Annotated in this window: 62 protein-coding genes (1 of these 62 only partly in view); 25 read left to right on the top strand and 37 right to left on the bottom strand. The window is 58.0% G+C overall.

Features of this window, described 5'->3' with window-relative positions; translation table 11 throughout:
- Together rnhB and AC2FLB_RS12730 are read right to left on the bottom strand one after the other, a co-directional pair.
- On the bottom strand, positions 1-237 hold the 5' end (the start) of the coding sequence (rnhB, locus tag AC2FLB_RS12735) for a ribonuclease HII (protein WP_496692538.1). 381 nt of this gene lie to the left of the window's left edge; 237 of the gene's 618 nt are visible here — the first part of the coding sequence; it begins with the start codon at positions 235-237; the stop codon falls past the left edge of the window.
- A 109-nt stretch (positions 238-346) separates the two neighbouring features.
- Complete coding sequence (locus AC2FLB_RS12730; protein ID WP_496689943.1) at positions 347-835, bottom strand: hypothetical protein; 489 nt, start codon at positions 833-835, stop codon at positions 347-349.
- A 175-nt stretch (positions 836-1,010) separates the two neighbouring features.
- Between AC2FLB_RS12730 and AC2FLB_RS12725 the strand changes: the two genes are divergently transcribed.
- The 3 genes from AC2FLB_RS12725 (at position 1,011) to AC2FLB_RS12715 (ending at position 3,625) form a co-directional block, all read left to right on the top strand.
- Positions 1,011-1,298 (top strand): hypothetical protein, encoded by a 288-nt coding sequence (locus AC2FLB_RS12725; RefSeq protein ID WP_142637145.1) that lies wholly within the window; start codon positions 1,011-1,013, stop codon positions 1,296-1,298.
- Positions 1,270-1,971: a winged helix-turn-helix domain-containing protein gene (locus AC2FLB_RS12720; protein WP_496689945.1), complete on the top strand. Its 702-nt coding sequence runs from the start codon at positions 1,270-1,272 to the stop codon at positions 1,969-1,971. Before AC2FLB_RS12725 ends, AC2FLB_RS12720 begins: the two co-directional genes overlap by 29 nt.
- 82 nt (positions 1,972-2,053) lie before the next feature.
- Positions 2,054-3,625: a DUF427 domain-containing protein gene (locus AC2FLB_RS12715; protein WP_496692540.1), complete on the top strand. Its 1,572-nt coding sequence runs from the start codon at positions 2,054-2,056 to the stop codon at positions 3,623-3,625.
- Between the two features lie 49 nt (positions 3,626-3,674).
- On the opposite strand, the gene AC2FLB_RS12710 is transcribed toward AC2FLB_RS12715, so the two are convergent.
- The 6 genes from AC2FLB_RS12710 to AC2FLB_RS12685 form a co-directional block, all read right to left on the bottom strand.
- A complete protein-coding gene (locus AC2FLB_RS12710) occupies positions 3,675-4,466 on the bottom strand; it encodes a DUF1217 domain-containing protein (RefSeq protein ID WP_496692541.1) in 792 nt (263 codons plus the stop codon).
- Entirely contained in the window at positions 4,463-4,864 is a 402-nt protein-coding gene (flbT, locus tag AC2FLB_RS12705; protein ID WP_271949613.1) for a flagellar biosynthesis repressor FlbT, read from the bottom strand. The genes AC2FLB_RS12710 and flbT overlap by 4 nt, the downstream gene beginning before the upstream one ends.
- Positions 4,864-5,238 carry a flagellar biosynthesis regulator FlaF gene (gene flaF / locus AC2FLB_RS12700; protein WP_496709373.1) on the bottom strand — a complete coding sequence of 125 codons (375 nt, stop codon included), beginning with the start codon at positions 5,236-5,238 and terminating at the stop codon, positions 4,864-4,866. The genes flbT and flaF overlap by 1 nt, the downstream gene beginning before the upstream one ends.
- Positions 5,239-5,315: 77 nt before the next feature.
- The gene (locus tag AC2FLB_RS12695; RefSeq protein ID WP_496692542.1) at positions 5,316-6,563 is read right to left on the bottom strand and encodes a flagellin N-terminal helical domain-containing protein; all 1,248 of its coding nucleotides are present in this window, start codon (positions 6,561-6,563) and stop codon (positions 5,316-5,318) included.
- Positions 6,564-6,773: 210 nt separating this feature from the next.
- Positions 6,774-7,133 (bottom strand): flagellar biosynthesis protein FlgN, encoded by a 360-nt coding sequence (locus tag AC2FLB_RS12690; protein ID WP_496692543.1) that lies wholly within the window; start codon positions 7,131-7,133, stop codon positions 6,774-6,776.
- Positions 7,126-7,398 (bottom strand): rod-binding protein, encoded by a 273-nt coding sequence (locus AC2FLB_RS12685; RefSeq protein WP_142637161.1) that lies wholly within the window; start codon positions 7,396-7,398, stop codon positions 7,126-7,128. Before AC2FLB_RS12685 ends, AC2FLB_RS12690 begins: the two co-directional genes overlap by 8 nt.
- Positions 7,399-7,510: 112 nt before the next feature.
- Here AC2FLB_RS12685 and AC2FLB_RS12680 point away from each other — a divergent pair, with 112 nt between their 5' ends.
- The 3 genes from AC2FLB_RS12680 to AC2FLB_RS12670 are packed head-to-tail and all read left to right on the top strand — an operon-like array spanning position 7,511 to position 10,314.
- Positions 7,511-8,722, top strand: coding sequence for a flagellar hook-length control protein FliK (locus AC2FLB_RS12680; RefSeq protein WP_496709372.1), 1,212 nt, complete (start codon positions 7,511-7,513; stop codon positions 8,720-8,722).
- A gap of 2 nt (positions 8,723-8,724) precedes the next feature.
- Positions 8,725-9,390, top strand: coding sequence for a flagellar hook capping FlgD N-terminal domain-containing protein (locus tag AC2FLB_RS12675; RefSeq protein ID WP_496692545.1), 666 nt, complete (start codon positions 8,725-8,727; stop codon positions 9,388-9,390).
- A 54-nt stretch (positions 9,391-9,444) separates the two neighbouring features.
- Positions 9,445-10,314, top strand: coding sequence for a phosphotransferase family protein (locus AC2FLB_RS12670; protein WP_496709371.1), 870 nt, complete (start codon positions 9,445-9,447; stop codon positions 10,312-10,314).
- Positions 10,315-10,317: 3 nt separating this feature from the next.
- Here AC2FLB_RS12670 and AC2FLB_RS12665 read toward each other — a convergent pair whose 3' ends face one another.
- The 5 genes from AC2FLB_RS12665 to AC2FLB_RS12645 all read right to left on the bottom strand — a co-directional run bounded on the left by AC2FLB_RS12665 (position 10,318) and on the right by AC2FLB_RS12645 (position 15,603).
- A complete protein-coding gene (locus AC2FLB_RS12665) occupies positions 10,318-11,619 on the bottom strand; it encodes an NAD(P)/FAD-dependent oxidoreductase (RefSeq protein WP_496709370.1) in 1,302 nt (433 codons plus the stop codon).
- Complete coding sequence (locus AC2FLB_RS12660; protein ID WP_142637169.1) at positions 11,616-12,434, bottom strand: ABC transporter permease; 819 nt, start codon at positions 12,432-12,434, stop codon at positions 11,616-11,618. The genes AC2FLB_RS12665 and AC2FLB_RS12660 overlap by 4 nt, the downstream gene beginning before the upstream one ends.
- Positions 12,431-13,321: an ABC transporter permease subunit gene (locus tag AC2FLB_RS12655; RefSeq protein ID WP_142637171.1), complete on the bottom strand. Its 891-nt coding sequence runs from the start codon at positions 13,319-13,321 to the stop codon at positions 12,431-12,433. The genes AC2FLB_RS12660 and AC2FLB_RS12655 overlap by 4 nt, the downstream gene beginning before the upstream one ends.
- Entirely contained in the window at positions 13,321-14,448 is a 1,128-nt protein-coding gene (locus tag AC2FLB_RS12650; RefSeq protein ID WP_496709369.1) for an ABC transporter ATP-binding protein, read from the bottom strand. Before AC2FLB_RS12650 ends, AC2FLB_RS12655 begins: the two co-directional genes overlap by 1 nt.
- Positions 14,449-14,517: 69 nt before the next feature.
- Positions 14,518-15,603, bottom strand: coding sequence for a polyamine ABC transporter substrate-binding protein (locus AC2FLB_RS12645; protein WP_142637176.1), 1,086 nt, complete (start codon positions 15,601-15,603; stop codon positions 14,518-14,520).
- Positions 15,604-15,744: 141 nt separating this feature from the next.
- Here AC2FLB_RS12645 and AC2FLB_RS12640 point away from each other — a divergent pair, with 141 nt between their 5' ends.
- Both AC2FLB_RS12640 and AC2FLB_RS12635 read left to right on the top strand, forming a co-directional pair.
- Positions 15,745-16,428, top strand: a complete 684-nt coding sequence (locus tag AC2FLB_RS12640) for a GntR family transcriptional regulator (protein WP_271949594.1) — start codon at positions 15,745-15,747, stop codon at positions 16,426-16,428.
- A gap of 75 nt (positions 16,429-16,503) precedes the next feature.
- Positions 16,504-17,901, top strand: a complete 1,398-nt coding sequence (locus AC2FLB_RS12635) for an aspartate aminotransferase family protein (protein WP_496709368.1) — start codon at positions 16,504-16,506, stop codon at positions 17,899-17,901.
- Positions 17,902-17,974: 73 nt separating this feature from the next.
- Here AC2FLB_RS12635 and AC2FLB_RS12630 read toward each other — a convergent pair whose 3' ends face one another.
- Both AC2FLB_RS12630 and AC2FLB_RS12625 read right to left on the bottom strand, forming a co-directional pair.
- Positions 17,975-19,273, bottom strand: a complete 1,299-nt coding sequence (locus tag AC2FLB_RS12630; RefSeq protein ID WP_496709367.1) for a lytic murein transglycosylase — start codon at positions 19,271-19,273, stop codon at positions 17,975-17,977.
- A 62-nt stretch (positions 19,274-19,335) separates the two neighbouring features.
- Entirely contained in the window at positions 19,336-20,049 is a 714-nt protein-coding gene (locus AC2FLB_RS12625; RefSeq protein WP_496692550.1) for a helix-turn-helix transcriptional regulator, read from the bottom strand.
- Positions 20,050-20,131: 82 nt separating this feature from the next.
- Between AC2FLB_RS12625 and AC2FLB_RS12620 the strand changes: the two genes are divergently transcribed.
- Positions 20,132-20,830: a glutathione S-transferase family protein gene (locus tag AC2FLB_RS12620; RefSeq protein WP_496709366.1), complete on the top strand. Its 699-nt coding sequence runs from the start codon at positions 20,132-20,134 to the stop codon at positions 20,828-20,830.
- Complete coding sequence (locus AC2FLB_RS12615; protein WP_281995448.1) at positions 20,827-21,225, top strand: DUF1801 domain-containing protein; 399 nt, start codon at positions 20,827-20,829, stop codon at positions 21,223-21,225. Before AC2FLB_RS12620 ends, AC2FLB_RS12615 begins: the two co-directional genes overlap by 4 nt.
- Before the next feature lie 31 nt (positions 21,226-21,256).
- On the opposite strand, the gene rnr is transcribed toward AC2FLB_RS12615, so the two are convergent.
- From rnr to dapE, 3 genes are read right to left on the bottom strand one after another with little or no spacing between them, the layout of a single operon-like run.
- Positions 21,257-23,518, bottom strand: coding sequence for a ribonuclease R (rnr, locus tag AC2FLB_RS12610; RefSeq protein WP_496692552.1), 2,262 nt, complete (start codon positions 23,516-23,518; stop codon positions 21,257-21,259).
- A 47-nt stretch (positions 23,519-23,565) separates the two neighbouring features.
- Complete coding sequence (locus tag AC2FLB_RS12605) at positions 23,566-24,141, bottom strand: TIGR04282 family arsenosugar biosynthesis glycosyltransferase (RefSeq protein ID WP_496709365.1); 576 nt, start codon at positions 24,139-24,141, stop codon at positions 23,566-23,568.
- A 3-nt stretch (positions 24,142-24,144) separates the two neighbouring features.
- Positions 24,145-25,284, bottom strand: coding sequence for a succinyl-diaminopimelate desuccinylase (gene dapE, locus AC2FLB_RS12600; protein ID WP_496709364.1), 1,140 nt, complete (start codon positions 25,282-25,284; stop codon positions 24,145-24,147).
- A 208-nt stretch (positions 25,285-25,492) separates the two neighbouring features.
- On the opposite strand from dapE, the gene AC2FLB_RS12595 reads away from it, so the two are divergent.
- Entirely contained in the window at positions 25,493-26,551 is a 1,059-nt protein-coding gene (locus AC2FLB_RS12595) for a transporter substrate-binding domain-containing protein (RefSeq protein ID WP_142637194.1), read from the top strand.
- On the opposite strand, the gene AC2FLB_RS12590 is transcribed toward AC2FLB_RS12595, so the two are convergent.
- Positions 26,548-26,892 (bottom strand): DUF8846 family protein, encoded by a 345-nt coding sequence (locus AC2FLB_RS12590; protein ID WP_039539567.1) that lies wholly within the window; start codon positions 26,890-26,892, stop codon positions 26,548-26,550. The genes AC2FLB_RS12595 and AC2FLB_RS12590 overlap by 4 nt on opposite strands.
- 117 nt (positions 26,893-27,009) lie before the next feature.
- Between AC2FLB_RS12590 and AC2FLB_RS12585 the strand changes: the two genes are divergently transcribed.
- The gene (locus AC2FLB_RS12585) at positions 27,010-27,345 is read left to right on the top strand and encodes a cupin domain-containing protein (RefSeq protein ID WP_142637196.1); all 336 of its coding nucleotides are present in this window, start codon (positions 27,010-27,012) and stop codon (positions 27,343-27,345) included.
- 64 nt (positions 27,346-27,409) lie between these two features.
- On the opposite strand, the gene dapD is transcribed toward AC2FLB_RS12585, so the two are convergent.
- A complete protein-coding gene (gene dapD / locus AC2FLB_RS12580) occupies positions 27,410-28,237 on the bottom strand; it encodes a 2,3,4,5-tetrahydropyridine-2,6-dicarboxylate N-succinyltransferase (protein WP_271949578.1) in 828 nt (275 codons plus the stop codon).
- 108 nt (positions 28,238-28,345) lie between these two features.
- The gene (locus tag AC2FLB_RS12575) at positions 28,346-29,263 is read right to left on the bottom strand and encodes a threonine/serine dehydratase (RefSeq protein ID WP_496709363.1); all 918 of its coding nucleotides are present in this window, start codon (positions 29,261-29,263) and stop codon (positions 28,346-28,348) included.
- Positions 29,264-29,342: 79 nt separating this feature from the next.
- On the opposite strand from AC2FLB_RS12575, the gene AC2FLB_RS12570 reads away from it, so the two are divergent.
- Both AC2FLB_RS12570 and AC2FLB_RS12565 read left to right on the top strand, forming a co-directional pair.
- On the top strand, positions 29,343-30,185 hold the full coding sequence (locus AC2FLB_RS12570) for an LOG family protein (protein WP_142637203.1): 843 nt from the start codon (positions 29,343-29,345) through the stop codon (positions 30,183-30,185).
- A 3-nt stretch (positions 30,186-30,188) separates the two neighbouring features.
- Positions 30,189-31,286, top strand: a complete 1,098-nt coding sequence (locus tag AC2FLB_RS12565; protein WP_496709362.1) for a cystathionine gamma-lyase — start codon at positions 30,189-30,191, stop codon at positions 31,284-31,286.
- Here the strand turns inward: AC2FLB_RS12565 and AC2FLB_RS12560 are convergent, their stop codons facing one another.
- Positions 31,287-31,670, bottom strand: coding sequence for a hypothetical protein (locus AC2FLB_RS12560; RefSeq protein ID WP_142637207.1), 384 nt, complete (start codon positions 31,668-31,670; stop codon positions 31,287-31,289).
- Between the two features lie 160 nt (positions 31,671-31,830).
- Here AC2FLB_RS12560 and AC2FLB_RS12555 point away from each other — a divergent pair, with 160 nt between their 5' ends.
- A complete protein-coding gene (locus AC2FLB_RS12555) occupies positions 31,831-32,751 on the top strand; it encodes a DnaJ C-terminal domain-containing protein (RefSeq protein WP_271949567.1) in 921 nt (306 codons plus the stop codon).
- Entirely contained in the window at positions 32,748-33,086 is a 339-nt protein-coding gene (locus AC2FLB_RS12550; RefSeq protein ID WP_281973035.1) for a hypothetical protein, read from the top strand. Before AC2FLB_RS12555 ends, AC2FLB_RS12550 begins: the two co-directional genes overlap by 4 nt.
- A 7-nt stretch (positions 33,087-33,093) precedes the next feature.
- Here the strand turns inward: AC2FLB_RS12550 and AC2FLB_RS12545 are convergent, their stop codons facing one another.
- From AC2FLB_RS12545 to AC2FLB_RS12525, 5 genes are all read right to left on the bottom strand, one after another.
- Positions 33,094-33,717: a cytochrome P460 family protein gene (locus AC2FLB_RS12545; protein ID WP_496692559.1), complete on the bottom strand. Its 624-nt coding sequence runs from the start codon at positions 33,715-33,717 to the stop codon at positions 33,094-33,096.
- Positions 33,718-33,945: 228 nt separating this feature from the next.
- Positions 33,946-35,136 (bottom strand): dual-specificity RNA methyltransferase RlmN, encoded by a 1,191-nt coding sequence (rlmN, locus tag AC2FLB_RS12540; RefSeq protein WP_142637213.1) that lies wholly within the window; start codon positions 35,134-35,136, stop codon positions 33,946-33,948.
- A gap of 78 nt (positions 35,137-35,214) precedes the next feature.
- Complete coding sequence (locus AC2FLB_RS12535; protein ID WP_246097235.1) at positions 35,215-35,592, bottom strand: lysozyme inhibitor LprI family protein; 378 nt, start codon at positions 35,590-35,592, stop codon at positions 35,215-35,217.
- A 143-nt stretch (positions 35,593-35,735) separates the two neighbouring features.
- On the bottom strand, positions 35,736-35,903 hold the full coding sequence (locus tag AC2FLB_RS12530) for a hypothetical protein (RefSeq protein ID WP_185956689.1): 168 nt from the start codon (positions 35,901-35,903) through the stop codon (positions 35,736-35,738).
- A gap of 175 nt (positions 35,904-36,078) precedes the next feature.
- The gene (locus AC2FLB_RS12525; protein ID WP_142637215.1) at positions 36,079-36,612 is read right to left on the bottom strand and encodes an invasion associated locus B family protein; all 534 of its coding nucleotides are present in this window, start codon (positions 36,610-36,612) and stop codon (positions 36,079-36,081) included.
- Between the two features lie 178 nt (positions 36,613-36,790).
- On the opposite strand from AC2FLB_RS12525, the gene AC2FLB_RS12520 reads away from it, so the two are divergent.
- A complete protein-coding gene (locus AC2FLB_RS12520) occupies positions 36,791-37,789 on the top strand; it encodes an asparaginase (protein ID WP_496677858.1) in 999 nt (332 codons plus the stop codon).
- 5 nt (positions 37,790-37,794) lie between these two features.
- Here the strand turns inward: AC2FLB_RS12520 and AC2FLB_RS12515 are convergent, their stop codons facing one another.
- From AC2FLB_RS12515 to serB, 4 genes are read right to left on the bottom strand one after another with little or no spacing between them, the layout of a single operon-like run.
- On the bottom strand, positions 37,795-38,115 hold the full coding sequence (locus tag AC2FLB_RS12515; RefSeq protein WP_496677859.1) for a YciI family protein: 321 nt from the start codon (positions 38,113-38,115) through the stop codon (positions 37,795-37,797).
- Between the two features lie 22 nt (positions 38,116-38,137).
- Positions 38,138-38,566 carry an SRPBCC family protein gene (locus tag AC2FLB_RS12510; RefSeq protein WP_496703253.1) on the bottom strand — a complete coding sequence of 143 codons (429 nt, stop codon included), beginning with the start codon at positions 38,564-38,566 and terminating at the stop codon, positions 38,138-38,140.
- The gene (locus AC2FLB_RS12505; RefSeq protein WP_282021995.1) at positions 38,554-38,883 is read right to left on the bottom strand and encodes an ArsR/SmtB family transcription factor; all 330 of its coding nucleotides are present in this window, start codon (positions 38,881-38,883) and stop codon (positions 38,554-38,556) included. The genes AC2FLB_RS12510 and AC2FLB_RS12505 overlap by 13 nt, the downstream gene beginning before the upstream one ends.
- A 45-nt stretch (positions 38,884-38,928) precedes the next feature.
- Positions 38,929-39,807, bottom strand: coding sequence for a phosphoserine phosphatase SerB (gene serB, locus AC2FLB_RS12500; RefSeq protein WP_282021996.1), 879 nt, complete (start codon positions 39,805-39,807; stop codon positions 38,929-38,931).
- 187 nt (positions 39,808-39,994) lie between these two features.
- Between serB and AC2FLB_RS12495 the strand changes: the two genes are divergently transcribed.
- Positions 39,995-41,512, top strand: coding sequence for a malonate--CoA ligase (locus tag AC2FLB_RS12495; protein WP_496709361.1), 1,518 nt, complete (start codon positions 39,995-39,997; stop codon positions 41,510-41,512).
- Here AC2FLB_RS12495 and AC2FLB_RS12490 read toward each other — a convergent pair.
- The 5 genes from AC2FLB_RS12490 to AC2FLB_RS12470 all read right to left on the bottom strand — a co-directional run bounded on the left by AC2FLB_RS12490 (position 41,499) and on the right by AC2FLB_RS12470 (position 47,214).
- Positions 41,499-42,236, bottom strand: coding sequence for a metallophosphoesterase family protein (locus AC2FLB_RS12490; RefSeq protein WP_282021998.1), 738 nt, complete (start codon positions 42,234-42,236; stop codon positions 41,499-41,501). The two genes, AC2FLB_RS12495 and AC2FLB_RS12490, sit on opposite strands and share 14 nt — an antisense overlap.
- Before the next feature lie 118 nt (positions 42,237-42,354).
- Positions 42,355-43,950: a phosphoglycerate dehydrogenase gene (serA, locus tag AC2FLB_RS12485; protein ID WP_496709360.1), complete on the bottom strand. Its 1,596-nt coding sequence runs from the start codon at positions 43,948-43,950 to the stop codon at positions 42,355-42,357.
- Between the two features lie 65 nt (positions 43,951-44,015).
- Positions 44,016-45,197 carry a phosphoserine transaminase gene (locus AC2FLB_RS12480; RefSeq protein ID WP_496703248.1) on the bottom strand — a complete coding sequence of 394 codons (1,182 nt, stop codon included), beginning with the start codon at positions 45,195-45,197 and terminating at the stop codon, positions 44,016-44,018.
- 199 nt (positions 45,198-45,396) lie between these two features.
- On the bottom strand, positions 45,397-46,491 hold the full coding sequence (locus tag AC2FLB_RS12475) for a Gfo/Idh/MocA family protein (protein ID WP_496709359.1): 1,095 nt from the start codon (positions 46,489-46,491) through the stop codon (positions 45,397-45,399).
- A 12-nt stretch (positions 46,492-46,503) separates the two neighbouring features.
- Positions 46,504-47,214 (bottom strand): GntR family transcriptional regulator, encoded by a 711-nt coding sequence (locus tag AC2FLB_RS12470; RefSeq protein WP_496697503.1) that lies wholly within the window; start codon positions 47,212-47,214, stop codon positions 46,504-46,506.
- Positions 47,215-47,321: 107 nt separating this feature from the next.
- On the opposite strand from AC2FLB_RS12470, the gene AC2FLB_RS12465 reads away from it, so the two are divergent.
- From AC2FLB_RS12465 to AC2FLB_RS12440, 6 genes are read left to right on the top strand one after another with little or no spacing between them, the layout of a single operon-like run.
- Complete coding sequence (locus tag AC2FLB_RS12465) at positions 47,322-48,476, top strand: LLM class flavin-dependent oxidoreductase (protein WP_496709358.1); 1,155 nt, start codon at positions 47,322-47,324, stop codon at positions 48,474-48,476.
- Positions 48,476-49,366, top strand: coding sequence for an aldo/keto reductase (locus AC2FLB_RS12460; RefSeq protein WP_496692572.1), 891 nt, complete (start codon positions 48,476-48,478; stop codon positions 49,364-49,366). The genes AC2FLB_RS12465 and AC2FLB_RS12460 overlap by 1 nt, the downstream gene beginning before the upstream one ends.
- Positions 49,367-49,386: 20 nt before the next feature.
- Positions 49,387-49,881 carry a flavin reductase family protein gene (locus tag AC2FLB_RS12455; protein WP_496709357.1) on the top strand — a complete coding sequence of 165 codons (495 nt, stop codon included), beginning with the start codon at positions 49,387-49,389 and terminating at the stop codon, positions 49,879-49,881.
- A 53-nt stretch (positions 49,882-49,934) separates the two neighbouring features.
- Complete coding sequence (locus AC2FLB_RS12450) at positions 49,935-50,522, top strand: TRAP transporter small permease (RefSeq protein WP_496689969.1); 588 nt, start codon at positions 49,935-49,937, stop codon at positions 50,520-50,522.
- Entirely contained in the window at positions 50,523-51,812 is a 1,290-nt protein-coding gene (locus AC2FLB_RS12445; protein WP_142637247.1) for a TRAP transporter large permease, read from the top strand.
- 24 nt (positions 51,813-51,836) lie between these two features.
- Positions 51,837-52,898, top strand: coding sequence for a TRAP transporter substrate-binding protein (locus AC2FLB_RS12440; RefSeq protein ID WP_142637250.1), 1,062 nt, complete (start codon positions 51,837-51,839; stop codon positions 52,896-52,898).
- A 31-nt stretch (positions 52,899-52,929) separates the two neighbouring features.
- Here AC2FLB_RS12440 and AC2FLB_RS12435 read toward each other — a convergent pair whose 3' ends face one another.
- Positions 52,930-53,400 (bottom strand): tetratricopeptide repeat protein, encoded by a 471-nt coding sequence (locus AC2FLB_RS12435; RefSeq protein ID WP_496692579.1) that lies wholly within the window; start codon positions 53,398-53,400, stop codon positions 52,930-52,932.
- A gap of 84 nt (positions 53,401-53,484) precedes the next feature.
- Between AC2FLB_RS12435 and AC2FLB_RS12430 the strand changes: the two genes are divergently transcribed.
- Positions 53,485-54,684, top strand: coding sequence for a cytochrome-c peroxidase (locus AC2FLB_RS12430; RefSeq protein WP_496709356.1), 1,200 nt, complete (start codon positions 53,485-53,487; stop codon positions 54,682-54,684).
- Positions 54,685-54,771 lie beyond the last annotated feature (87 nt).

Raw genomic sequence — 54,771 nt, 5'->3', positions numbered from 1 at the left:
CTCGGCCACCGCGAATTCGGCGCAGCCACGCAGGGCAGTATCCAATGCGGCCCGGCGCTTGGCCGAGAGTTTCTTTGAATCGTTCAGACCTTGGGGAATTTCCGCGGGGTTCAGGACCACCGCCGCCGCCACAACAGGACCGGCCAGCGGACCTCGGCCAACCTCATCGACACCGGCAATCCGCAGATATCCCTGCGCAAGAGCGGCTTTTTCAATCTCATAATCTGGTGTGGTCATGTTTTGGGAAAATCCTGTTTTCCCCCATTGCGCAAGAAAAAAGAGAGGACAGCAATCGCTGCCCTCTCCGACGTGATGCTTCTAAGGCACCACTCCTGCTCGAACCGTATTACTTGTAAACGACGCGGTATCCCTGTTGGCGCAGGCAGGCGGGTTCATAGGCCCGCTTGACCTTATTGCCATTCCAGAAACCGACCTTGCACTTTTTGGGCAGGCTATTGGCGTATTTGTAGTGCTTATCCAGGCAGCGCGTCCCCAGAAGCGGGCGCTTTTTGCCATAGCCCTTGAAGGTTTCCATGCACCGTTGCGGCAGACTATAGCGCGCAACGCGCTCGGGCAAGGGACGGATATGGTTCGGCCGATGCCTGGGGGTCCTCTGGATGTGCTGTTTGGGGGCCTGATACACGTGGTTGTAGTTGCGGGTAACCTTTTTGCTGTCGCCTTGCTTGTCAAAATGATGGATGGCAGCGCCAATCAAGGCAATCGCCGCCAGCCCGCCAAGAATATCTTCTGCATCAGCGGCACGGGCCTGGGATGCAGAAACGCCGGTGATTGCGACTGCAGAGGCGATGATCAGAGCGATGAATTTCTTATGCATGGTGCTGTCCTTTCGGGTACTCGGTGGACGTGATGACAGTCCGTAAATTCGATAACCCGACATTGGGGGTGTCCCCTTCAGACAAGCAATAACGCCGTTTTGTTATCCGATATCAGACCGCGAAACCCCTTTGCGTTATTGAATATCAACCAAAGCCATGCGCAGGATGCGGCCTATGAAACAGATCCTCTCTTCTCTGGCCATCGGGGCCCTGATATCGCTTGGTTCCATGGCGTCAGCGGCGGATTGCTATGCCGATTACAAGGCCAAGCAGGACAATCCGTTGCGTCTGCATTATGGCGTCATGCAGGTTTCATCCTGCGGCAAAGGAAAAGCCAAAAAAGAGGTCGCACAACGGCTGCGCGGCTCGGGCTGGACCCTGCTGAACGTCATGTCCGTTTTTGGGCCTGAAGGGTTGGATAAAAGGAAGGCCAATGCCGGAAAATTCTATCTCCGTTACTGAGGCACGGCGCTCGGGCGTCAGGTTGGTTGGCGCGGGCATCACGGTAATCGTTGTCATACTTGTGGCCTCTGCCGCCTTTCTGTTGTGGACATTGCCAGATGCAAACGCGTTCAATGCCCGCGTCGAACGTCTGTTCGTCGAGAGTGATCTGACCTCGCAGACCGAGATTCGCCTACTCGAGATTCTGGCCCAGTCCGGCACTGCCTTTGCCGATACATTGTCCAGTTACCGCATGGTTATCTTTGTTTTGCTGGTTTTCGCCACTGCAATGCTGATTGCTGCGCTGGTGTTTCTGGTCATGCTGGTGCTGTTGAACCGACGCATGGCACAGATTGAGCGCACTGGGATTCAGGTCACTTCACTTTTGATCAGCCGGGAAGAGAATACCGTCTATCTCAATAACATGGATTTCAAACTGACTGCGTCGGCGATGGAAACCCTGTCAGTTCTTGCCGAATCCCGGTTGGATGACGAGGTTCTATCCGGCATTCAGATCGAGGCGATGATTTCCGGCAAAAGCACAGCTGATTGTGACGAGGCTGCTGGCGCGACGCGGATCAAGCGCCTGCGCGATGCTTTGGGCAATCAGATGGTCAGCGAGTTGCTGGTCAAGAACATTGCTAAAAAAGGCTATATGTTGTCGATCGAAAAAGACGTCATTCAGATGATTTGATATTGGGAAAATCCTGCTCTGCCCCTTGGAAAACACGGATCAAACGCCCATCCTATAAAGACCCGTGCCGGGGAGGATGATTATGAACGTTCACGTGACTCCAAATATCAAAGGCTATGGGATCTCGGTCGAACCACTTGTCGGCCGTATCGCAATCTACCGGGATGAGATCCTTCTGGCTGAAAGCTTTGATGCCAAGGTAATGTACGAAACTCGGTTGCCGCCGATGATCTACATCCCCCGTCAGGATGTACATGTCGATCTCAGCGATGAGACCGAACTTCAGACATTCTGCCCGTTCAAAGGCACCGCCACTTACCACGATGTCGTTCTGGCGGATCAACGATTGGCCAACTCCGTCTGGGCTTACGAGAACGCCCTGCCCGAAAGCGCCGCGATCCAGGGCCATATCGGCTTTATGCCCACCGCATATACGCGGATTGAGCTGGGTGAAAACAACCTGCGCAACCCGGAAGACGGCAATATCAGCGGGCCGCTGATTGATTGGCTGATGCGGGGGGCCAGTGACCTCAGCACGCCCGAAGCATTCACCAAAGCGCTGGCCGAGAAGATGCTGGAACATGGAATTGCCATTCAGCGCCTCAGTATCCTTGCCTGGTCCCTACATCCGCTGATCGCGGGCAAACACTATATTTGGGAAAAGGGTGAGGCCGAGATTTCGACCAATGTGCCCACCTATGAAATCCACGACCACCCCGCCTATATCAACAGCCCTTTGCGCCACGTGTCCAACGGTATGGGCGGCGTGCGCCAAAGGCTGAATGACGAGAACCCTCAGCACAGCTTTCCGATCATGGAAGACTTGCGCGCCAAAGGGGCGACCGACTATGTCGCGATGCCCCTGCCATTTTCCGACGGGCGCACCAATGTCTTGACGCTGACTTGCGATCACCCCGACGGGTTCACAACGGCCAATCTTGGGCTGGTGTTCGAATGCTCCTCGGTGATTGCCCGGTTCTACGAAGTCTTCATGCAGCGCGAAAACGCCCAGGTATTGCTGGAAACCTATGTCGGAAAGCGGACCGGCGCGCGTGTCCTGGGCGGAGAAATCCGTCGTGGCGACGGGGATGAGATTGATGCAGCCATCATGTTCTGCGACTTGCGCAATTCTACCCTGTTGGAAGAAAAGCTGGGCCGCGCCGCCTATATCAACCTGCTGAATGACTTCTTTGAAACGGTCTCGGGCATCGTCGACGAAAACGGTGGTGAAGTTCTAAAATTCATCGGGGACGCTGTTCTTGCTGTATTCCCGGCAGGCGAAGATTCTACCTTAGCCCGCGAAAACGCGCAGCGATCAGCAGTTGGAATCGTTGAAAGGCTTGGAGAGCTGCGCAAGTCCGGGTCGGACATGCATTGCGACTGTTCGATTGGTGTCGCTTATGGGCGCGTAACTTACGGCAATATCGGGTCGCGCGAACGGTTAGACTTCACCGTCATCGGACAAGCGGCAAACGTCGCCGCACGGCTTGGGGAATACAGCAAGATCGTGAATCACAGGATCGTTGTTACCAAAGACATCGTGCCGGCCTGTACAGACGCTTTGCCACTTGGAGAGGTCAAGCTGCACAACGTGTCACAACCCGTGTGCTCATACGCGCTCAAAACCTCGGCGGACGCGATTCTGAACGGCTAGTCGCGCGAAGTTGCGTTTGATACTCACGCATCTTGCGATAGGGACAGCACTATCCGCCCAGCAGAAGCAACGCGGTTTGGGCCGGGGAAATTGTGCTTTGAAGCTGCGAGATCTGACTGCGCGCAAGGTATCTGTCGGTCAAATCCCCGATCGCCTCTTCATCCGCGAACTGCGCTAAATCGTCAGATCCAGTCAGGTTCGACAACCTGTCCTTGAACACCTCAAGCTGCTTGTCGATGTCCAACTGACCAAAGCTTGAAGGCAACCCAAGTGCCATCTCCATCATCTTTCGCAACGGCGGAAGGCCCATCAAGTCGAACCATTTCGTGTCACCACTGCTGTCTTGCGATGCCAACTCAGCCAGCGCATGTTTTGCATAGAGGGATATGCGCATTGTCTCGTCCTGTTCACCCACGGCGACCTCAAAGCGTGAGGTCACGTTGTCCCGGGCAATATCCTCCATAAATGTCGAAAGAATGGTTCTTCGAATTTCGCCAGGGCCCAGTCCAAATGCCTCAGAGAATTCACGGTATCTTTTATCAGATAGGCGATTGGACAATGCATCATCTGCGCTTGTTCCATCTGACAGGATTTTCTGGATGAAATAGCGGTTGTCAATGTCGCCCTCCAGACCAAATGCGCCCAAGGCAACCTGTAGCAACCGGCGGTCAGAAACCAGATCTTCAGCCGTCTGAACCTTGCCGATGTTTTCCCGGAAATACGTCGCCTCACGCTCATTGACCGACGAAGAGGAAAAGCTGTTCAACTGGCCTTCGTAGGTGCGTTGAAGGAACCGCCAGCCAACAATGCCACCTGAGGGTATGACCGGCTGAAAGGTCATTGCTGGTAGGCCATGAGGCGCTCTTCTCGCGGTAGCAGAGCACGCAGGGATTTAAGGCATTTGTAATACTGCTCGGCCAACAAGGCTTCTGTTGCCTCGGCCAAAACTCTGCGGCTGTCCGCATCCGTAAACACTTGGCTCAACTCTTCCACCCGACGCAGCAGTTGTTGGCGGGCGCTTTCAGCTTCCATGTCTCCAGACAGAACCAGTTGCGTCGCATAGCACACTCTGCGAACGGGTGTGTTCACCTCGTCAGGATGTATCGCATCGCGCAAACGCAGGACATTTGCCTGTGGTGTCATGATTGAAAACCGACTTCTACGATCGCCGTTTTCCACAACTACACCATTAATCAGCACCCGTTCTTTTGGGGCAAGCTTCAATACCAAACCCGCCATCAGTTCGCACCCATTTGCCGAAGGCCTTTAAGAACGGCCATGTTTATTTCCAGAAGGGGCTCTACCGAAGCCTTATTGCTGAGTATCTGGCTGCTGTGCTGTTCGGTGAACTCAGCAAGATAGAAAATCCGGGCGCGAAGGTCATTCGGCAAGGCGTTATCGGAATCGGCGACCCCGTTTGCCAACACAGACCAAAGCCTCCGGTTTTCATGCAAAGCCTGAACAAACGCTCCAAAGTCGGTTTTGTGCCGCGCGGCCGCAGCCTTCAACCGATGCGTGATCTTGGAAATCGCCTCATATTCCGTATCACGCGGTGCGCGCGTCGGAGCAGCGGTCTGCGCATAGGCGCGTTGTGCAAGAGTTTGCGGTGTCACTTGAAATCCTTCCAAAAGGCCGTCTTACGGCGGTCAAAGCCGGGGCGCGTTTCCACGCCCCGGCCAGGGTCCTGAACTTAGCGGAACAGCGACAGGATCGACTGCGGCGCCTGGTTGGCAATCGACAACGACTGCGTTGCCAGTTGCTGCTGTACCTGCAGGGCCTGCAGACGGGCCGAGGTTTCTTCCATATCGGCGTCAACCAGCGCTCCGATACCGGACTTGAACGAGTCAGAAAGATTCGAGATGAATTCTTTCTGCGTTTCGATCCGGCCCTGAGACGAACCGAACGCCGCAGATGCATCAATGGACGTGTCGATCAAGGTCTCGATAGTACCCAGCGCCGCCTGAGCACCAGCATCTGTCGAAACATCAATCGAAGCCAACGCCCCCAGGCCACCTGCATTGGCATTGGTGAACTGCGCCGAGACAGTAACGTCCCGATCAGCGTCGGCACCAGCCGTCGCAGCACCGGTTACAAATGTCAAAGTGCCCGGGTTGGCTGAGTCATAGTCGATTGCGACACCCGTGATCCCCAGGGAATCGATCTGATTTTTCAGACCAACGGCAACAATGGCATCCGTATAAGCGGCGTCATATGTTCCAGATGGGTCCAGATCAGCAGCTTGCACCGTGTAGGACGCAACCTTGTCACCTATAGTGATCGAGATCTTGTCACCAGCAGCAAAGTTGTCCGTTGAACTGTCCACCACGATGTCGCCGGTTCCACCAGCTTTGTCCATCGTGAAGCCCGCGGCGTCATTGTCGGTTGTGACGTTGTCCGAGCCGGCCAGAACACCTTTGCTGGCATACCCACCTGTGGACAGGTTCTGCGAGGCCACCGATATCGAAGATGCGGTTACGTTGCCACTGGAGTCACGATCCAGAGACGACAGGATCGAGGCTGTACCCGCCGAACCGTCAACCAGGTTAAGCCCGTTAAACTGCGCCGCTCCAACCACCGATGCGATCTGATCTTTAAGAGCAGTCACGTCGTCATTGATTTTGCCGCGGTCAACGTTGTCTTCCTGTGCCGCAACGATCTTCTCTTTCATCTGGGACAGCAGGTCAGTGACAGTCTCGGACGCGTTCCGGGCCACCGCAACGGTCGATTCACCCAGTGCCAAACTGTCTTTGATGGCGTTGAACCCTTTAACGTCCGACTCCATGACTTTGGAAATCGCCCAGACGGCTGAATTGTCCTTGGCTGTGGCGACGTCCTTACCAGTTGAAATCGCGTTCTGGGTCTGCGCCAGGTTCTTGTTGACCGATTTCAGGGTTTGCAGCGCAACCATTGCGCCATTGTTTGTCAGAATGCTGGACATAGCTTTCTTCCTTTTCCGTTCGGGCCTTTTGCGCCCTTGCTTACCCCGCAACATGTACGGGCTTTGACGTCTTTCTGATCACTGCGACCCGCCGACGGGCTGTTCGCGCCACCTGAGTTTTCCAGATGCAGGATCACCTTTGACGCCGATCTCCTAACGGAGTGCTAAGACTCGAAAATCCGAAAGTTCGGATTTGATTCAATCCTCGTGCTAGGCCCGCTTTTCCAGCTTTGCGTGACTGCGAACGGCAAAATCGCTTCGTTGCCCATCCGCTCCATAAGTACTGAATTCCTGACGCACTCGGCGCAGTTCAGCCATGCGCCCGGCAACCGCCCGAATCCCTTCGGCCGCGCTGTTCAGCAGAGCCTGATTCCGGTCGACTTTCTTTTGAACCCCGATCAGTTCATCACTATCAATCACCTCAAGATCATTGATCGCACCGATCAGCTTTTCCTTTTCCGGGGCCATGTGATTCAACCGATCCAGATCCCCGGTCACCAAGGCGTTGCGTTCAAGGTCCAGAACTTCTTCAAGAGATTTGATCAGGTCATGTTCAGACTTGTTAGGCATTGGTATTCTCCATCATGGACTGAAACAGGATTTCGGACAGGCCAACACCGCCGGACCTGGCAAGCTGCAGTGCCTGCTGCTGAACAAGAAACGATGAAAACTGGTCTTCACCCGCACCGCCGCCGAACGAATCTCGGGATTCGCCCAGACCTGCGGACTTAAGCATTTCAGACAGGAACGCCGCCTCAAGCTCTACCGCAGCATCTTTCAGCTTTTGCTCAACAGACAAGGGCTGCGGCGCCGCTGGAATACCAGATAGCTTCATAGCTTTCTCCAAAAATTGCATCGAACTTTCTGGATCAAAGATGAAAGCGGTTAAAATAAACGTAACTTCCTGCGGGCAAATTCCTGGTTACGCAAACCGGAGCCGGAGCAAAATGCCCAACCCTCTTATATTGTCCACATCCTCGACCGCCAGCGCCGCAAAATCTGAAACTGCCGCCAAGGGACACCCAATCTCGGAAGGGGCTGACACCTTTGCTGAGGTAATGGAGCAGGAATTGCAGCGTTCCGAAGGTGACAGCTTGAATGAGAACGTGCCCGAACTGACCATTAATGCCGAGGTGCAGGTTGAAGAGGATGTGGTCGAAGAAGACTCTGTTGATCTTGCCACCAGCCTGTCGGGAAAACCTGTAACTGACCCGCCCGCCCGCCCGCCGGCGCAGGACGAAGAGATGGCACCTGAGGAAACGCCGGCATCGCTGCCCGAACCTGACAAGGCCGTAATACTCGCAGCGCCAAACAATGCGGCCCCCGATCCTCGGGGTGATGCGCTTGGAAACGCGGCGCAGCGCGCCCGATCTGAGGTTCCGGCTTTGTTGCAGGCGAAAACCGCACAGCAAAAACCGGAACACAATCTGCCGCAAACCACTATTGCAAAGGGCTATCGGACCAAGGCGTCGATACCCTCGGATTCTGCGCCCGGAAAACCCGAAGTGCCAGAACCAAAGCTGGTTTCGCGAGATACACCCGATGCGGCTCAGGCTCCCAAAGCCACCGGTTCACCGCCGACAACACAATCCGTTCCGACATTTGTTCAAATGCAACTGATGGCGTCTGCCAAGGTGCAGGACGTTGATTTGGTATCAGACCCGGACGACGACGGGATTCTGCCCGCGCGCGAAAGCCAGCCATTTTCAACGGCACGGGATACGTCGGCAAGCCATCAGCACTTTTTAACCTCAGCACGGGCAGAAACGGCGCGGGCAATCGCGGGGCAGATGGCCGCTGCGATACATGCAAGACCACAATCCAGCACGATTCAACTGACCTTGAATCCGGAAGAGCTGGGCAAGATCTCAATCGTCATGAATGGCCGGGATGACGGGTTGCAGATGACGATCGCAGCCGAGCGGCCGGAAACTCTGGAAATGATGAGGCGACATCTTTCGGTTCTTGAGGCTGAGTTCAAAAACCTAGGCCTGGGCGATCTGTCCTTCAATCTGGGCGCGTCGTCGGACGACCAGCCCGAAAGCGCGGACAAGCGCACAGAATCCGGACTGACTACAACCCAGACCGAAATGGATCAGGCCAGCGAGCCGGTCTTAACCCGGATCGGCCATAGTGGCCGCGTTGATATGAGGCTTTGAGCATGATCACACCCGCACAGAATACAAGCTCTACCGCCGCGCAGGCACAGTCTTCGGCGAAATCTGGAACATCCGGCCTGGCCTCGGATTTTGAAACCTTCCTTCTGATGCTAACCGCCCAGGCCCGCAACCAAGACCCGCTGGAGCCGCTGGATTCATCGGAATACGCCTCGCAACTGGCTCAATTCTCGATGGTCGAGCAGCAGGTTCAAACCAACGATCTGCTTACTGCGCTTGCCTATTCACTTGGTAGCGTCAACCTTGAAGAGCTTGCCAGCTGGGTCGGGATGGATGTGCGAACCGCCTCGGCCTTTCATTTCGACGGTTCACCAGAAACGCTGTATGCGCAGGCCGACCCCGGGGCGGACAGCGCCTTTATGGTGATCCGCAACGACTCGGACGAGGTCGTTGAACGCATCGCTGTTTCAACGACGGAATCCGAGTTTGTCTGGGCCGGAACCGATGACGATGGCGCCCCGTTACCGGCAGGAAATTACACTGCAACGATGGAAAGTTATGACGGCGATGAGCTGCTGTCTGAACGTCTCGCCTCAGCCTATAATCAGGTGCTCGAGGCGCAGGTGGGCACGGATGCCGTTTTGCTGACGCTCGCTGGCGGAGAGGTGGTGCCAGCAGGAATAGTCACTGCGGTGCGAACAGGAGCTTGATCTACGGTTAACGACAGGCGAAACCAAGGCAATGCCCGACTCGTTGACTGATTGGTGATCTCCCTGCCTCAAATACTGTCCCCACCGCGCGACCTTGTTGCTCAACTTGTCAGGCTCGGATTTGCCAGCGCTGGGGCACAGTTCGAAACGCTGAATGGTGGGAGGACAAACCGGGTGTGGAGGGTGCTGGGCGACGACAGTGATCAAGTATTGAAGCTGTACCGCTCGGACCTAGAAAACCCATTGTTTCGCAACGATCCCGCATTGGAAGCCGCCTGTCTGCGGGCACTGGCTTCTTCTGGGGTTGTGCCGCGATTGCGGGCAACAGGACAACATGACAACGGATATTGGGTGTTCTACGACCACGCACAGGGCACCCCCTGGCGGTCTGACCCGGCCCCAGTGGCCCGGTTGCTGCACCGCCTGCATTCGCTCAACCTAAACATAGAGAACGCACCCACCGGTAAAAACGGTAGCGCAGATCTGGCCGAACATGGTCAAAGCATTCTGGCGATGTGCACATCGGATCGACGGGCTCAGCTGGAAAAGATGCAACCACAGCATCATATTTTGCGGTCGGATCACACTTGCCTGATTCACGGCGACCCGGTGGCGGGAAACATCCTCGTCGCATCCTCTGGTCTGACGCTGATTGACTGGCAATGCCCAGCCGTTGGTGATCCTTGCGAGGACCTTGCGCTGTTCCTGTCACCCGCCATGCAATATCTTTACAGAGGTGCGGTTTTGACCGTCGACGAGCAACAGTCCTTTCTTTCGGCCTATGACCGGCAGGAAACCGTAAACCGCTACCGGTCTTTGCGCCGCTGGTACGGGTGGAGGATGGCGGCCTACTGCCTATGGCGCGCAGAACATGGGGCACCGGATTATGAACAAGGGCTCGAGCTGGAACTGGCCGCTTTGTGAGTGTCAGAGGTCGGCCAGTGCCATTAACGCATAGGCTGGCGGCATCAGCGCCCGCCGCCAGGACCCAAGTGGAAAACGCCGCGGGGGTCGGGCCATTGGCTCAGGCAATTCCGCATCCTGTCCAAGCACCATGCGACTAAGCGCCCGCCCACAATAGGTACCCATCGCGACACCGTTTCCATGATAGGCCAGCCCGGCAAACATCCCATTCTGACCCGGAACGGGCCCTGCGAACGGCGTCAGATCCTGGGTAAGGCACACCATCCCTGACCACATATTGGTCACGTCCACATCGGCCCATGTCGGAAACATGGCCTTGAAATCACGCTGCACCTTTTGCCGGATCGCAGCCTCGGCCTTAGGTGATGAGCGCAGGCCACCGCGCATCCCAAACAGAAACCGTCGATCCGGCATAAGACGAAAATAGTGCAGAAGATTTCGTGTATCGTAAGACATCTGATCCGAGGTCCAGCCCTGCGCCGACACCTCAGCCTCGGTCAATGGGCGGGTCACCAGAACGGTTGATTGCGCTGGCATATAGCGCCCAGACAGCCATTCAGGCATGTTTTCACTGGAATATCCGTTGGTGCATATCAGTACATTCGACGCTTTGATCCGTCCTGACGCGGTTCGAACATCAAAGCTCGCGCTGGTTTTGGTGATGTCTCTGGCCATGGTTTTCTGAAAAAATCGGACCCCAACGGAAGCGGCCGCATTTGCAATGCCGAACAGGTATTTCCGGGGGTTCAGACCAAATCCGACCGGCACGCTATAGCCCCCGAAAAAATCCCCTCCCAACCCGAGCCCGGGCAGGTCGGCCACCTCATGCAAGCAGCCCCCGTCATCCGCCGAGCGTCGCAATTTCTCCATGGCGCGGGCGGTGTGGGCCAGGGCGGTCTCGCCCTTGGAATGAACGTCCGCTTCGATCTGATGCGCCTCAAGCAGGTCGGCGACAAGATTGACCGCATCCACTTCGGCCTGGGCAAAGCTTTCGGCCCCCTCGACCCCATATCGCCGAGCCATGCCACGATCGCTCAGCTTTGACCCACCTCGACAGCAAAACCCACCATTGCGACCCGAGGCACCCCAACCCGGCGTCTCCGCCTCGAGAACTGCGACGGATAGGCCTGCCTGCCCCAGGAAAAGCGCGGCTGTAACACCTGTGAACCCGCCGCCGATGATGGCGACATCCACGCTCAGATCATCCTGCAACACCGGCCAGTCCGGTGCTGCGATAGTTTCATCCCACCAGCACCCTGATCGCGGTCCAGATCCATAGGTATACTTAGGGAACAGACGTTTCATTCCGCACGCACTGCCGCCATCTCATCCTGTTTCTGCCGGACCATCGCGCGCTTGGTGACCAAAGATGCTGCTATGACACCGACCGTCACGACCGCAATCATGATCGTGGATAGCGCATTGATTTCAGGGCTGACGCCCAACCGCACAGCTGAGAAAATCTTGATCGGCAGAGTCGTGGCTGACGGGCCCGATGTGAATGATGCGATCACCAGATCATCCAGCGACAGCGTAAAAGCCAATAGCCAGCCTGAAATCACCGCCGGGGCGATGATCGGCAGGGTGACAAGACGGAAGGCTTGTGCGGGTGAGCACCCAAGATCCAACGCTGCCTCTTCCAGAGACTGATCAAACGTGACCAGACGTGAGGATACAACAACCGACACGAAGCACATTGAAAAGGTCGTATGTGCCAGCACGATGGTCAAAATACCCCGGTCCAGTCCAATTCCGATGAACAGCAGCAAAAGCGACAGGCCAGTGATCACTTCGGGCATCACAAGAGGCGCATAGATCATGCCCGAAAACAGAGTCCGGCCAAAGAACCGCCCACCGCGTACCAGCACATAAGCCGCCGCCGTACCCAGAATGGTGGCCAGGGTCGACGAGAATACTGCAACCCGCAAGGTGACCCAGGCAGCATCAAGAAACGCTTCGTTCTGGACCAACTCACCATACCATTTGGTCGAAAATCCAGCCCAAACCGTGACCAGTTTGCTTTCGTTAAAAGAGAAGATGATCAAAATGAGCATCGGGATATAGAGAAACGCGAAACCAAGCGTCAACGAGACGACGTTGAACCAGCTTAATCTGTTCATTGCTCAGCCTCCGTCTGTTTCTGCTGGTTGCGCTGGAACAGCACGATGGGAATCACAAGGATCAGCAACAGCACAACTGCCACGGCACCGGCCACCGGCCAGTCGCGGTTCGAGAAGAACTCCTCCCACAACACTTTGCCGATCATCAATGTCCCGGATCCTCCGAGCAATGATGGGATCACAAATTCGCCGATCACCGGAATCATCACCAGGAAACAACCCGCGATGATACCCGGGCGTGACAAGGGGATCGTTATCAGCCAGAAGGCCTGAATACGCGAACAGCCCAAATCCTCTGCGGCCTCGATCAGCGACTCGTCCATTCGTTCAAGCGCGGAATAGATCGGCAGAATCATGAAGGGCAGATAGGTATAGACGATACCGATATAGACAGCTGTGTTGGTGTTCAGAATGGTCAGCGGGGTCGAGATGATGCCCGTCCACAGCAGCAGTTGGTTCAGGTAACCTTCGTTGCTGAGAATACCCATCCAAGCATAGACCCGGATCAGAAACGACGTCCAGAACGGCAGGATAACCAGCATCATCAACGTCGGGCGCCACTCAGCCGGTGCGCGGGCCATGCCATACGCGATAGGATACCCCACCAGCAAAGTCAGTATGGTTGAAATCAACGCGATTTTGACGCTGGACAGGTAAGCTTTCCAATACAGGTCATCTTCGGTTAGCCAGACGAAATTCTCAAAATCCAGCTGGCTGAAGAAATCCCTGAGCCCGGCCCAGCCCTGAGATAGATCCAGTGTCGGCGTGTAAGGCGGGATGGCCAGCTCCGTGTCCGAGAGCGAAATTTTCAGAACGATGAAAAATGGCACCAGAAACAGCGCCAAAAGCCAGACATACGGGACGGCGATCAGAAGGGCGCGGCGCATCAATCCGCCAACAGAACCGCGGCGGTGGCTGTCCAGGACAGCCAGACCGGGTCTTCCCATGTAAAGGAACGACGCGAAATGCGACGGGTATTTGCCGTCTGCGCCTTGATAATCGTGCCGTTATTCAGTTCGACGTGATAAGTGGACAGATTGCCCAGATAGGCAATGTCAAGCACCTTGCCCTGCACTGCGTTGATTGCATCCGCTGGACGATCAACCGAGATCGTCACCTTCTCGGGGCGGATCGCCAGATGACAGAGCTGGCCGTTCGAAAACTCTGTGGTCGAAGACGCAGTCAAAGGTGCCTGACCTTCAGCCCAGTCAATCTGATAGGTCTGATCGGCGCTTGCCGCGGCTCGGCCCTGGATGATGTTCACGTCGCCAATGAAATCGGCCACATAGACCGAACTGGGATTCTCATAAATCCGGTCGGGTGTCGCCACTTGTATCAGATTACCCTGATCCATTACCGCAACCCGGCTGGCCACGGTCATCGCCTCTTCCTGATCATGGGTCACGATCACAAAGGTGGTGCCGGTCTTTTCCTGAATATCCATCAACTCGAACTGCGTATCCTGTCGCAGTTTCTTATCCAGCGCCCCCAATGGTTCGTCCAGCAACAGCAGCTTCGGCGCTTTGGCCAGGGATCGCGCAAGCGCCACGCGCTGACGCTGACCACCCGAGATCTGGTGCGGTTTGCGACGGGCGAATTGTTCAAGCCGGGTCAGGCGCAACATCTCTTCGACACGATCCATAAGATCATGCTTTGGCATATTGTCCCGACGCAGACCAAAGGCGATATTTTCCCAGATAGATAGATGCGGAAACAGCGCGTAGGATTGGAACATCATGTTCACCGCCCGTTTGTTCGGCGGAATGGGATCTATATCCTGCCCGCCCAGCAGAATATGCCCTTCGGTCGGTTTTTCAAACCCGGCCAACATTCGCATCATCGTGGTCTTGCCGCAGCCCGAGGGCCCTAGCAGAGCAAAGAATTCTTTCTCAAATATATCCAAGGACAGATTGTCGATGGCCGTGAACTCACCAAACCGTTTGGTGACATTCTGGAACTGGATCAGAGGTTTCGCCTGTGGGTCTTCCCACGGCACAAAAACAGTAGAGTTCAAAACGGCCCCCGTTCGGCAATCTGAAAAGAATGGCAGGGCGGTTGGTCCGCCCTGCTGAAACAAGCCGGATCAGGTGCCCGATTTGATCTTGGTCCACAAACGGGTCACGACCCGCTGTATCTTCGACGGGTAAGGCGTCGTGATATAGAGGTTTTGCATGGTCGCATCATCCGGATAGATGGCCGGATCACCGATCACGTCTTCCTCAAGAAATTCTTGCGAAGCCTTGTTGCCATTGGCGTAGTAAACATAGTTCGAGGCCGCAGCCATATTGTTGGCATCCAGAATGAAATTCAGGAATTTATGCGCACCCTCTGGGTTCGGAGCATCAGCCGGAATCGCCATCTGGTCGAACCACATCAACGACCCTTCAGCAAAGGGATGGTACTCAATTTCAACACCATTATCGGCTTCGGCCGCACGATCGCGGGCCTGCAGGATATCACCCGACCACCCCACGGCGACACAGATGTCGCCATTGGCCAATGCGTTGATATATTCCGAGCTGTGGAACTTCTGAATGTGTGGTCGAACGCTGGTCAAAACCGCCTCGGCCTTGCCAATGACATCTTTGTCATGGCTGTCCGGGTCTTCACCCAGATATTGCAGAACCATCGGAATGATTTCTGCCGGAGCATCCAGGAAATGTACGCCGCAGGATGCAAGTTTCTCCATATTCTCGGGTTTCAGAACCAGATCCATGCTGTTCAGCGCAACATCCTCGCCCAACGCTTCCTGCACTTTTCCAACATTTACACCAAGCCCGGTTGTGCCCCACATGTAGTTGATTGAATAGGCGTTGTCCGGATCATACCCGGCAGTACGTTCCTGAATCACATCCCACAGATTGCCTGAATTCGACAGCTGTGCAGCGTCAAGCGCCTGAAAGGCTCCAGCCTGGATCTGACGCTGAAGGAAAGTACCCGAAGGCACCACCACGTCATAGCCTGATCCACCGGCCAGCATCTTGGTCTCCAATACCTCGTTGCTGTCAAAAACATCATAAATCAGAGTCAGACCGGTATCTTCCTCGAACTTTGTCAGAAGCTCTTCGTCGATATAGTCGGACCAGTTGTAAACACGCACCTCTTCAGCGAAGGCCGCCGAAGTCCCCAATGCGATGACCGCTGTCATGGTCAGCGTTTTGATTGTCATATTATTCTCCCTGCAAGTGTACGCGCTATTTTCCCGTTTTTTTGGATTTGATCAAGTTTTGCGTTTTCGCACGATCCGTCGTATGGTTTCACGAGGTCAGAAACCTGACAAGTCAACATAGCGGGAAACAGGGCAAACCACTTGGATTTGATCAAAAATAAGGCATCCAGCACTGACGGTGCGCGTGAAAAACGACCTGCGCATGAACAGGTCTATAATACCCTCAGATCACAAATCATGTACGGTGAATTGGTGCCGGGGCAACCCGTCACGATCCAAGGTCTCACTGATTCGCTGGGTGTTGGAATGACCCCTGTGCGGGAGGCTATCAGACGCCTGATATCCGATGGTGCTCTGGTGTTTCAGGGCAACCGCCGAGTGAGTGTTCCTCTTCTGACCGACGGCGACGTCGAACAGATGATTTATTCAAGAATCAAAATAGAATCAGAGCTTTCGAGGCGTGCAACTGCGAATGTGACACCTCAGGACATTGATCATCTTGAGCAGATCGACCAACGTCTGGATCGCACTATCAGCGACGGAGACGTTAGCGGCTATCTGCGCCTCAACCACCGGTTTCACGAAACGCTTTACGGCCATGCAAATGCCCCGATTCTCAATGATCTGGCCGAGCGCCTGTGGCTTAGATTCGGGCCGTCTTTGCGCGTTGTATGCGGTAGATTCGGCACTCAGAGCCTGCCGGACCGCCACAAGGATATCATTTCGGCGTTGCGCAATCAGGACGCGGATATGGCAGCAAAAGCTACCGCACAAGATATCGAACAGGGCATGGAGCTGATGGCAGACGCCTTAGTCAACGCTTAGATCTGTCCGATTCGATTGACAGGAAAAAATTTGATCATATTGTAGCTGCCAATCGCTCTTGCAGGAGATTTTCCGATGTCGACCATCACAAACCATTTGCCCACGGCCCAGCTGCAGGCCTTGGACGCCGCCCACCACATGCACCCTTTTTCGGCCAATGGCGCCCTAGGGAAAGAAGGCGCGCGTGTGATCACCCGTGCGAAGGGCGTCTACCTTACGGACAGCGAGGGTGAAGAAATACTCGATGCAATGGCGGGCCTGTGGTGTGTCAATATCGGCTATGGTCGCGATGAACTGGCCGAGGTCGCAGCCCGCCAGATGCGCGAACTGCCGTATTACAATACCTTTTTCAAAACGACCCACGTCCCTGCCATCGCGCTGGCCGCGAAGATCGCGGAACTTGCGCCGGCCGATCTGAACCATGTGTTCTTTGCAGCCGGCGGGTCTGAGGCGAATGACACAAACATCCGTCTGGTTCGGACCTATTGGGCAGAAAAAGGCCAGCCCGACAAGAACATCATCATCAGCCGCCATAATGCCTATCATGGCTCTTCGGTCGGCTCGGCGTCGTTGGGCGGCATGGCAGGGATGCACGCGCAGGGTGGAATCCCGATCCCGAATATCCACCATATCAACCAACCAAACTGGTGGGCTGAAGGTGGTAGCATGTCTCCCGAAGAATTCGGCCTGGCCCGCGCGCGTGAGTTGGAAGAGGCGATTGAGGAACTGGGTGAAAACCGCGTCGCAGCCTTTATCGCCGAACCCGTACAGGGCGCAGGTGGCGTGATTGTTGCACCGGATACCTACTGGCCTGAAATTCAGCGCATCTGTGACAAATACGATATCCTGCTGATTGCGGACGAGGTCATCTGCGGTTTTGGTCGCACTGGCAACTGGTTTGGGTCTCAAACCGTTGGCATTCGCCCCGATATCATGACCATCGCAAAGGGGCTCAGCTCGGGCTATGCGCCTATTGGCGGGTCCATCGTGAGTGACGAGATTGCCGAGGTCATTGGCGGAACCGAGTTCAATCACGGCTACACCTATTCCGGCCATCCGGTCGCTGCAGCCGTGGCACTGGAAAACCTGCGCATCCTTGAAGAAGAAAAGATCGTCGAGCATGTCCGCGACGTAGCCGCCCCCTATCTGAAGAAAAAATGGGAGGCGCTGGCCGATCACCCGCTTGTGGGCGAAGCCAAGATTGTCGGCATGATGGCGTCAATCGCGTTGACGCCGGACAAGGCCAACCGTGCCAAATTCGCGTCCGATCCGGGCACTGTCGGCTATATCTGTCGCGATCGGTGCTTTGCCAACAACCTGGTGATGCGCCATGTAGGCGACCGGATGATCATCTCTCCTCCGCTGGTTCTAACACCCGCGGAAATTGATGAAATGCTCGTACGTATCCACAAATCGCTGGACGAGGCACAGGCCGAGATCATCGCACAGGGCCTGATGAAAGCGGCCTCCTGACCCGCGCAGCTTCATCTGGCAGAAAATACCTCGGGGGAGGTGCCGTCAGGCGACGGGGGCAGAGCCCCCTCCCCTACCTCAACCGCTCTAACAGCGGCGCGGAGGCATAGCCGTCCGGCAAAAGCCCCTGCGCCAGTTGATAGGCCCGAACCGCCTCGGTGGTGTTCGGGCCGGTGCGCCCGTCGATCCCCTGCGTGTCAAACCCGGCCTCGGTCAGCCGGAGCTGCAATTCCTTCTTCTCAGCAAAGCTCAACGCCCGATCACCCCGAGGCCACTCGGCCTGAAACGCAGCGCGGCCCGCCAGACGGTCGGACAAATGCCCAATGCCGATCACATAGGCATCTGCACCGTTATATTGCTCGATCACGCGGAAATTGTCGAAGATCATCAATGCGACGCCTTCACCGCCTGCTGGCAACAAAATCGCTGCCTGACCATGATCCGCAACGGGCCGCCCATCCCACCCGACCACGCCCAGCGCCGCCCAATCTGACGGCAGCAGCGTGTAATCGCGTCTCGCGGCTGCAAAATCGAACCCCGCGGGCAGGCGCACTTCGACGCCCCATGGCTGTTCCTTGGTCCAACCGTGCCGCGCCAGATAGGCCGCTGCCGAGGCTAGCGCATCGGTCGGGTCATCGGCCCAAATATCCCGCCGCCCGTCACCGTCGAAATCCACGGCGTGATCCAGAAACGAGGTTGGCATGAATTGCGTATGCCCCATTGCTCCGGCCCAACTTCCGACCATCGTTGCGGGACTGACATCGCCTGCCTGAATGATCCGCAGGGCGGCAATCAGTTGCGTTTCAAAGAACTCAGCCCGTCGGGCATCAAAGGCCAGCGTCGCAAGCGAACGGATCGTCTGATCCGACCCCCGAAATGTGCCGAAAGACGTCTCGAGCCCCCAAATCGCGGTCACGACCTCTTTTTCGACGCCATATTGCGCCTCAATCCGGGTCAGCACCGCGGCATGGCGTTCCAACCCCGCGCGTCCGTCTGCGACGCGCCGATCAGAAACGGCCGCATCCAGATAGTCCCAGATCGGCTTGGTGAACTCGGCCTGATTGCGATCGCGCTTGATGATATCCTTGTCATAGGCCAGCCCTGCTAGCGCGTGATCCAGAGTGCCGGGCAAGATACCCTGGGTCTGTGCCCGCGTCCGAAAATCGCCAAGCCACGCCTGAAACCGGGCGCTTCTTTCTTCTGACACGCGATACATCTCCTCCGATGGTCGGACGACCGGTCGGATTGAGACTGTAAGATCAGCCGACGCCAATTGTATCGGCTGTGGCCCTTCCGGGCTTTTGATGGACTCCGCCTGTACGATGGATGCCCATAATGCTGCGGTCATAACGCCGCTTACGCATCTACGCATTCCGAATTTCCTGATAACTGCTCAACCACAGGATAGCGCAAAAACGGCAAATCTCAAAGCGCTCAGCTTTCCGAGTCGCGGTCTCTCGCCTCTCGCTCGGACCGCAGCCGGTTCAGAGCTTCGCGCAGCAGGGGGACCCGATTGGGCCGGAACGAGGCCCCGGTAATCTGCATCTCTTGCATGCGATCCAACCGAAACACGCGGAAATCCTGCCGCAACAGACACCAGCTGATCAGCACGCTGGCGCGGTCCATGTAAACGATGCTCAACGGATTTACGCAGCGATGGGTCTCGTCGCCTTTGGCATCCCAATAGGAAAATTCGATCGTCTGTTCGTCCCAGGTGGCCCGCCGCAGTTCAGCGACATCCACCGTTGGTTTCGCCGGCCGGTCAAACCGTGTGGCGGTCAGCACCGCATGGCTGAGGCGTTGGGACTGGCGCGGTGGCAAACGACCCTGCAGCTTGCGCAGAACTTCGCTGGCAGCCTCAGAGAGGCCGGGATCACCAATGGATTGTACCTCGCGCAGGCCAAGCACCAGGGCCTCAAGCTCATCATCGGTGAAGCCAAGCGGTGGCAGGGTGGCGTCCTCGATCAGGGTGAACCCGAACCCCGCCTCTCCGTCGATCACAGCGCCGAGGCTGCGCAATGAATCGATGTCTCGGTGAATCGTGCGCGGCGAAACGCCCAGATCCTGAGCCAGCTCAATCGACGTTCTTGGCGACGGGCCAGAGCGCAAGGATTGCATTAATTGGAACAAACGGGCGGTGCGGGTCATAATGCAGGTTACTTTATCTCTAATGACAGAAATTGTCATTAGGCCGGCGTACCCATCACATATCCCCATGATGGAGCCCAAGATGCTGACCCTTTTGACCTACCCCTCTGCCTTTGGCCTGTTCAGCGCCAGCCCGTTTTGCGTGAAAACCGCACTAATGCTGCAAACATCGGGCCAACGCTGGCAGCGATCTGACCTTCTTGACCCGCGCAAGATGCCGCATCAAAAGCTGCCGGTTCTGCGCACGCCCCAGCGTCTGATCCCCGACAGCGACCTGATCCGCGACTGGCTTGAGACACAAGGCACCGATTTTGATCACGGGCTGAGCGATCTGCAAAAAGCCCAATCTCGTGCTCTGATCCGCCTGGCTGAGGAACATTTGTATTTTCAGATCGTTCAGGACCGTTGGGCGAATGACGAAGTCTGGCCAACCCTGTACAAGACCTTTTTCACAGGCATCCCCACCCTGATCCGCAAACCGGTTGCCAATTCTATCCGCAAGACCGTTGTTAAAGGATTGGGGTTTCAGGGCGTCTCTCGATTCTCAGATGCGGAACGTCAGGACAGGCTGGAACGCGATCTTGAGGCGATCTCGGCCTATCTATGGCAGTCGACCTATTTGATGGGAGAAACCCCGACCGCAGTGGATATGAGCATGGCCCCCATGCTTGCCGCGATGCGCGCGACGCCAGCCAATACACCGCTGACCCAGCGGATCAAACAGGATAAGCTGTTGAGCGACTACATAGACCGGATGGAGCAGGCGATACCGCTGTCATGACACAATTTGACGATCCCGCAGTGGCAGCGGCCTATCATGCCCTGCCCGAAGGCACACGTGCCGGGGCGCTTGCGCTGCGTCAGTTGATCCTGGAAACCGCCACTTCGTTGCCCCGCGCGCAGCCGTTGCAAGAGGCATTGCGCTGGGGGCAGCCCGCCTATCTGGCGCCCAAGGGATCCACGATCCGATTGGGCGGGCACAAAGCGGCCCGCTTTGCCCTGTTCGTGCATTGCCAAAGCCGGTTGATGGGCGATTTCACCTCGGCCTTTCCGGGCGAAGATCGGATAGACGGCAACCGGGCAGTTCTGTTTGATGATCCGGATCAGATCGACGCCACCCGCCATGGCTGGCTGATAGCCCGCGCGTTGACCTATCACCTTCCCGCAAAAGGCTGACTTACATGCGCCTTGTTCCCGAGATGCGAATTCACTTCTGACGGCGTTTGCGTTCCACCTTGCGCTTGATCTTGTCCTTCTTGCGCTTGGTGCTGACCGCCTTGCGTCGCGTTGGGCGCTTGGATGCCCCTCCGCGCCCCGTCGGCAGGGCCTGATCGTCGATCGACAACAGCTCCAACTCCAGCCCGCCCGTCACAGGTGTCGCCTCGGTCAGACGCACGGTGACGCGTTGGCCGATGGCTATGATCAGCCCGGTGTCCGACCCCATCAGGGTTCCGGCCTCGCGGTCGAAATGGAAGAACTCGCGCCCCAAGGATCGCACCGGTACCAGACCGTCCGCGCCGGTCTCGTCCATTTTCACGAAAGCCCCAAACCGGGCGATACCACTGATCCGACCCGAGAACTCAGTCCCAACACGCTCGCTCAGATAAGCCGCCAGATACCGGTCGGTCGTATCTCGTTCCGCCATCATCGAGCGGCGTTCGGTATCCGAGATATGAGTGGCAGTTTCGTCCAGCCGGGCGATCTCATCCTCGGTCAGCCCATCGGCACCCCAGCCATGGGCCGAGATCAGCGCGCGGTGCACGATCAGGTCGGCATAGCGCCGGATGGGCGAGGTGAAATGCGCGTAATTCCGCAGCGCCAGCCCGAAATGGCCGAAATTTTCAGCGTTGTAATAGGCCTGCGCCATCGACCGCAGGGTGGTCAGGTTGATCAACTCTGCATCCTCGGTGCCCGCAGCCGCATTCAGCAGTGCGTTCAGGTGGCGGGTCTGCAACACCTGCCCCTTGGCCAAATTCAACCCCGCCGCCTGAGCCGTTTCCCGCAGGCTTTCCAGCTTCTCGGGTGCTGGTTCTTCGTGGACACGGAACAGCAGCGGGCGGCGCTTGGCGATCAGGGTTTCAGCCGCAGCGACATTGGCGAGGATCATGAACTCTTCGATCAGCTTATGCGCGTCCAGACGGTCGCGGAACGCCACGCTTTGAACATCGCCCGTATCGCTCAGGATAATCTTGCGTTCCGGCAGGTCCAGTTCCAGCGGTTGCCGCACACCCCGCGCCTTTTTCAGTGCAGCATAAGCAGCATAGAGCGGCTTCAATACGGTCTCTAACAGAGGCCCGGTGCGGTCATTGGGGGCACCATCGATGGCCTCCTGCACCTCGGCATAATGCAGCGAGGCGGCGGAGCGCATAAGCCCCCGCACGAACCGGTGGCCGATCTTGTTGCCCTCGGCGTCGATCTGCATCCGCACGGCGATACACGCGCGCGGGACGCCTTCGTGCAACGAACACAAATCACCGGACAACCGGTCCGGCAGCATTGGCACCACACGGTCAGGGAAATAGCTGGAGTTGCCGCGCTTGCGCGCCTCGCGGTCCAGAGCGGTACCGGGCTGCACATAGGCGGCAACATCGGCGATAGCGACCCAGATGACATGTCCACCGGGATTCTTCGTATCCTCATCCGCATGCGCATAACAGGCGTCATCATGATCGCGCGCATCCGAGGGGTCGATGGTCAGCAGCGGCATATCGCGCAGGTCTTCGCGCCCTTTCAGACCAGCGGGTTTGGCCTTGTCGGCCTCGGCAATCACCGTGTCGGGGAAGTCATCGGGAATGCCATGCTGATGAATGGCGATCAGCGACACGGCCTTGGGGGCTGACGGGTCGCCCAGCCGTTCGACAATGCGGGCACGTGGCAGGCCCATGCGGGTTTTGGGCCCGGCCTGTTCTGCCTCGACCAGCTCACCGTCTTTTGCACCAAGCAACGCACCTTCATTGACCAGCCACTCGTTCTGTCCGGCCTTGTCGATGGGCACGATCCGTCCGCCCTCGGTCCCTTTGCGGAAGATACCAACGATCTTGCGCGGGTTGGTTCCGATCCGGCGAATCAGGCGGGCCTCGTAATTATGGTCTTCCTCATGCACCACGGTCAGACGGGCCAGAATGCGGTCGCCTTCACCCAGCGCAGGATCGCTGGCGCGGGTGATCATCAGAACAACCGGCTCGACCCCTTCGCCATGCCACTCCAAGGGCCGTGCGAACAGATCACCATCGGCGTTCGGGGCCTTCACCTGCAGCACGCTGACAGGCGGCAACCGGTCCGGGTCTCGATAGCTGCGATTGCGCTTTTCCAGATGCCCTTCGGCCTCAAGTTCCTTGAGGATCCGTTTCAGGTCGATCCGATCCGCGCCCTTGATGCCAAAGGCTTTAGCAATGTCGCGTTTCGAGGTCAGGGTGGGGTTCGCCGAGATCCAATCGAGGACCTCTTGCTTGGTAGGGATGCGAGTCATGATTTCGGCCTATCACGGAGATGCGGCGGCGTCATGACCAAAAAGGGTCAGGCTCGCAGATCGGCAACCGTATCGACATCACGCAGCTGATCCAGCATCGCCACCCGGCATCCGGGGATCGAGGCCAGCGTGTCGGCCAGGGCATGTTCCGTCGACCAGCGCACGTTTTGAAACAGGCTGTGCGGCAGGGCACCAATGCGTTGCGCCCCGACCAACCAATATCCGCCATCCGGGGCCGGACCAAACACCATCTGGTTGCGCCCCAATGCCCGGAACGCGCGCGCGATATGCTCCCGTGCAACCCCCGGGATATCCGCACCGATCAGACAGACTGGCCCTGTTGGCATTTCCCGCAGCATCCGCCCCATACGATCGCCCAGATCCCCTCGACCCTGTGGCGCACGCGGCAGGTCGGCGGGCCAGATGCGGCTGGTCAACCCTTCACGATCCGGCGAGACCGCCAGCACGATCTGCCAGCGCGGATCGCGCAGACGCCGGATCAGCGACCGGGTCTGATGGCGAAACCACCACGCCGCACCAACCATACCGATATCGTGCCCCAACCGGGTTTTGACACGGCCCGGGCGCGGTTCTTTCACCATGATCACCAGGGTGCGCTGCATGAATCAGGAAAAATAGTCGGTCAGGATACGGGTATAGACCGCCTTGAGCTGTTCAATCTGCGCCACCTCAACGCATTCATCCACCTGATGCATGGTTTTGCCGACCAAACCAAATTCGACAACCGGACAATGATCTTTGACGAAACGTGCGTCCGAAGTACCTCCGGTTGTCGACATCTCGGGCGTGACCCCGGTTTCAGCCGCAACCGCTTTGGCCACCAATTCCGACAGAGGGCCAGGAGGGGTCAGAAAGCTTTCGCCCGATATTTTGATCCGCACAGCAACATCAACGCCAAACGCGGCGGCTACATCGCGCGCCTGCGCTTGCAGCCAATCGCTGAGGCTGGCGCCGGAATGCAGGTCGTTGAACCGGATGTTCACGGTCCCGCTGCACTGTGCCGGGATGACATTCGTGGCGGAATTACCCGTGTCGATCGCCACAACCGCCAGCGTCGAGGCGTCAAAATGATCAGATCCCCGGTCCAACTCGTGACTGGCCAGCCTGTCCATCAGCCGGGCCATGGCGGGCAGAGGATTCTTTGCCCGGTGCGGATAGGCCGAATGGCCCTGCACACCTGTTACGGTAAACCAGGCGGTCATCGAGCCGCGACGGCCAATCTTCATCATTTCACCCATCCTGTTTGGGCAGGTGGGTTCACCGACCAGGCAGACGCTCATCCGCTCGCCGCATTGATCCATATGGTCAAGCAGGGCGGTGGTGCCATGCAGCGCATCAGCCTCTTCGTCACCCGTGATCGTCAGGATGATCGCCCCGTCGGGCGGCGTATCGCGTACAAAATCCACTGCCGCCGCTGCAAAGGCCGCCACACCCGATTTCATGTCAGTGGTCCCGCGCCCATACATGAACCCTTCCCGGATTTCTGCCCCGAAAGGCGGTGTGGTCCAAGCGGCCTCGTCGCCCACCGGAACAACATCGGTGTGACCGTTGAAACCAAAGCTTCGGGCGTGACCTTTTGCACCCCATCGCGCAAACAGATTGCTGATGCCGGCGCGATCAACACGGGTACAATCAAACCCCGCCTGTGACAGGACATCCTGCAGCAGGACAAGGGCACCACCTTCTTCAGGTGTGACCGATGGGCAACGGATCAGGTCGGCCGTCAACGCAATCGGATCTGTCATGGTGGGCCCTTTCCATAAAATTTCTTTCAGGTTCGTGCACAGATTCAACGAATTGGCCCGATTGCCAACCCCAACAGGCCAGAAACCGCGGGCTTTTTCCACATTGTATCGAACTGACACCCCCGGAAAACATGGGGCCTTACGCTGCGATTGCCTTGTCTGCCGGTTCGAATATGCGCTAGAGGGCCGCGAAACAGGTGATTTTACGATGACACGTGCTCTTTTCGCATTGATCTGCCTGACTTTCGCCGTTCTCGGCCAGCAAAGCCAGGCCCAGACGCTGACGGTTTCGACCGTGACACGGCCTCCGTTTTCTTTTGTCGAAGATGGAGCCCAAACCGGATTCTCGATGGACCTGCTTGAGGCGTTGGCTGAATCCCTGAATTGGGACTATTCCATCCAGCGTTCCGACGCCTTTGGCGACATGCTGGGCGCAGTGCAGAACAGATCCGCCGATCTGGCCATCGCCAATATCTCGATCACTGCCTCGCGAGAAACGCAGATGGACTTCAGCCAGCCGATTTTCGAGGCTGGTTTGCAGATCATGGTGCCATCGGACGCGGTGCGCCGCCCGTCACTGCTACATGCGTTACTGTCGCGCGAATTGTTTATTGCTATCGGGCTCGCCTTTGCAATCCTTCTTGGCGGCGGCATGCTGATGTGGGTGTTCGAGCGCCGCTCGCAGCCCTATTTCGACCGCAAGCTAGACGAGGCCTGGTTCCCCTCATTCTGGTGGGCCTTGAACCTGGTGGTCAATGGCGGGTTTGAGGAACGAATGCCGCGAACGCCATTTGGTCGAATTCTGGGTGTAGTGCTGGTTGTGTCTTCGCTGTTTATCGTCTCGGTCTTCACCGCGCGGATCACCTCGGTCATGACAGTGGATGCAATCAGTGGCAGCGTGAATTCGATAAATGACCTTTACGGCAAAGAGGTCGGAACAATCTCGAATTCAACCGCTGCTAACTTCCTGAACCGCCGCGAGATCGAGTTTACCAACTATGATGGGCTCGACCCCATGCTTGAAGCTTTTCGCAACGAGGAACTGGACGCCATAGTGTTCGACGCGCCGATCCTGTCCTATTTCGCCGCCCATGAAGGACGCCGGATTGCCTCGATGACAGGCGGTATATTCCTGCGCGAGAATTACGGTATTGCCTTCCCCACCGGGTCCCCGCTGGTCGAAGACGTCAACCAGGCGCTGCTGGCGCTGCGCGAAGACGGCACCTATGACGAGATTTATCGCAAGTGGTTTGGGGCGCGGAACTAAGCCGTCTCTTCATCCCCGAAAAACGGGGTCATCTGCGCCACGATCACTGCATTTTCATCCAGTGCGCGCTGCATTAGGGCCCGTTCATCCGGGTCGATCTCGTGACCTTGCGCCTCACGTTCGGCCAAAGTGCCATAGCCTGTGACATCCAAAGGCGCGGTATCTGCCTGTTTCAGGATCGCCACCGTTTCGCGCACGGCCTCGGCCTCGTCGACGCCGCTGGCAAAACACATCAATGCCGCCCCGGTTGCGCCGTCGGGCAGGCCATCGCCATCCTTGCGACCGATCTGCACAAGCAGGGTATAGACCTGCTGACGCGAAGGTTTCTTTTGCTTTTCCATGCAAGGGGCCATAGCCGCGCACCTGCCTGCGGTCAAGCAGCCGGGGAATTGCAGTGGATCGCCTGTGCCGCCATAGTGCCCGCAGTAACCTGACACCGATCACAAAAGGACGTTGCCATGACTTATCCGGATTTCATCACAGGATTCCCAAGCCTCGACGTGCCCTTCCCCGAAGATGTGGTGCAAACGGCCGTGATCAGATCAGACGCGGGGCTGGTGGCGTTTTTTACCTTTCTTCAGGATTTCGAACTGCCCCTTCATTCCCATCTGGCACAATGGGGAACTGTGGTCGAAGGTGAGATTGAGCTGACCATTGGCGATGAAACCAAGAGCTATGGCCCCGGTGACAGCTATTCGATCCCCGCAGGAGTGGAGCATGGCGGCAAGATCAAAGCCGGGTCGCGCGTCATTGATGTGTTCGAAGAACCGGACCGCTATCCGGTCAAAGGGTAAGCGATAACAAAAAAAGGGCCGCAGCGGATCGCGCTGCAGCCCCCTTATTTGATCCGCGCCCAGTTTAGTCGCGTAGCAATTCGTTGATCCCGGTTTTCGAGCGGGTCTTTTCATCCACCCGCTTCACGATCACAGCGCAATAGAGGTTGATGTTGTTCTTGGACGGCATCGAGCCCGCAACAACCACCGAATAGGGCGGAACCTCACCATAGGTGACCTCGCCGGTTTCGCGGTCGACGATCTTGGTCGATTTGCCGATGAACACGCCCATGCCCAAAACCGAGCCTTCGCGCACGATGCAGCCTTCGACCACTTCGGACCGGGCGCCGATAAAGCAGTTGTCTTCGATGATGGTCGGACCCGCCTGCATCGGTTCCAGAACGCCGCCGATCCCAACACCGCCCGACAGATGGACGTTCTTGCCGATCTGCGCGCATGACCCGACGGTGGCCCAAGTATCAACCATTGTGCCCTCGTCCACATAGGCACCCAGGTTCACAAAGGACGGCATCAGAACCACGCCGGGCGCAATAAAGGCGGATTTGCGAACGACGCAATTCGGCACCGCGCGAAAGCCAGCGGCCCGCCATTGGTTTTCACCCCAACCCGCGAACTTGCTGTCTACCTTGTCCCACCAGCCGCCGTCCTGAGCGCCGCCGGTCTGGATTTCCATATCCTTGATGCGAAAGCCCAGCAGAACCGCTTTTTTCGCCCACTGGTTCACATGCCAGTCGCCGCTGTCTTGCTTTTCCGCGACCCGCAGCGACCCGCTGTCCAGCGCGTTCAGCGTATCTTCGATCGCTTCGCGTGTCTCGCCGGTGGTGGCGGGGGTGATGGCATCTCGCGCCTCCCAGGCGGCTTCGATGGCGGCTTCCAGTTGCGCGTTGGACATTTGGCGGCTCCCTGCAGATTCTGTTCACGCTTGTGTTGCCTATACGCAAGCGACGGACTGGCTGCAATGCGACGCTGAGCGCGCGCTTTGCGGCTGTTTGTTCCGGTTTCAGCCGTTCAGAGGGTCCGGTGAGATGTTTCCACCACAGATCAGCACCGCCACCCGTTCGCCCGGCTCTGGCGTGTAAGCCCCCGAAAGCAGCGCAGCCAAGGCGGTTGCGCCTGCCGGTTCCACCAGAATCCGATGCGCCCGCCACAGGACCTTCTGCGCCTGCGCGATGGCCTCATCACTGACCAGAACTGATTGCACGCCCTGTGCCAGATCGAAACAAATCGAGCCGATCCGCCGCGCGCCCAGCGCATTTGCCGCAATGCCCGAGACGGACACATCCACCGGTTCTCCCGCCTGCAGGGCTGCATTCAGCGCGCAGGAGGTTTCCGGCTCAACCGCCACGACCTTGCGCGTGCCTTGCAGCCAGGCCAGCGCCCCGGCGATCAGACCGCCACCGCCCACCGCGATCAATACGGTATCCGCTTTCAGGCCCTGTGCCTCCCATTCGGCAAAGCAGGTTCCCTGCCCGGCGACCGTAGCGGGGGCGTCATAGGCGTGAATCTGCATCGCGCCCGTGGCCTCCTCATGCGCCCGCGCGGCTGTCAAGGCGTTGGCATATTCACCCGGCATCACGCTCAAATCCGCGCCGGTCTGTTCGATCAGCGCGATCTTGGATGGCCCCGCCAGTTCGGGCACGAAAATCTTGGCCGGATAGCCCAGCGCCTGCGCGGCAAAGGCGGCCGCTGCGCCGTGATTGCCACCCGATGCGGCCACAACCCCGGCCTCGGGCACATCCGAACTGATCAGAGTGTTAAACGCCCCGCGCGCTTTGAAACTGCCGGTGTGCTGCATATGCTCCAGCTTCATTTCCACCGGAAAATCCAGCCCCAGGGCACGGCTTTCCACCACTGGCGTCACCTGCGCATAGCCACTTATGCGGTGTTGCGCCGCCAGTATTTCGCTCTTCCAATTCATTCTCATCTTTCCGTGACTGGCACTCTGCGCCCGAACCCTATAGCTGTTTGGAAAACACGCAAGCAGGGATCGTTACCCCATGAGAGAAGACCGCCTCAGCCCGTTTCGCGACGCGCAGACCGACCGTTCGACCGCAAGCGAGGTACCCGACACCCCGCAAACCCGCTCACCCGCCTATCGCCTTGCCTTTGCCGATGAGGATTTCCTGTGCCGGGACGAGTTGCGCCCGGTGCGCCTGCAGCTGGAACTGCTCAAGCCCGAGATGATCATGACCGAGCGTGAGATCACCTCGACCATCGTCATGTTCGGCGGCGCGCGTATCCCTGAGCCGTCACAGAAACACACCGCGCGGACGGAAACGCTGGCCGGGCTGTCGGAATATTACGACGAAGCGCGCGAGTTTGCCCGGTTGATGACCGAGAAATCGAACGAAACCGGCGGGCGAGAGAATGTAATCGTCACCGGCGGTGGCCCCGGCGTGATGGAGGCTGGCAACCGCGGCGCACAGGATGCGAACGGCTGTTCCATCGGTCTGAACATTGTGCTGCCGCATGAACAGGCACCGAACCTGTACGTTACGCCCGAGCTCAGCTTTAACTTCCACTATTTCGCCATCCGCAAGATGCATTTCCTGATGCGCGCCCGCGCCATCACCATCTTCCCCGGCGGCTTTGGCACCATGGATGAGCTGTTCGAGTCCCTGACCCTGATTCAAACCGGCCGTATGGAGCGTGTGCCCTTCCTGCTATTCGGTCGCGCGTTCTGGGAAAAGGTCATCAACTGGGAGGCGCTGGCCGACGCCGGCACCATCTCGGACGAGGATCTAGACCTGTTCCGGTTCGTCGATACCGCGCAAGAGGCGGTCGACATAATCGAGAAATGGGAACCCACCCCGCCCCGTGACGAAATACCGGGGCGCTAAACGATGGGGCGCAAGACCGGCGAGATGCTGCATCTGCGGGGCAACGCACTGACCAAGGGCGAGCCCGTGGCCCTGCCCCTGACCCAAAGCAGTATGTTTCACCTGCCCGGCGCACCGGACGGGCATGATTTCTACGGTCGCGTCAACAACCCAACCTGGGAACATCTGGAACAGGTTCTCGCCCATCTTGAAGACGCCCCCTGCCTGGCTTTCCCGTCGGGCATGGCGGCGATCTCGGCCGCGTTGTTTGCCACGGTCAAAGCCGGGTCGCGCATCCTGATCCCGTCGGATGGCTATTACGTCACTCGCGTGCTGGCCGACCGATTTCTGTCTGGTCTGGGTGTCATCGTGACAGAACGCCCGACAACCGCCTTTTCCGAAGGCGGGTTCGACGGCATCGATGTGGTCTTTGTCGAAAGCCCCTCGAACCCTGGTCTGGATATGATGGACCTGCCAGCCATCGCGTCGTCCGTGCGCGCAGCTGGTGGGATCACCATTGCTGACAACACAACCATGACACCACTGGGCCAGCGTCCTTTGGATATGGGCGTAGATATCGTCGTGTCCTCGGACACCAAGGCCATGGGTGGGCATTCCGATCTGCTGATGGGCCATGTGGCCAGCCGCAATACAGATGTCATGGAGCGGGTCGAGGAATGGCGGCGTGTCTCTGGCGCGATCCCCGGTCCGCACGAGGCTTGGTTGCTGCATCGTGGGCTGGAAACGCTGGATGTTCGGTTTGACCGGATGTGCAGCTCGGCCCAGGTACTGGCGGAACGGTTGGCGGCGCATCCGTCTGTGAAAGACATCCGCTATCCCGGCCTGCCAGATGACCCATCCTACACCTTGGCACAGGCTCAGACCACGCGGTTCGGATTCCTTCTTTCGATCACGTTGGAAACCCAGGCCAAGGCCGAAACCTTCATCAACACCTGTCCAATGCTGCGCCCTGCGACGTCTTTTGGCGGCGTCCATAGCTCGGCCGAGCGCCGCGCCCGTTGGGGCGACGACGTTGACCCCGCTTTTGTCCGTCTGTCGGTGGGATGCGAGCCGGTGGTTGAGCTTTGGCAGGCAATCGATGCCAGCCTGAACGCACTGTAATTACTTTTTGGGCGTGCGCAGCTCGGTGAACACGTAGATCGGCAGCACGACGCTGGCAATCAGCGCGCCCAGCCAGACCAGCAGTGTCGCAGCCAGCAGGTTGGAAATTCCGCCAACCGTCAGCCCATTGGTCACCAGATCGGTCACAAGCAGGCCGACAAAGGTCACGATCAACGCGATCCCGCCTTTCAACGAAGGCGCCCTTTTCTCACCCAACTTCAGGATCAGCGGCTCGGCCACCACCTGCACCAGCGTGAAGACGATCACCACAACGATGAATGAAATCGGCTTGATTGCAAAACCGGTCAGTAGCAAAGCGGCCAACATTAACCCAATGGCATTGCCCGCCAGCAGGGCCAGAACCGATTTAAGTCTGCGCGTCATCGGCTGATCTCCGTCAATGAATAATATGAAACAGCCTGATAGTATCAGAGATTGCGAAACTTGCGAACCAATTTAGCCACCGGTTCTTTTTGACCTGTTGAAATCACGTGATAAAATACCTTCATCATGATCAGCCCTTCCCCCATCCATGAGAGGTGAGATGAGCGACGATCCCTATGCCGCACTTGGCGTGGCCAAAGATGCCAGCGACGCTGAAATCAAAAAAGCGTATCGGCGTATTGCCAAGGAATGCCATCCGGACTTGAAACCCGGGGACGCCGAGGCCGAAGCCAAGTTCAAGGCCGCCGCCGCGGCCTATGATCTGTTGAAAGATCCTGAGACGCGCAAACGCTATGACAATGGTGAGATTGATGCCTCGGGACAGGAACGCCCGCAACAGCAATACTATCGCGATTACGCCGAAGCCGCCGGCAACCCCTATCGCGGGCAGGCGACGGACCCGGACGACATGTCGGATATATTTGCCGAATTCATGCGGGGTCGCGGCGGATTTGGTGGGCAAGGCGGCCGCGAGTTTCACGCGCCCGGCCACAATCTGAACTTCACGCTTCAGATCAGCTTTCTGGATGCGGTATTCGGCGCCAGCCAGAAGCTGACCCTGCCGGATGGGGACCGGATCGAAGTCAAGATACCCGCAGGGATCACAAGCGGTCAGACCATTCGCCTGCGGGGCAAGGGTGCCGCTGGCTATGGTGAGGGGCCGCGCGGCGATGCGCTGGTGACAGTATCAGTCGCGGATCATCCGGTATTCGACCGTCAGGGAAATGACATTCACATCACGCTGCCCATCACGATTGATGAGGCGGTGCTGGGCGGCAAAGTGGCGGCGCCCACGATCGATGGGGGCGTAAACGTGACCGTTCCGGCCGGAACCAGCAGCGGCAGAACCCTGCGCCTGCGGGGTAAGGGCGTCAAGAAGCGCGGCTCGGCCGAACGGGGCGACCAGTTGATCGAGCTGACCATTTCAATGCCCGATCAAATCGATGATGAGTTGAGGCAATTTATGGATTCATGGCGAGAAACCCACCGCTATGACCCACGCAAAGGAATGCCGTCATGACCCGCACCCTGACCGAAGAGGAACTGATCACTGCCGTAGCCCGGCTGACTTCGACCCGATTGACAGAATATCTGGCCGCCGAAATCGTGATCCCCGAACAAACAGATCGCGGATTGGTCTATCACAGCCTCGACGTTGCCCGGCTGGAGTTGGCCTGCGAGTTGCACGACCAATACGAAATGGAGGCAGACGCAGTGTCGATGATGATTTCCCTGATCGACCAGATGCATGGGTTGCGCGCAGAACTTCGAGAGGTCCTGAACGCCGTCGCAGCGCAGCCAGATCCGGTTCGTCAGCAACTGATCAAAGTGATCGGCACCGCGAGATTTGGGTGAGAGCGGCCTAATTGTCGACCAGATACTCTTCGGGAACAAAGAATGTGTAATCTCGGTCGGCAACCGCCTCGTGGCAATCGTGGCAATACGCAACTGCGTTGGCGCGATCCCCCATCGTGTCCCCAAACAATGACCCATCCGGCATGACCATGATATAGCGCCAGTCAGCCGTAGCAGGGTTGGCGCCCTCGGCCAGTTTCTGCATGACGAACATCGCGCCGGGATGGCTTTTCCCCTCATCCGTAACGGTCACGCTGTCCTTGGCCAGCACAGACCCCACCGGAAGCTTTTCGCCTTCCGTCAGGGTTGCATAATTATACGCCATCCGGTTTGCATAGCTGTTCACAAATCGCCGACCATGGGTTTCAGATATATAGGGCGCATCGTTGTACAGCGGCCAGTTTTGGTAATTCAGAAGCAGATCCAACTGCGCTGCGGCATAGCCGCGTGCCATCCGGCGCTGCAACGAGTCATAAATTTCACGCGCGTCGTCCTTGGTCAGATCAGCCGGATTTTCGATAGCCAGATGAGCATCCTCATCATTTGACTGCGCAACAGCATCAGTTACGGCGACGGCCGCACAAGCCAAAACTAAAACAAAACTAAAGTACGGGATTTTCAATCGAAACATCATAGAGATAACCCAACTCGTAACCTGTTATGCCGCAATCGGCACACGGAGCTGAAATACAAGGTAGCCGCCGTGAACGAATTTGCCACATGCCAGCCACCGAACTCACCCTATTGTGCGCAAGTGAGCCTGGTGCATCCACACCTAGCCAATGAAACATATCAAATTTTGCATTCGATAGACAGCGCCCCAAAAATTAATTTTGTGATGCGCCGTCTATTCAGCTGCTTATCCGCGGTCGAGACCGGCCTCGGCCTCAATCTGCTTGCGCGATTTACGGGCGCGTTCGGTGGCCGATTTCAGCTGACCGCAGGCCGCCATAATGTCCTCGCCCCGCGTCTTGCGGATGGGCGAGGCATACCCGGCCTGATAGATGATATTGGCAAAAGCCCGAATACGATTGTTCGAGCTGCGCTTATACGGCGCGCCGGGCCATTCGTTGAACGGGATCAGATTGATCTTAGCCGGGATTTTGTGGCGCTTGATATGTTCGATCAGACGATGCGCATCCTCATCGCTGTCATTCACACCATCAAGCATCACGTATTCAAACGTAATCCGTTCCGAATTGGAAACCTTGGGATAGCTGGCCAAAGCCTGCAGCAACTCTTCGATATTCCAGCGTTTGTTGATCGGCACCAGCACATCGCGGACTTCATTGGTCGTCGCGTGGAACGAAATTGCCAGCAGGCAGCCAATTTCCTGCGCGGTACGCGCGATCTCGGGCACCACGCCCGATGTCGACAGGGTAATCCGGCGGCGAGACAGCGAGATACCTTCGGGGTCCATCGCGATTTTCATCGCGTCACGGACGTTCTCAAAATTGTAAAGAGGCTCGCCCATACCCATCAGAACGATGTTCGACAGCAGGCGGGTTTCGTCCTTGGGCGCTCCCGGTACCGGCCACTCGTCAAGATCATCCCGCGCCATCATCACCTGACCGACAATTTCCGCCGCCGTCAGGTTGCGCACCAGTTTCTGCGTGCCTGTATGGCAGAAGGAACAAGTCAGCGTGCAACCGACCTGAGACGAGATACACAGCGTGCCGCGATCGTCCTCGGGAATATAAACCACCTCGACCTCATGGCCGCCAGCAATACGGACCAGATACTTGCGTGTGCCATCCTCCGACACCTGTCGGGTCACAACCTCGGGGATTTCGATCACGAAATGCTCGGCCAGCTGGGTGCGATAGGCTTTGGCCAGATTGGTCATCTCGGCAAAGTCGCGCACACCCCATTGGTAAATCCACTGCCAGATCTGGCCCGTGCGCATCTTGGCCTGTTTTTCAGGCGTGCCGTGTTCGATCAGGGTTTCGCGCAGGCGATCCCGGGTCAACCCGACAAGGTTCACCTTCCCCTCCGGCAATTTGCGGGGGATGGTCATGACGTCTTGAGTGATCGGCGCTTTGGGCGACATAGGTGGGTCTCGAAGATTCTGGCTTGGAATGCGCCTCTATATAGGACTGCGCGCAAAGATCAAAAGAATTCGTCGCGCCTAATTTACAAAACGCAGCAATTCGTCAATCCGCAGGCGCCCCAATTCAATCCGGCAAGAGGTGATACCAATGCCGGTTCCCGACCCACCACCAAAAGACGCGCCGACCGCCTCGCACTGCGCATCACGATACCCGACCCAGGCGCTTTGCGCCGCCTCCATCGCAGGCGCCGCGCTTGTCCGTCCGGTCACCTCGTCCAACGCGTTGGCTGCATCCATGGCAAAGCCAAAACTATCGGTCAGCGCAGCCTCAACCCCCGCTTCCATACTGGCAACGCAAGATCCGATTTCGACTTGTGAACTTGCGTTCGTGCATTCCATTGCAGGATCCGCCACAGCCAACGTGGGGGTTAAAACAGCCATTATCACCAAACGCATGACATACTCCTCGAAGGGTCGTTAGACTAACGCGTTCAGCTTAGCACAGCGACGCCAGAGGTTACAAAAAACCGCGGGGGATCAACCCCGCGGTCATTCGAACTCCTATGCCGCCCGGACGTTTCCAGGCCAGCCGTATTGGATCACGCACCTGCTGGTGGAATAAAGCAATCCTCGGCGTCCAGCGTTTTGACCGGATCGTTTGGCCCACATTGCTCTCCCGAAACCGGGTATGTCTCAGCGGATTTATCACAAGCGCTCAGCAATACGACGGCGGTCAGCACAAACAGGCCCAAAACTTTCTTCTGCATCGATGCTTTCCTTTTCTCTCTGCTTGAACCGATTAGTTCAGTATTTCAGAGCGCGGAGCATTGACGCAGATCAAATTTATAGATGACGTTAAGTTAAGCTATGAAGGAGGGCGGTCCTATCCTGCGAAACTGGCACCACTTTGCAAGCCGGGCCACTGCCCGAGCGCTGGCGCGCTCAGTTGGTACAGCGTTTCTCGGCGTCGTCTAAAGCGGCTGTGAAGCCCAGCAATGAGAAAGTATCTTTGGTCTGAGTGCCGCGCTCGGACCGGGCGGTCAGCACTGCTTCGGTACCGCTTTTCATGGCAGCGATTACTTTTTGGTCATCACCCTCTGACGCGGGCCAGGCCCATTCGCCTTCGGTGCTGAATTCGAAGCTGTTTCCGTCGATGGATACAGATACGGTCGATCCCGCGGCAAACGGATAGCCCCCGGTGAATGAGACGCGCCCCTTCACATCGGGATCAGGTCTGAACACGACAAACAGCAGGATGTCGCTGCGCCTCACCGAAACAACGCGCCCGCCGCGCGTGTTGACGGTTTCATCCGGCGTTGCAACGCTCCAGCATTCGGTTGGGTCCTCTTCCACAAACACACTCCAGTCGGTGTTTACGGATACTCTATTGGTGCTGTCTGCCTGCTGAGCGGTTGCAGCCGTTGTCATCCCTGCCACGCACAGGCCCGCGATTACGCGGACGAGCTTTGATCCCATCTGTCCAGCCTCCTAGCTCGACCTAATACCTCATACCCACCGGAATGGCTCGCGAACCCTGACGGTTCGTCTGTAAGTTGCGTCTTCCGGTGATTGCCGACATACACACACTATCGCAAGTTTCGCCATAGGCGAAAGGGCGGTTGGCAGTTTTTTGCGCATGTTTAGGAGGGTCCCGATGACGCAGCCTGTAGCAATGACCGAACTATGGCGGGGGCCTTTACTGGAAAGCCTGCATCTGGGACATGCGGTTATCTGTGATGACACGGGTCAAATCGTGCGCAGCTGGGGCGACCCGGAGGCGATAATCTACCCCCGGTCTTCGGCCAAGATGATACAGGCCCTGCCGTTGATTACATCTGGGGCGGCCGCGAAATACGGGCTGAACAGCGAGCATCTGGCATTGGCCTGTGCCTCGCATAACGGCGCGCATATTCACACAGACAGGGTAACGTCCTGGCTGGACCATCTGGGCCTGGCTGAAACCGATTTGCGCTGTGGGCCGCAAGAGCCTCAGGATATGGCGGCGCGCGACGGGCTGATACTTGCCGACGACACGCCCTGTCAGATCCACAACAACTGCTCGGGCAAACATAGCGGGTTTTTGACGGTAGCACAGCATATGGGTGCCGGGCCGGAATATCTTGAAATCGACCACCCGGTTCAACAGGCCTGTTTGTCCGCGCTGGAAGAAACCACCGGCGAAACCAGCCCCGGCTATGGCATCGATGGCTGTTCCGCCCCGAACTTTGCCACCTCGCTGGTGGGGATGGCACGGTCGATGGCGTGGTTTGCCTCGGCGGCGGACCGGTCGGACCGGGCCAGCGATGCGGCACAACACCTGACCGCGGCGATGATCAAACATCCCGAGCTGGTGGCCGGAGAGACGCGCGCCTGTACCGAGCTGATGCGCGCCATGAACGGGCGCGCCGCGATCAAGACCGGGGCCGAGGCCGTATTCATCGCCATCATCCCTGAAAAACGCATGGGCGTCGCGCTGAAGATCACCGATGGCGCTACCCGTGCCAGCGAATGCGCCATTGCTGCCATTCTGGTCAGCCTCGGCGTACTGGAGGCCGATCACCCGGCCACCCGCACCTTTATGAACGCCACGCAATACAGCCGTCGCGGGCTTGAATGTGGCGTGATCCGACCCGCGCCGGGATTCCCCGGCTAGGGCGGCTACATCTCAATCTCGTGAATCTCGGCCACCTCGACCGAGCCTGACCCGTTCACGACCATGGGGCATCCCTTGGCCATCTCGTTGGCGGCGTCGATGCTGTCGGCTTTGATCACCGTAAAGCCGGAGACCGGGTTGGCACCGCCATTGTCGACCACACCGCCCGAACTGACGGTATAGGACTGGCCCACGGGGTTTCCGGGGATCTCCAGCGCCGGGCCCATATTCTGAAACCAGGCGCCCCAGGCGGCCATGGTCGCTTCGACCTCGGCGGGGTCCGATGGCGTGGTGCCGCCGTGATAGACAAACAGAAACTGTGGCATTTCTTTCCTCCCAGATGAAAACTTATTGCGCCAGACCGGCCAGCTTGTTCAGCGTCGAGGTCCAGCCTTTCTCGTGATTTGCGGCGATCTCGTCATCGCCCAGGTCGCGGTGATCGACGACCAGCCGCGCGCCATCGCCTGCGACTTCGATCCGCAGCGTTACATGGCTCTCGGCCCCACGCTGATCCTGATCGTCATGCCAGCCCCAGGTGAAGCCAACCGAATTGGGCGGATCGACATGGGTCACATGGCCCGAGACCTTAAAGCGCTGGCCCTCGCCATTCTCCATGACCGAATACCACGGACCAACGCGCGAAAAATCGAGAGTATGTTCGGGCACGTGCACCCCTTCGGGACCCCACCACTGCAACAGCCGTTCTGCGACACTGATCCACGCAAACAGATCCTCTGGCGGTATCGGATACGTGCGTTCCAGCTTTAGATCGGCCATGAGGTATCCCTTTCAATAGCATCGCCCAGACGATCCAGACTGCTTTCCCAGAATTGTCGTTTCGAAATGGTCCACTCCGCGATCGCGTACAGACCTTCGGGGCGGATCGAATACATCCGCTGGGTACCCTGCACCCGTTGCCGAACCAGCCCGGCCTCACGCAAAACCTTCAGGTGACGCGAGACCGCAGCACCTGACATACCGCGCCCTTCGATCAGGTCGCCTGCGGGCTGCTCTCCGTCCTGCATCAACTGTTCAACGATGGAAAACCGCGTGGCGTCGGACAAGGCGGAGAATGTGGTCAGAAGCGTACTCATGACCGCTGTTTAACATTTTTGTTAAATAAAGGGAAGCCCCGGCTTTCAGGCTTGGGCAAATTCCTGCCGCGCATAGCCCTGCAGATACAAAAGCGCGGTCAAATCGCCATGGTTGACGCGCACTTCGCATTGTTCCGCGACCGAAGGCTTTGCATGCAGCGCAACCCCGGTTCCGGCCCGGCCCAACATACCCAGATCATTTGCCCCGTCACCCACAGCGATCACATCGTTTTCGGACAGGCCCAGACGCTTGGTAATCTGTTCCAGCGCGTCGACTTTGGCCTGTCGTCCCAAAATCGGTCGCTGCACATCGCCGGTCAGCTTGCCGTTTTCGGCCAGCAGAGTGTTGGCACGGTTTTCGTCAAACCCCAATTCACTGCCCACCTTGGCAGTAAACGCCGTGAACCCGCCCGAGACCAGCGCCGCATAGCCGCCATTGGCGCGCATCGTCGCGACCAGCACCTTGCCGCCGGGCATCAGGGTGATGCGTTCGGCCAGAACCTTGCCGATCACAGCCTCATCCAACCCTTTCAGCAACCCGACCCGTTCGGTCAGCGCGCCTTCGAAATCCAATTCGCCATTCATTGCGCGGGCCGTGATGTCCTTGACGCGGTCGCCGACACCGGCCTCATCCGCCAATTCGTCGATGCATTCCTGCTGGATCATGGTGCTGTCCATATCCGCCAACAGCATCTTTTTGCGCCGCCCCTCGGCAGGCTGCACGATCAGGTCAACGCCAAGCTTCTGCAAATCACCCCAGACATCCCACTGGTTGCCCGGAAGGTCCTGCAGCGCGAACTCTGCCGCCTCATCCGGGCTGAGCCAGATGATCTCGGCCCCGCCCCAGGCATTCCGCAACGACTCGACCAGCGCCAAATCCAGCGCGCGCGTTTCGGGATTGGTCAACAGGGTGGCAACATACATAGTCTATCTCCGGCGAATTCACCTGCGATTAACGCAGATAGCCCCCGATCGCCAGAAGACAGTTTGTCCGCAGCAACCTCTGGCACATCATGCGGACAGAACGGCGACCGATTGCGCCATTCAGGGCTTTACCAGCACGCCATTCCAAGACAGATTCGCCGGGACTGGACAGAAAGGACCTTGGTAGATGGGCAACCCGCTTTACGATCGCTTGTTTGGCATACACGCGGGCAAAGAGACGCCTTTCCTGCATCTGCCCAACGGTCAGGTGCTGACCCATTCTGAATTCTTGGACATGGCCTCTCGGTTGGCCAATACCCTAGTCGGCTTTGAGCTCGAACCCGGACAACGCGTTGCGGTTCAGGTGGAAAAGTCGCCCGAAGCGCTTGCGCTGTTTGCTGCTTGTGTGCAGACCGGTCTGGTTTTTCTGCCACTCAACACTGCCTATACGGTCAGCGAACTGAGCTATTTCATCGAAAACAGCGGCGCTGCGCTGGTGGTCTGCGATGATGTAAATAAGGCTGGACTGGCACCCGTCGCCGCCGCCCAGAAGGCACGACTTGAAACGCTAAACGCTGATGGATCCGGCAGCCTGATGCGGCGTGCGCTGGGTATGCTGCCTGCTTTCGAGCCGGTCAACCGCACCGAGGATGATCTGGCCGCCTTCCTGTACACGTCCGGCACGACCGGCCGATCCAAGGGCGCGATGTTGTCACAGGCCAATCTGCTGTCGAATGCCGAAACATTGGTACGGGAATGGCGGTTTACCGACGATGACGTGTTGCTGCATGCTCTGCCAATCTTTCACACTCATGGGCTGTTCGTGGCAACCAACGTGGTACTGGCTTCGGGCGGGTCGATGATCTTTCTGCCGAAATTCGATCAGGATGAGGTACTGCGGCATTTGCCTGATGCAACCGCGATGATGGGGGTTCCGACCTTCTACACCCGTCTGTTGGATGACGACCGGTTCACCGGCGATCTGGCACGTCATATGCGGCTGTTCATCTCGGGCTCGGCCCCAATGCTGGCCGAAACGCATCAGCAGTTTGAAGCCCGCACCGGGCACCGCATTCTTGAACGCTACGGTATGACCGAGACCAACATGAACACCTCGAACCCCTATGACGGTGAACGCCGCGCCGGATCCGTGGGGTTCCCCTTGCCGGGCGTTGAGCTCAAAGTGACCGACTCTGAGACGGGTGAAACCTTGCCACAGGGCGAAATCGGCATGATCGAGGTGCGTGGCCCCAACGTCTTTCAGGGCTATTGGGAAATGCCCGAGAAGACCGCAGCAGAGTTGCGCGAGGACGGGTTCTTTATCACCGGCGACCTTGGACGTGTGGACGCGGACGGCTATGTCCATATCGTCGGACGCGGCAAGGACCTGATCATCTCGGGCGGGTACAACATCTATCCCAAAGAGGTCGAACTGGTGCTGGACGACCAGCTCGGTGTTCTGGAAAGCGCAGTTATCGGCGTGCCCCATCCGGATTTCGGCGAAACCGTGTTAGGCCTGTTGGTAGCCGATCCAAACAAGTCGCCCGACCTCGAGGCCATCATGGCAAGCGCACAGACCCAACTGGCGAGATTCAAACATCCCCGCAAGCTGATAGTGCTGAACGAATTGCCGCGCAATACGATGGGCAAAGTGCAAAAAAACGCGCTACGCGAAGCTTACAAAGACCTGTTTACCGAAGACTAGGTCTCAGCGGCGCGCGCCCCTGTGCGGTCAGCAACCAGCAATCACGGCCCTCGAACACGGCAGTGGCCAACGGATGACCATAGCCCGCGCCCGCATCCAAATTGATCCGATTGCCGCAATGTTCCGCCGCATCCACAGGGGTGTGACCATGCACGATCAGCCAGGGGTGCGGGCCAGATTCAACCAAAAATTCCTGCCGTATCCAAACCAGGTCATCTTCGGATTGCTGCGACAGTGGAAGACCGGGCCTGATGCCAGCGTGGACGAACAGCAGCTCATCCTCTTGATGGTAAACTGGCAAAGCGTTGATGAAATCCAGATGTGCTGGCGGTACGGCGGCACAGGCCCGTTCATGGACCTGATAGATGCGGTCATTGTCCGTGACTTCCACCCCGTAGGAGGCCAGCGTTTCCCGACCACCCAGCCGTGGGTTCAGCCAGCTCAGCGTGACGGGTAGTTGCTTATCTGCAATTTCGCGCTCTTGCACGAAGCGAGCCATCATACGGTCGTGGTTGCCCTTGACCATGACCCAGTTGCGCCCCGCCTTTTGGCCTTCGATCAGCAGGTCCAGCACGGCGCGGCTGTTCGGGCCCCGGTCGACATAGTCACCCAGAAACACAATCTTTGCATCTGGCCCGCCATCGGCCTCGATCCGCGACAGCGCAACCTGCAGCATGCCGAGCTGGCCGTGGATGTCACCGATTGCATAAATTGGCGAGGACATGGAAAACCCTAAATCAACAGGAACACCCTGCTTGTGACGCGTCTTGGCGACCGGGAAAAGGAAATACCCACGCCTTGGAAGACGCGGGTATGAAGTGTCTCAGATATTCAACACCGCCTCAGGCAACGTCGAACTCCAGCGGTTTGATTTGCGTGAACAGGCCGGTTTCGGCCAGCTTTGCCCGCGCCTCGGCTGGTACGGGTTCATCAACATACAGCAGCGCAATCGCTTCGCCGCCCGCTTCGGACCGGCCAAGGGTAAAGTTGGCGATGTTCACATTGCTTTCGCCCATGGTCTGGCCCAACGCACCGATGATACCCGGGACATCCTCGTTGGTGGTGTACAGCATATGCGCGCCGACCTCGGCGTCGATATTGATGCCTTTGATCTGGATGAAGCGGGGTTTGCCGTCGCTGAACACCGTGCCACCGATGGAACGCTCGCGCTTTTCGGTCACGACAGTAACCTTGATGTACCCCTCGAAGGCACCCGATTTATCCTGATTGGTGGTCGAGATCTTGATGCCACGCTCTTTGGCTACCACAGGGGCAGAGACCATGTTCACCTCGGGGTTGAACTTTTTCATGATCCCGGCCACGGCCGAACAGTTCAGAGCCGCAAGGTTCATCTCAGCCGCGACACCGTCATAGAGAATGTTGATCGCCTTGATCGGCTCATCCGTCATTTGACCGATGAAGCTGCCCAGATGTCCGGCCAGTTTGATCCACGGCCCCATAACCTTGGCTTCTTCGGCGGTGACGGACGGCATGTTCAGCGCGTTTTCCACCGCGCCGGTCAGCAGATAGTTCGAGATCTGCTCGGCCACCTGCAGCGCCACGTTTTCCTGCGCCTCGGTCGTGGCGGCACCCAAATGCGGGGTACAGACGACATTGGGCAGGTTGAACAGCGCGTTGTCCTTGGCCGGTTCTTCGCTGAACACGTCAAAGGCGGCACCGGCAACGTGACCGGATTGCAGAGCCTCGGCCAGCGCCTCTTCATCGACCAAACCGCCACGGGCGCAGTTGACGATACGCACGCCCGGTTTGGTCTTGGCCAGATTCTCGCGGCTCAGGATGTTGCGAGTCTGATCGGTCAGCGGCACATGCAAGGTGATGAAATCGGCACGGGACAGCAGTTCGTCCAGCTCAACCTTTTCAACACCCATCTTGGCGGCCTTCTCTTCACCCAGATAAGGGTCATAGGCGACAACCTTCATTTTCAGGCCCAGGGCACGTTCGCAGACGATCCCGCCGATATTGCCCGCACCAATGACGCCCAAGGTCTTGTTGGTCAGCTCGATCCCCATGAACTTGGACTTTTCCCATTTGCCCGCATGGGTCGAAGTACTGGCCTCGGGGATCTGCCGCGCCACGGCGAACATCATCGCAATCGCGTGCTCGGCTGTGGTGATCATGTTGCCAAAGGGCGTGTTCATCACGATGACGCCCTTCTTGCTGGCGGCATCCTTGTCGACATTGTCGGTGCCGATGCCGGCGCGACCTATGACTTTCAGCTTGTCCGCATGTTCCAGCAAGGTCGGCGTGACCTTGGTGGCCGAGCGGATGGCAAGACCGTCATACTGGCCAATCACTTCGGCCAGTTTATCTTTGTCCTTGCCCAGATCGGGCATGAAATCCACGTCGATGCCGCGGTCGCGGAAAATCTGAACAGCGGTTTCACTGAGTTTGTCAGAAACGAGTACTTTGGGAGCCATGTCTGTGGTCCTTGAATGTAATGAGATGTCCGGGCCTGAGGCGGCCCGGTGAAGATTGGGAAAGATCAGGCGGCTTCAGTTTGCGCTGCGAGCTCAGCCTCGAAGGCCCAGGCTAGCCAGGGCAACATCGCTTCGATATCCGATGTTTCGACTGTGCCGCCGCACCAGATACGCAGACCCGCAGGTGCGTCGCGATAAGCCCCGATATCCAACGCGATATTCTCGGCCTCCAACCGCTTTGCAACGGCCTTGGCGAAGGCTGCGCCGTCCCGAATGCGCGCATCGGTGAATTTCAGACAGACAGACGTATTCGACTGCGTCGCCGGGTCGTCAGCCAGGTTGGCGATCCAGTCATTCTGCTCGCAGAACGCATGCACCGCACCGGCATTCGCATCGGCCCGGCCAATCAATCCCTGCAGACCACCAACCGAGCGCGCCCAGTCCAATGCAAACAGATAGTCCTCAACCGCCAGCATCGACGGGGTGTTGATCGTGGCGCCAGAAAAGATACCATCGATCAGCTTACCGCCCTTGGTCAGGCGGAAAATCTTGGGCAATGGCCATGCGGGGGTATAGCTTTCCAGCCGCTCCACAGCGCGCGGGGAAAGGATCAGCATCCCATGCGCCGCCTCTCCGCCCAGAACTTTCTGCCAGCTAAACGTGGTCACATCCAACTTGTCCCACGGCAGGTCCATCGCGAAGGCCGCCGAAGTCGCATCGCAGATCGTCAAACCCTGACGGTCATCCGCAATCCAGTCACCGTTTGGCACCCGCACGCCCGAAGTCGTGCCGTTCCATGTAAAGACCACGTCATGGAAGAAGTCGACCGAGGCCAGATCGATGATCTGCCCATAATCGGCTGTTTTCACTTCGGCGTCGATTTTTAGCTGCTTGACCACATCCGTGATCCATCCCGAGCCAAAGCTTTCCCAGGCCAGCATCTCGACCTTGCGTTCACCCAACAGCGACCACAGCGCCATCTCAACCGCGCCGGTGTCAGACGCGGGAACGATGCCGATCTTGTAATCTGCTGGAATGCCCAGCACTTCACGCGTACCTTCGATGGCCGCTTTCAGCTTGTCCTTGCCAACAGCAGCGCGATGCGAACGGCCAAGCGCTGCGTCAGCCAGTTTGGTCAGGTCAAATGTGGGGGGTTTGGCGCAGGGCCCCGAGGAAAAGCGCGGATTTGCCGGCCGCGTTTCAGGTTTGCGCACGGCGTCATTCGATGCCGGTTGTTCGATAGTCATGTGTATTACCCTTCCAGATACACGCCCCTCGTTGGGGAGGGGTGTCCCACGGACAGAGCTAGGGTGCAGACGCAGCATCAACAAGCGAAAAAGACTCATTAGAAATCAAAAACGACAGGTTTTTATGCGCAAGTTGGGGGAGCGCGTTTCCGATAGGCGCAATTTCGTCACCGGCTCAGCGCATCGTCCTTGTTGCCTATCAGGTCAACCGAACGGCTTCACCCGTTGCCAGCGCCTGTTGTGCCGCCAACCCCATACGAACGGCCCACAGACCATCCTGCAGCGTCACATCCGGCGCGGCGCGCTCGCCTCGAACAAGCGCAAGGAACCCCTGATGCTGGTAATAGGTCGAGCCATTGTGATCCCCGGCGGCCAGCAAGCGCGGGTCAACGGGGATGTCTTGTGACACCGGCCCTTTTGGATTACGCGGGCTGACAATGACCTGCGGCACCGGCGGGTCACCCAGATGATCGGGCCAAAAGCGCCCCGGCCCCGGCACCAGCGCCTCGATCTTGGCCTGCGGTCCTGTGGCCGAGATTTCCTCTTGGTACCGCGATCCTTCGGCGAACATGCACAGTTCCAGCATCGCCCGCGTGCCGTTGGCGAAATCAACCAGAACATAACCGTGATCCAGAATATCCGGCATTTCCCCATCATAGCTTTCGTCCAGATGGTTTACCGCCTGCCCACCGCTGGCGGTGATCCGCACCGGATCGGACCCAAGGATCAGCCGCATCAGGTCGAAGAAATGGCAGCATTTCTCGACAAATGTGCCGCCGGTATTGCGGTTGAACCGGTTCCAGTTGCCGACCTTTTCCAGAAAGGGAAATCGATGTTCCCGGATCGTCAGCATCTGCACCCCGCCGGTGGATTGGAGCCCTTTGATCAAAGCAGCAATCGGAGGCATATAGCGATATTCCATCGCCACCCAGATTGGATGGGGATAGTCACGCTGCACCGTTTCCAGCCGCGCTGCATCCTGCGGATCGGTAAAAAGCGGCTTTTCCACCAACAGGGGCAGTGGGCGCATCGCCGCGATGTCGCAGATTTGATCTACATGCAGGTGGTTCGGGCTGGCGATAACCAGGCAATCCAGATCCTCGATCGCCAAAAGATCCGCTACTGATCCCACCATCTCGGCCTCCGGTGCAATCTCTTGCGCGGCGCGGGCCATCTGCGGGTCGGGCTCATAGATCGCCGCCACCCGCGTGCCATCCAGCAGAGCGATATTGTGCAGGTGCTCCTGCCCCATCATGCCGCATCCGATCAGCCCGTAATTGATGGTCCGGGTCATGCGCGTTTCCTTTTACTTCAAGCGTTGAACATAGGTGGCCCGATCCGGATCGAACCAAGTTTTAGAGAATTCGACGGGTTCGGCCTGTTCTGACCAGCTGAACCGCTCGATATACCCGACCGTCTGCCCGACGGGCTTGGTGAAGCCCGTCGGTGTCCAATCGGGCAGCACCGCGATTGAAACCCTGTCTTCAGCCCGCGTGATCCAGAACCCCAACTGCTGCTGATAATAGCGATACAGCGAGTCCGACAGCAGGTCGCCGTCGATCAAACCCACTGATTCGTCGAGCCATATCTCTTCGACCGCGATGATTGTGTCATTCAAATAGCGCATCCGGCGCACGCGCGACCCCGTGGCCGCGGCTCCGAAACCGGGCAGATTGGCAGGCTTTTCCAGATGATCGACCGACAGGATATCCGCACTTGGCAAACCGCCCCCTTCGGGCAGCTCAAGCCGGAACATCGCATAGACGCTGTTCTGCGTTCCGGTCTCACGGATGTAATTGCCCGAGCCCTGAATACGTTCCAACATCCCTTTTTTCTCAAGCTCGGACAGCGATTTTCGCAGGGTCCCGACCGAGACATTCAGGTCCGCCGCCATGTCCCGTTCCGGCGGCAGGCGCTCACCGTCAATCAGACGGCCGGCCGCAATATCGCGGATCAGCAGTTCTGCAATCTGAACATATATCGGAAGGGCATTGGGGTTTCGGCTTGTGGGGGGCACGTCGGGGCGCTTCGATTGGTCACAGGAAAAATTGATACACTATTGATCTACATCAATGTGATTGCTACGCAAGAGAAAAAGCAAATCCATTGCGGAGACCGACTCAGATGACGATCGTCCCAATCACCTCCCCCGATCTGAATGCGGCCGAGGTCTCGTGGTTTTCGGCTCTGTGTTCGGATGACTATCAGTTTCTGGGGATGCCCGATGGCGATCTGCGGTCCAGCTGGGACCACTGTTCCACCATCGTGAAAGAGGCCGAGGCACAGGGGTTTCGCAACATCCTGTGCCCGTCATCCTATCAGGTCGGTCAGGACACGCTCAGCTTTGTTGCTGGATGCGCACCGATCACCGACAAGATCAACCTGCTGGCCGCGGTGCGTTGCGGTGAAATGCAGCCCATCATGCTGGCCCGCACCATCGCGACGCTGGATCACATGTTGCAGGGGCGCTTGACGGTCAACATCATCTCGTCCGATTTCCCTGGCGAAAAGGCAGACAGCGCGTTCCGTTATCAACGCTCGCGCGAAGTCGTCGAAATCCTGAAACAGGCTTGGACGCGGGATGAGATCAACCATGCGGGCGAGGTCTATAATTTCTCGGGCTTGACCACCGATCCAACCAAACCCTATCAGACCGGCGGACCGCTGTTGTATTTCGGCGGCTATTCCCCATCTGCGCTCGAACTGTGCGGAGAGCATTGCGATGTCTACCTGATGTGGCCAGAAACCAAGGATCAACTGGCCGGGCGGATGCAGGCGGTTCATGCGGTAGCCGAGAATTACAACCGGACACTGGATTACGGCTTGCGCGTTCACATGATCGTTCGCGACACCGAGGCCGAAGCGCAAGAATACGCGGATTACATCGTATCCAAGCTGGACGACGAATACGGTCGCGCCATCCGCGAACGGGCGCTGGATTCCACCTCGCTGGGTGTGGCGCATCAGGCCAAAAACCGCGATCTGGCGGATGAATACGGCTATGTCGAACCTGGTCTCTGGACAGGCGTGGGCCGGGCGCGGTCTGGCTGCGGCGCAGCGCTTGTGGGCTCCACCGATCAAGTCATGACCAAGATTGAAGACTATCAAAAGATGGGCATCCGCGCCTTCATCTTCTCGGGCTATCCACATCTGGACGAGGCCCGCCATTTCGGTGCCCGCGTGATGCCCAACCTGAAAACCTGCTCGCTGCCCGAGGAATACGGACGCGTGCCCAAAACCACCCCGGCCACCCCGCTGGGCAACGGAGTTCGCCGCTAATGCAACGTGTAAAGCTTTCAGACACGCTGGAAATGAGCCGCCTGGTATACGGAATGTGGCGCTTGGGTGATGACAGTGACACCTCGGCGGATCATGTCGAAGCCAAGATACAAGCCTGCCTGGATCAGGGCATCACCACATTCGATCAGGCCGACATCTATGGCGGTTACGCGGCCGAGGCGGTTTTGGGCAACGCCTTGCGCGCCAACCCGGCGCTGCGCGCGCGGATGGAGATCGTCACCAAATGCGACATCGTTGCGCCGATGGGCCGATACGCGGATGCGAAGGTAAAATATTATGACACATCGCGCGCGCATATCCTGAAATCGGTTGAAACCTCTCTGACCGAGATGGCAATCGACCATGTCGACCTGCTACTGATCCACCGCCCTGATCCCTTCATGGACCACCATGAGACCGGCGCAGCGCTGGACGAGGTCGTGGCCAGCGGCAAGGTGGGCGCGGTTGGCGTATCGAATTTCCGCCCGTGGGACTGGACCCTTCTGCAATCAGCTATGAAGACCCAACTGGTCACCAACCAGATCGAGATCTCGCTGGGCGAAATCCGCCCCTTCACCAATGGCGACTTGGCGTTTCATCAACAGCATGGGCAGCCGGTGATGGCGTGGTCGCCGCTGGGCGGCGGACTGCTGATGGCCGGGAACCCTCCGGTCGGCGTGGTCGCGGATGAGATCGCCGCCGAATTCGGAGTGGACCGGGCCGCAGTGGCCGTGGCCTTCCTTCTGGCACATCCTGCAGGCATCCTGCCGGTGCTGGGCACCAACAATCTGGGTCGGATCAAACAGATTTCGGACGCCTTGAAAGTCAATCTGGATCGCGAGAGTTGGTACCGCCTTTATGAGGCGGCACTGGGCCATGAGGTACCATGATGAATGCAATGTCACAGGACATGAACCATACTTTCATCCCACACAAGGATGACATCCGAACCCTGCGCGATGCGTTTGGCCGCTTTGCCACCGGAGTTACCATCGTCACCTGCAACAGCACGGACGGTCCGGTCTGCATCACTGCCAACAGTTTTTCGTCCCTGTCGCTGGACCCGCCCCTGATCATGTGGGCCGGCGACCGCAACTCGCGCCGCTTCCCCTATTTCCACAAGGCGCGCCATTTCAGCGTTCATGTACTGTCCTCTGAACAGGCCGAGCTGTGTTTCGGCTGCTCGAAAAACGCCTTTGCGTTGCGGGACATCGCCCATGGGCATTGCTCGAATGGCACCCCTCTGCTGCCGGATTGTCTGGCACGGTTTGAATGTGAACAACACGCTTATCACGACGCAGGCGATCATGTGATCGTGGTGGGCAAAGTCCTGAAGGCCAGCATAAGCGATGGAGACGCGCTGACCTTCTATGCCGGAAAACTCGGCCAATTCGCGCAGTCCTAAGCGCGCTCTGACGACTGCGGGACAAACCCGCGGCTGACATAGGGAGGAAACGCATGGGCGGACTGGCAACGATGCTGGCGCCGATTGCATTCGTGAACGAAACCGTGCTGCGATTGGGCCGCGCGGTTGGCGTCGTTGCGATTGCATTCATGGTGACCGCAATCCTGATTCAGGTATTCTTCCGATATGTGCTAGGCAACGCACTGCCCTGGCCGGATGAGGCCGCCCGGTTCTGCATGCTCTGGATGACGGGTCTGATGGCCCCGACCGCATTTCGCCGCGGCGGGTTCGTGGCCATCGACATGGTGCCCCTGATGCTTCCGCGCGTATTGGGACAGATACTGATGCTCGCGCTGCTGTTCGTGTCACTGGCGGTGCTGCTGGTGGCGGTTAAGATCGGCTGGTCCGAAGTGACCGGGTTCGGGGGCAAATTCGCAACCGCCGCATTGTATATTCCCACCTCATTTGGCTTTGACGAATGGTACCGCGTCCCGCGCAGCTGGATGATGGCCTCGCTGCTGGTGGGGGTGGCCCTTCTGATCGTAGTAAATGTTGAGCTGATCCTGCGCGCGATTGTCTCGCTATTGGGGGGCGCAGACCTGCTGCCTGAAATTGCCGACGCACCGGTGGGGGCTGAATAGATGTTGATTTGGTTCCTGCCCACCTTCCTTGTCTTTCTGATGATCGGCCTGCCGGTCTTTTTCGCCCTTTTGGCCGCCCCGGGTATCCTGCTGTGGCTGAATGGCCAATCCAATGACATCACCCTGCTGTACCGCAATGTCTATAACGGCATGGACAGCTTTCCCCTGATGGCAATCCCTTTCTTCATGCTGGCCGGAGAGCTAATGAACCGCGGCGGGATAACCATCCGTCTGGTGGAATTCAGCCAAGCCTTGATGGGCCATTTTCGCGGCGGGTTGGCGCATGTGAACGTGCTCAGCTCGATCCTGTTTGCGGGACTTTCAGGCTCTGCCGTGGCGGATACATCAGCGCTGGGTTCAATGCTGATCCCGGCGATGGAGAAGCAGGGCTATACCCGCAAATTTGCCGCGGCAATCACGGCGGCCAGTTCCGTCATAGGCCCGATCATCCCGCCTTCTGGCATCATGATCATCTATGCCTATGTCATGGGCGAAAGCGTTGCGGCGCTGTTTCTGGCCGGGATCGTGCCGGGCGTAATGGTTGGCGTTGGCCTGATGCTGATGATCAAATTCATGGCCGACAAGTATGATTTTCCCGTTGCCAGCCGCAAATACACATGGGGTGAACGGGGTCAGGCCAGCCTCAAGGCGTTCTTTCCACTGCTGACTCCGGTGATCATTCTGGGTGGTATTCTGGGCGGTATCTTTACACCGACCGAAGCCGCAGCGGTGGCCGTCGGCTATGCCTTTCTGATCGGCTTTTTCATCCTGCGCACCCTGACGCTCAAAGAAGTGCCCGAGATCCTCAGCAATGCCGGCCTGACCTCTGCCGTCGTTCTGCTGCTGGTGGGGGCGGCGATGGCGTTCAAAACCGTGGTCAGCCTCAGCCATGCGCCAGAACAGCTGGCCTCGCTGATCCTCAGCCTGTCGGAAAACCCGCTGATCCTGCTGTTTCTGATCAACCTGCTCTTGTTCGTTGTCGGCATGTTTCTGGATGCCGGGCCTGCGATCATCATTCTTGGGCCGATCCTAGGACCGATCTTTACCAGCCTCGGCGTCGACCCGATCCACTTTGCCATCATCATGAGCGTCAACCTGACCGTTGGTCTGGCCACACCGCCCATGGGGCTGGTGCTGTTCGTGGCCGCCGCCGTGTCGCGCGAAAAGGTTGAAACCATTGCCAAGGCGATCCTGCCGTTTCTGGCCGTCGAAATCATCGTGATCTTTCTGATCACCTACATCCCCGCATTATCCATGACGATCCCGAGGATAACGGGATTTGCCAACTAACTGAGTTCCACAGGGAGGAAACGCATGCTCAGAACCTTTATCAAAACCGCAGCGGTGGCCACGTCGCTGGTCGCCGCATCAGCCATCGCGGCCACGGCAGCGGATTATACGCTGCGCGCCACGGCCAACTCGAACGAAAATGACGAGGATTATGACGGTCTGATCGTTTTCAAGAACTATGTCGAAGCCGCTTCGAACGGCGCGATCGAGGTCGAGCTGTTCATCGGTACGCAGCTGTGTTCGAACGGCGCGGAATGCCTGCAGGGTGTGGCCGATGGAACCATCGACATCTATATCTCGACCTCGGGCGGGGCGTCAGGCATCTTTCCCTATGTCCAGGTCCTCGACCTACCCTACCTGATGGCGGATGACCGGATTGCCGAGCACGTTCTATCCGGCGATTTCACCCGCACCATGCGCGACATGGCGCTTGAGGATTCCGGCGGCGCGATCCGTCTGATGACCATCGGCAACACTGGTGGCTGGCGCAACTTTGCCAACACCCAGCGTCGCGTGGCTGAACCAGCTGATATGGAAGGGTTGAAAATCCGCACCGTGGTCGCTGACCTGCCACAAGAGCTGGTTAAAGCCTTGGGTGCATCGCCCACCCCGATCCCGTGGCCGGAACTGTTCACCAGCTTTCAAACCGGTGTGGTTGAAGGCTCCAAGAACGGCATCACCGACATCATGGGCATGAAATTCCCCGATGCAGGCCTGCAATATGTCACCCTGGACGGCCATGCCTATATGGGCGCTCTGTGGTGGATGAATAACGCCAAGTTCCAGGAGATGCCCGAAGACATGCGCCGTGTCGTGGTCGATGGGTTCTATGCGCTGCAGCAGGCCACCTTTGCCTCACCCAAGCGCAAGTCGATCCAGGCCTATGAGGATTTTGTCGCCGGTGGCGGTGATCTGTACGTGCCGACCCCCGAGCAGAAAGCCGCGTTCAAAGAGGCGGCAACCCCGGTCTACGAGTGGTTCCAAACCAACGTCGGTCGTGGTGATGAGGTCTTCACCGCGCTCACCGAAGCCGTTGCAGCGGCCGAGGCAGACGTCAACGCATCGCGTGACGCGGACCTGAACTAAGCCATTTTGGGTCGGGCGTTTGGCCCGACCCTCACCGAAACGGGTACATCCACCCTTTATAGTCGTTGACCAGAACATGGGCTCTTTCAATCTGCTCCGGCGACATTTTCTTGACCACTTCCTCAAGGCTGATTGCCGCGTCGGGATCGCCGCCAATGGCGCTGAGCGTGTACCACATGTAAGCCCGCACAAGATCGGGCGCAGGCATGCCCAGACCCAGTTCGTAATACCAGCCGATCCCCGATTGTGCGCCCGGATGCCCCTTCATCGATGCGCGCAGATACCATTCAAAGGCCCGTTCATAATCCTGCTCGACTCCAAGACCCAACCCGTACATCACGCCGATCAATTCCTCGGCCTCGGCATTGCCGGATCGGGCGGCGGGCAGCAGTTCCTCGCGCGCGGCCTCGAACGCGCCGGCCTCCATCATGTCACGCGCCTGTTCCAGCTCGGCCAGCGCAGGGGTCGCAAGCATACACAGGGCAAATATAATCTGGCGCATGGGATTGCTTTCCTTTTCGCCGGCGCAGCCGCAGCGCAAGAGCTGCCACGCCCGCTGACCGATGATGATTTCCTGTCCTTTGATATGGAACAGGCCGCCATCGGTCATCAACTGTTTTACGATCCAATCCTGTCGGGCAATCAAAACATCGCCTGCGCCCATTGCCACCATCCCGATTTCGGAACATCCGACGGCCTGTCGCTGGGTATTGGCGAAGGCGGTCAGGGGTTAGGCCCCGATCGCACGCCGGGCACTGGGTCCGACAAAATCCGCAAGCGTATTCCCCGAAATTCGCCCGGCCTTTGGAACCTCGGGGCGAAGGACATCCATACTGTTTTCCATGACGGACGACTGAGTATCTCGGATGTCTATGGCAACGGCTTCAACTCTCCGGCGCAGGAATGGTTGCCCGCGGGATTGAATTCTCTGCTGGCCGCGCAGGCGCTGTTTCCAATGACATCCCAGTTTGAGATGGCAGGAAATGTGGCTGAAAACGAAGTGACCGGCGCGGTACATGACCGGATAGACAAGGGCTGGCCGATTCTGGCGAAACGCGTCCGTACCGACCCGCGATACGGCCCCGCCATGACCCGCGCTTTTGATGAGATCGAAACGCCTGAAGACATCACCATCACCCAGATCGCCAATGCTCTGGCCGCTTTCATGGCCATCGAATGGCGCAGCACCGACAGCCCGTTTGATCAATATCTGGCTGGGAACACCGATGCTCTGACACCAACCCAAAAGTCCGGGATGGCCCTGTTCTACGGCAAGGCGCGCTGTGCCACCTGTCACTCTGGCCCGCTATTGTCGGATCAGAAGTTCCACGCGCTGGCCCTTCCGCCCTTTGGCCCCGGTCGCACCCGGCAATGGGACCCCAACGTGCGGGACGTAGGGCGCATGGGCGAAAGCGACCAGCTAGAGGATGCGTATCGCTTTCGCACCCCCATGCTGCGCAATGTCGCCCTAACCGCGCCTTATGGCCATAACGGAGCCTTTCCTGACCTCGACAGCATCATTCGCCATCATCTGAACCCGCAGGACAGCCTTGCGCATTGGACTCCCGAGATGGCCGCCTTGCCCAAAGTCCCGTGGCTGCAACAGGTTGATTTTGCGGTGTGGAACGATCGGTTCGAACTGGCGCGACAGCGTCGTCAGGTCGACATCATCCCGATGGAGCTATCAGACGTCGAGACCAGCGAGTTAGTGGCCTTCCTGAACGCCCTGACGGGCACAAGCGTGGACACGCCGCCATTTGGCGTGCCCAAGGGGTTCGAACCCTGATATCAGCCTCTTACTCTGCGGCTTCTTCGTAAGCGTCCATTGGTGGGCATGTGCAGATGAGGTTTCGGTCTCCGTATGCGTTGTCGA

Source organism: Ruegeria sp. CDSA236 (assembly GCF_059611285.1).
This window is presented reverse-complemented; position numbering and strand designations above follow the sequence as displayed.

Bases quoted from the DNA above. Each gene is read 5' to 3' on its own strand.
- AC2FLB_RS12460 (WP_496692572.1), top strand. From the start codon at position 48,476: ATGCAACGTGTAAAGCTTTCAGACACGCTGGAAATGAGCCGCCTGGTA.
- AC2FLB_RS12465 (WP_496709358.1), top strand. From the start codon at position 47,322: ATGACGATCGTCCCAATCACCTCCCCCGATCTGAATGCGGCCGAGGTC.
- serA (WP_496709360.1), bottom strand. From the start codon at position 43,950: ATGGCTCCCAAAGTACTCGTTTCTGACAAACTCAGTGAAACCGCTGTT.
- AC2FLB_RS12620 (WP_496709366.1), top strand. From the start codon at position 20,132: ATGCTGACCCTTTTGACCTACCCCTCTGCCTTTGGCCTGTTCAGCGCC.
- AC2FLB_RS12575 (WP_496709363.1), bottom strand. From the start codon at position 29,263: ATGAATTGGAAGAGCGAAATACTGGCGGCGCAACACCGCATAAGTGGC.
- AC2FLB_RS12550 (WP_281973035.1), top strand. From the start codon at position 32,748: ATGACCCGCACCCTGACCGAAGAGGAACTGATCACTGCCGTAGCCCGG.
- AC2FLB_RS12565 (WP_496709362.1), top strand. From the start codon at position 30,189: ATGGGGCGCAAGACCGGCGAGATGCTGCATCTGCGGGGCAACGCACTG.
- AC2FLB_RS12690 (WP_496692543.1), bottom strand. From the start codon at position 7,133: ATGCCTAACAAGTCTGAACATGACCTGATCAAATCTCTTGAAGAAGTT.
- AC2FLB_RS12440 (WP_142637250.1), top strand. From the start codon at position 51,837: ATGCTCAGAACCTTTATCAAAACCGCAGCGGTGGCCACGTCGCTGGTC.
- AC2FLB_RS12545 (WP_496692559.1), bottom strand. From the start codon at position 33,717: ATGTTTCGATTGAAAATCCCGTACTTTAGTTTTGTTTTAGTTTTGGCT.
- AC2FLB_RS12695 (WP_496692542.1), bottom strand. From the start codon at position 6,563: ATGTCCAGCATTCTGACAAACAATGGCGCAATGGTTGCGCTGCAAACC.
- AC2FLB_RS12685 (WP_142637161.1), bottom strand. From the start codon at position 7,398: ATGAAGCTATCTGGTATTCCAGCGGCGCCGCAGCCCTTGTCTGTTGAG.
- AC2FLB_RS12605 (WP_496709365.1), bottom strand. From the start codon at position 24,141: ATGCAGCGCACCCTGGTGATCATGGTGAAAGAACCGCGCCCGGGCCGT.
- AC2FLB_RS12450 (WP_496689969.1), top strand. From the start codon at position 49,935: ATGGGCGGACTGGCAACGATGCTGGCGCCGATTGCATTCGTGAACGAA.
- rnr (WP_496692552.1), bottom strand. From the start codon at position 23,518: ATGACTCGCATCCCTACCAAGCAAGAGGTCCTCGATTGGATCTCGGCG.
- AC2FLB_RS12520 (WP_496677858.1), top strand. From the start codon at position 36,791: ATGACGCAGCCTGTAGCAATGACCGAACTATGGCGGGGGCCTTTACTG.
- AC2FLB_RS12530 (WP_185956689.1), bottom strand. From the start codon at position 35,903: ATGCAGAAGAAAGTTTTGGGCCTGTTTGTGCTGACCGCCGTCGTATTG.
- flbT (WP_271949613.1), bottom strand. From the start codon at position 4,864: ATGGCGGGTTTGGTATTGAAGCTTGCCCCAAAAGAACGGGTGCTGATT.
- AC2FLB_RS12490 (WP_282021998.1), bottom strand. From the start codon at position 42,236: ATGTCCTCGCCAATTTATGCAATCGGTGACATCCACGGCCAGCTCGGC.
- AC2FLB_RS12505 (WP_282021995.1), bottom strand. From the start codon at position 38,883: ATGAGTACGCTTCTGACCACATTCTCCGCCTTGTCCGACGCCACGCGG.
- AC2FLB_RS12430 (WP_496709356.1), top strand. From the start codon at position 53,485: ATGGAACAGGCCGCCATCGGTCATCAACTGTTTTACGATCCAATCCTG.
- AC2FLB_RS12480 (WP_496703248.1), bottom strand. From the start codon at position 45,197: ATGACTATCGAACAACCGGCATCGAATGACGCCGTGCGCAAACCTGAA.
- AC2FLB_RS12525 (WP_142637215.1), bottom strand. From the start codon at position 36,612: ATGGGATCAAAGCTCGTCCGCGTAATCGCGGGCCTGTGCGTGGCAGGG.
- AC2FLB_RS12475 (WP_496709359.1), bottom strand. From the start codon at position 46,491: ATGACCCGGACCATCAATTACGGGCTGATCGGATGCGGCATGATGGGG.
- AC2FLB_RS12730 (WP_496689943.1), bottom strand. From the start codon at position 835: ATGCATAAGAAATTCATCGCTCTGATCATCGCCTCTGCAGTCGCAATC.
- AC2FLB_RS12680 (WP_496709372.1), top strand. From the start codon at position 7,511: ATGCCCAACCCTCTTATATTGTCCACATCCTCGACCGCCAGCGCCGCA.
- dapE (WP_496709364.1), bottom strand. From the start codon at position 25,284: ATGACAGATCCGATTGCGTTGACGGCCGACCTGATCCGTTGCCCATCG.
- AC2FLB_RS12535 (WP_246097235.1), bottom strand. From the start codon at position 35,592: ATGCGTTTGGTGATAATGGCTGTTTTAACCCCCACGTTGGCTGTGGCG.
- AC2FLB_RS12445 (WP_142637247.1), top strand. From the start codon at position 50,523: ATGTTGATTTGGTTCCTGCCCACCTTCCTTGTCTTTCTGATGATCGGC.
- AC2FLB_RS12660 (WP_142637169.1), bottom strand. From the start codon at position 12,434: ATGAACAGATTAAGCTGGTTCAACGTCGTCTCGTTGACGCTTGGTTTC.
- AC2FLB_RS12495 (WP_496709361.1), top strand. From the start codon at position 39,995: ATGGGCAACCCGCTTTACGATCGCTTGTTTGGCATACACGCGGGCAAA.
- AC2FLB_RS12595 (WP_142637194.1), top strand. From the start codon at position 25,493: ATGACACGTGCTCTTTTCGCATTGATCTGCCTGACTTTCGCCGTTCTC.
- AC2FLB_RS12630 (WP_496709367.1), bottom strand. From the start codon at position 19,273: ATGCGTAGATGCGTAAGCGGCGTTATGACCGCAGCATTATGGGCATCC.
- AC2FLB_RS12585 (WP_142637196.1), top strand. From the start codon at position 27,010: ATGACTTATCCGGATTTCATCACAGGATTCCCAAGCCTCGACGTGCCC.
- serB (WP_282021996.1), bottom strand. From the start codon at position 39,807: ATGTATGTTGCCACCCTGTTGACCAATCCCGAAACGCGCGCGCTGGAT.
- AC2FLB_RS12590 (WP_039539567.1), bottom strand. From the start codon at position 26,892: ATGGAAAAGCAAAAGAAACCTTCGCGTCAGCAGGTCTATACCCTGCTT.
- AC2FLB_RS12675 (WP_496692545.1), top strand. From the start codon at position 8,725: ATGATCACACCCGCACAGAATACAAGCTCTACCGCCGCGCAGGCACAG.
- AC2FLB_RS12570 (WP_142637203.1), top strand. From the start codon at position 29,343: ATGAGAGAAGACCGCCTCAGCCCGTTTCGCGACGCGCAGACCGACCGT.
- AC2FLB_RS12625 (WP_496692550.1), bottom strand. From the start codon at position 20,049: ATGACCCGCACCGCCCGTTTGTTCCAATTAATGCAATCCTTGCGCTCT.
- AC2FLB_RS12720 (WP_496689945.1), top strand. From the start codon at position 1,270: ATGCCGGAAAATTCTATCTCCGTTACTGAGGCACGGCGCTCGGGCGTC.
- AC2FLB_RS12510 (WP_496703253.1), bottom strand. From the start codon at position 38,566: ATGGCCGATCTAAAGCTGGAACGCACGTATCCGATACCGCCAGAGGAT.
- AC2FLB_RS12515 (WP_496677859.1), bottom strand. From the start codon at position 38,115: ATGCCACAGTTTCTGTTTGTCTATCACGGCGGCACCACGCCATCGGAC.
- AC2FLB_RS12555 (WP_271949567.1), top strand. From the start codon at position 31,831: ATGAGCGACGATCCCTATGCCGCACTTGGCGTGGCCAAAGATGCCAGC.
- AC2FLB_RS12645 (WP_142637176.1), bottom strand. From the start codon at position 15,603: ATGACAATCAAAACGCTGACCATGACAGCGGTCATCGCATTGGGGACT.
- AC2FLB_RS12560 (WP_142637207.1), bottom strand. From the start codon at position 31,670: ATGACGCGCAGACTTAAATCGGTTCTGGCCCTGCTGGCGGGCAATGCC.
- AC2FLB_RS12635 (WP_496709368.1), top strand. From the start codon at position 16,504: ATGTCGACCATCACAAACCATTTGCCCACGGCCCAGCTGCAGGCCTTG.
- AC2FLB_RS12615 (WP_281995448.1), top strand. From the start codon at position 20,827: ATGACACAATTTGACGATCCCGCAGTGGCAGCGGCCTATCATGCCCTG.
- AC2FLB_RS12665 (WP_496709370.1), bottom strand. From the start codon at position 11,619: ATGAAACGTCTGTTCCCTAAGTATACCTATGGATCTGGACCGCGATCA.
- rlmN (WP_142637213.1), bottom strand. From the start codon at position 35,136: ATGTCGCCCAAAGCGCCGATCACTCAAGACGTCATGACCATCCCCCGC.
- AC2FLB_RS12710 (WP_496692541.1), bottom strand. From the start codon at position 4,466: ATGACCTTTCAGCCGGTCATACCCTCAGGTGGCATTGTTGGCTGGCGG.
- AC2FLB_RS12455 (WP_496709357.1), top strand. From the start codon at position 49,387: ATGAACCATACTTTCATCCCACACAAGGATGACATCCGAACCCTGCGC.
- AC2FLB_RS12655 (WP_142637171.1), bottom strand. From the start codon at position 13,321: ATGCGCCGCGCCCTTCTGATCGCCGTCCCGTATGTCTGGCTTTTGGCG.
- AC2FLB_RS12715 (WP_496692540.1), top strand. From the start codon at position 2,054: ATGAACGTTCACGTGACTCCAAATATCAAAGGCTATGGGATCTCGGTC.
- dapD (WP_271949578.1), bottom strand. From the start codon at position 28,237: ATGTCCAACGCGCAACTGGAAGCCGCCATCGAAGCCGCCTGGGAGGCG.
- AC2FLB_RS12725 (WP_142637145.1), top strand. From the start codon at position 1,011: ATGAAACAGATCCTCTCTTCTCTGGCCATCGGGGCCCTGATATCGCTT.
- AC2FLB_RS12435 (WP_496692579.1), bottom strand. From the start codon at position 53,400: ATGCGCCAGATTATATTTGCCCTGTGTATGCTTGCGACCCCTGCGCTG.